The sequence below is a fragment of the Agrobacterium sp. MCAB5 genome (assembly GCF_052114365.1).
Classification (GTDB): domain Bacteria; phylum Pseudomonadota; class Alphaproteobacteria; order Rhizobiales; family Rhizobiaceae; genus Agrobacterium; species Agrobacterium tumefaciens.
Window position 1 is genome coordinate 1 of the sequence record NZ_JBFREP010000019.1, and the last position, 57,213, is coordinate 57,213.

Consider the following 57,213-nt stretch of genomic DNA (forward strand, 5'->3'; position numbering starts at 1 on the left):
AGACGAATATTGCGCCAAGATCGACGGGAGTAGTGATCTGCGATTGAGTTTGATCTGCTGTTATCGGCATGATTGGCCTCCAGAGAGTTTTCTAGCGACCTCACTCTGCCATGGTGCAGGCCGCTACTCACCCCTGATGGGATCTCAAGAGCTGCGGGAAGTGAGCAGCATCTGGCGTCGCCGCTCCAGTGCTCCGCCAAGTCGTTAGCCGTCATACCCAGAGAGGCGTCAGGCGGCAAAGTAGAGGTTCCTCCACCGCCCGGTCCACTGCCCAAAGGTCAGATAATACCCGCAGCGCGTGCCAATTCGACTGCATCTGGACCGGCAGGGAAGCGAAGCTGACCAGCGGTGTCCGCGACCGCGGCCCAGACCGCCTCGGCGACGTCGGTTTCCTTCGTTGTCAGTGCGGGCTTTGCGAAGGAGGCAAAGATTGGAGCTGCAAAATCGGCATAGGCTGGCGGGATCATGTCCTCGATGCGCACCGACGTGTTTTCGGTAAACCGCGTTGTGGGAGCGTAGCCTGGCTCGACCAGCTTGGTGCGAATACCAAAATAGCCGAGCTCGTGTGCCAACGATCCGGTGAATCCTTCAATCGCCTGCTTGCTGGCCTTGTAGGCAGCTGCAAGAGGCATGTCAGCCAAGGTGACGCTGGACGTCACGTTAATGATCGCGCCGGAACAGCGTTCGCGCATCTGCGGGATCACCGCTTGGGTCATGGCCATCAGGCCGAAGGTGTTGGTATCGAAGATCTTGCGAATATGCGACATGGACGTTGCTTCGAAAGCGCCGACAACGCCAATTCCGGCGTTGTTGACCAGAACGTCGATCGGGCCGGCGGTCGCAACCGCGGCTGCGATGCTGTCAACGCTCGTGACATCCAGTGGCAGGATGCGAAGCGACGTCGAGCGCGGTAGGACATCCTCACGCGGCGTACGCATCGTGGCGATGACGTTCCAACCGTTTGAGAGGAAGTGACGAGCAGTCTCCAGGCCGTAGCCAGAGGAGCAGCCCGTAATTAGAATGGTTTTCATTGGACCTCCAATTTGTTTTTAGGATGGTTCCTTCTAAATCTGAAAACCAAGACGAACCATAATCGATCGTCCCTTTTACGTTTTGTATCGTCCTAATCGCGCTGTTTGTTGGCTCTTCATTTCTCCTCTGAATTGGCGATGACCAAGGTGATCTAGGTCGCACCTGCCATCCGCGCAAATTCGCTCGGCGGACACCCGACCCTCTGACTGAACGCAGTGCTGAAGGCGCTGGCAGATTGGTAGCCCACCTTTTCGGCGACTTCCTCTAACGATCTCCGGCTATGTCGCAATGTGTCCTTGGCGATGGCCATCCGCCATCTGAGAAGGTACTCAACGGGTGCGAGGCCAACAGCCGCAGAGAATTTCCGGGCAAAGGCCGAACGCGACATTCCGGCTCGTTGTGCTAGCTCGGCGATCGTCCAGCCGCGGCGGACGTCTGAATGAATGTCGCTGATGGCCCGAGCAAGCTGGGGATCGGATAGACCACGCAACATTCCGGGGTTTGGAAGTGTCGAGGCTTCGCGCCGCAACGTTTCGATAAGCAGGACCTCCAAAAGCCGCGACAAAATGAGGTCACTTCCAGCCCGGGAGTTGGCCGCTTCATCACGTATGTAAGCGATGAGGTTGCCGAGACGGGCTCCGATTCCCTCTTCAGCGCGGACATGGACAAGCGTGGGCAGCAGCTCTGATAACAAGTCGGCATTCGTCGGATCGCAGAGTATGCACCCGCCAATAATACGCGTCGGATTTTCCGACCCAACCTGGCCGACCCTAATTTCTCCGTCGACCGTGTTGAGCGCCTTGAACTCTTCATCGGAGAGTACGATCTCTTGGTCAGGCCGGCTGAAGAATGTGTCGGCTGTGGGATTTCCCGACAGGATAAAATCGCCAGTCTCCAACGACGTCGTTTCGCCATGGCTGGCGCGAAACTGCGCCGAGCCTTCCATAATAAAATATAACATTGGACCAGATTGCGGCGGAACCTGAACTCCCCAATCTCCATATGCCACCATGCTGCCCATGAGGACTGTCTTAGGTCTTAGCAGTTGCACTACGTCGGTCAAAGCATCCATTCTGTACGATCCATAATGTAGAATACGATTTCATTATCAAATGGACTTTCTTGGTTGTCCATGGCCTAAGACAGCGGTGTTGTGAGAATGCCAGAAATCACCCACCATGGTGACGCGGTTTTCGACGGCAGTGCCAGTCCGAATAAGCCGGTACGGCGGAGGCATAGATTTCAAATGCGGGCCCGCTAGCCCTGGGCTGTCGGTCTCGGTTTCCGGCTTTGCTGTCGCTATGCTAAAACCTTCTGCGTCAACCCTTTTTACCGGTCTTGCGGGAGGCGAACGGCTTTCGCGCTGCTCGCTACAGCTGGTATGCCTATCTCCTGTTTGGGCGCTTGTAACAACCGAAATCAGGCAGATCTTGAAGCGGTTCTGGATGAAAGGTCGGCGAAGGCTGGCTGCTTCGGTATTGAAACTGCGGGGACGAGCGCAGTCAGCTCCGCAGTTGGTTCTGCTCTTCGACTATGTAAAGCTGACGCCTTGCCGCTTCCGGGACCGATCTAGCGGATCGTTTTCGCAAGCTCATCGTTTAGGCGATCGGCAGCCATCGGCACACAATAAACCGGCCTGCCGCGCTCGAACCGCCATCCCTCGGCAAGAAGGCCTGCATCCACTGCATCGAAGCCGAACTGGTCATAGAGCCTTGCGACGACCGCCTTGTCGGTAGAATTGTCGCCAGCCAGAGGGAGACCTCGACGTCCCGACGATCCAGCCGGCTGTCCATCCTTTTCAAGGTCGTCCATGATGATGGCATTGAATGCCTTGACGATCCGCGATCGCGGCAGGTGGCGCGCGAGAATTTCGCTTGTCGTCGTCTCGCCTGAGTCCAGTTCTGGAATGTGGCCGTCTCGTTCGAAGTAGTAATTGTTCGTGTCGATCACCAGTTTGCCCTCAAGTGGCTCAACTGGGATAGACCGATAGGCTGCGAGTGGAATGGCGATGACGACGAGTTCGCCAAAAGCGGCGGCCTCCTCGACCGTTCCTACTTGGCACCCAATGCTCCGGCTCAAGCTGAACAGGGTCTGAGGGCCGCGAGAATTGCTCAGCATGACAGAATGSCCCAAAGCAACAGCGAGCTTGCCGATGGCACGGCCAACCATGCCTGCCCCAATAATTCCAATTTTCATGATGTCTCTCCGATTAATTTCACAAACATGGGTTTAATTGAGTGCCACATTGAGATAAATCGCCAATGCAAGCAGACATTCCCAACTGTAAGGGGGTAATCTTGGACAAACTTTCGAGCATGGCTGTTTTTGTCAAAGCCTCCGACCTGGGCTCTTTTGCCGCCACAGCTAAGGCCATGGAAATGTCACCCCAAATGGTCGCCAAACATGTTGTGTTCCTGGAGGACCGACTTGGGACGGCGTTGCTTCACCGTACGACGCGGCGACAAAGTCTGACCGACGTGGGAAGGGTCTTCTATGACCGCTGCAAGCAGCTGCTTTCAGACGTCGAGGCGGCTGAATCCGTTGCACTTGATATGCGTTCCCAGCCAAAAGGCGTGCTGCGGGTCAATGCTCCGGTGACCTTCGGTGCCTTTAGTCTGGCGCCGTTCGTGACGCGCTATCTCGATCGCTATCCGGACATGCGAATAGACCTTACTCTCAACGACCGTTTCGTTGATCCGTTGGAGGAGGGGTTCGAGGTGATGGTAAGGATCGGCGAGGGCGAAGACCCGTCGCTGATCGCGCTTCCTCTCGCTCCCTATCGGCTGATTGCATGTGCGTCTCCGGACTATCTTATCCGGCGCGGCACCCCTCGAATTCCACTGGATCTGGAGCAGCATGATTGCCTTGCCTATGGCGACGGGCCGTCCTCGACTCCCTGCCGCTGGCAGTTCACTCGCAGCGGCAAAAGCGAGGAGGTGCGCATCAGCGGTAGAATCCGTAGCAACGACTGGAAGGCCTTGTTGCATGCCTCGATCGCAGGCTATGGCATCACGTTGGGGCCGGAAAGTGTGCTGAACGCAGAAATCACTGCCGGGCGACTCGTCCAGGTGCTGCCCGACCACGATGGTCCGTCTCGTCCAATGCACGTGATTTACCCCGTCGGGCGCCGGCCTACCGCCAAGGTACGAAGCTTCGTCGAAGCGCTGATCGATGAATTTGGGACGGACGTGCCCAAATAGGCGACGCAGGAGTTCTAACCAAGCGGAGAGAGTTCCGCGGAGGAAGCGTGAAAGACTCGCGGCGATCGAAGCCGATCAGCGCCGCATCGACGAGATCTCGGAAGGCCAGTGCGTTACAGGCTCACCGGATTTCGACACGATCGATGATCCATCGGGCTCACGCGACAGAATGATCAGCGCATCATTCGGAAGCGGACGGAAAAGATGTTTTACCTCGTCCCACGGCGCCCGCATCCAGATGTCCGTGTCCTCTTTCTTCAGCAACAGAACCGGCATGGCTTTCTCATGGATCGGTTTCACGAGATCGTTGGGATCTGTGGTCAGAAAACCATAGAGATCGTCGGTCGTGAGGCCGTCCCTGACCTTCCGCACACTTTGCCATTGCGGCACATGGATTCCCGCAAAAAACATCAGCGATTTCTCGTCATCGTGGGCAAACCAGGCATTGGGCACATTGCCGCCTTCCTGTTTGCTGGCCGGATCCGGCTCGGCAAAACTGGTGACAGGGACGAGGCAACGCTGCTCCATAGACGCCTTTGAGTTAAAGAAGGTCGGCGCGATTGACACCTGCCGCCATAACCTTCACCTGAAGGTCGTTGGGACGCACTTCAGGCATGGGTGCTTCGGCACGCCGTAGAACATCCGAGCTTCCGGATCCATCAAAGACGATCGCTTTCATCGCATGTTCCTCCCTTACTTCGAAAGCGCGCGCCGGGCGATGCTGGCAGCGAACAGTGGCGTTTCGCGGCTGTTGTGGTCACCACCTGCGGCCTGACGGGCGGCTGCAGCATCTTCGTAAGCGACCCCATGGTCTTCGATGAACTTCATGAACGCATCGGTTGGATGCGCTGTGACCTTGTTGGTGTAGCGCGTCCTGCCGTCATCGATTTTCTCAGCGATCAGTTCCCAGACGACATTGACCTGAGTTCTGCCACTGGCGGTGAAGACATCCGAGATCGAGTTCATACGGCAATAGGTTGGTTCGGCGGCTTCGGCCACATAGTGCTGTACCACTAGGCCTGAGCCGATCTGCTCGACATTGATCGACATCCGACGGCCGTCGTCAGTCCAGGTGACGCCTGCGGCAATATGGTCAGGCGGGCAACAGCGAAGATATTCCGCTTCGGGTAGGTTGAAGAGCCAATCGGCAATGTCGATCTTTTCGAGCGGAATGTCGATCTCTGCGGAATAGGCGGATTGTGAGAGAATTGTATCAAGGATCTTGACCATAGGTGTGTTCCTTCTGTTTGGTGAGCAAAATTGCCCGTTGACGAGAAGGAATGTGCTCCTGATGACCTTGGATGATAACCAACTGAATGGTCGGAACGGTTTTGCGTCGTAGGCAAAGATGAGGGATCCACGCTTCGCTGAACATCTGGCGGTATACGTTGACGTCGTCCGCGCCGGCAGCTTTTCAGCCGCGTCCAGGCGTCGGGCTGTCACTCCCTCGGCTGTTGTGCGGCAGATCGATGCGCTCGAGCAGGATCTGGGGGTGCCTCTCCTTGTCCGCTCAACACGGGCACTGTCATTAACGGACGCGGGCCGTCACCTCTTCGAGCGTGCGCAGCGCCTGCTCGACGATCTGGCCGATACGCATGCCGAGGTGACGGCATTCGATAGTGAGGTCAGTGGCACTTTGCGTATCGCCTGCTTCCCGACCTTCGGAAAGCGGTATGTCATTCCTGTCTTGGCATCGCTTGCATGGCAATATCCAGGCTTGCATGTTGAGCTGGACTTGACCGAACGACTGGCCGACCCGGTCGCGGAGCGACTTGATCTGGTGGTGAGAATGGGGGAACTGCCCGACAGCACGTTGATCGCAACCAAACTGGCACCCCTCGATCGGATACTCGTGGCAAGCCCGGCCTATGTTGAGCATCACGGCGTGCCGGAAAGCGAAGACGAGCTTCGCAATCATCGCCTTCTCGACAAGCTCCATGGCAACGATCTTCTTGAGTGGTCTAGCATTCTTGGCGCGCCGACCGGGGAAGCGTGTGAGCGCGTTGTATTCCGGTCCGATGATTTTGAAGCGCTGAACGGGGCTGCACTAGCGGGGATGGGTGTGGCGTTCCTGCCGAGCTGGGTATCGGGACCTTCGGTGAAGGTGGGTGATCTTGTACGCCTACCGTTATCGGGCGAAAGATGGAATGAAGCGGCCACCGGAATTTATCTTCTACGCGCGCTTCAGGTACCATCTGCCAAGGTCAAGGCATTCACACTAGCGCTGAAAGATCACATTGGGACGCCACCGCGCTGGAGCTGAGAGGCGTACAGGCGAGAAACGCTAATTCGCAGAGGTTTTTAGCCGACGCCGCGACCAATAACGGCAAGTCGTTGCGTGCAAATCTGCTCAAGGCGATGGGAGGCCCGAAAGCGGCCTCCCATCGGAAGAAGTTTAACCAGACGAGCGTCGTCATTAGTCACCGGCGAAGTCGGTCGAGACCGAGACGGCGCGCCATTCGGAAAGGATGGCGTTGTCCTGTGCATGCTTCTTTTCGATCGCTGCGACGGTATCACTACCGAGCGGGAGGCGGACCGGCGGATTGGGGGCGTCAGCGAAGGCGATCAGGACCTCTGCCAGCTTTTGGGGGTCGCCGGGTTGGTTATGGCTGAGACTGGCTGCTATCGTGCGCACCTTGCCGACAGTTTCTGCGTAATCGCCGATGATATTGCCGCTGACCGACAAGGACGAGCTGTCGAGGAAGTCGGTCCGGAAATAACCCGGCTCGATGACGGTGACATGGATGCCAAGCGGCGCCAGTTCGTCATGCAGGGCTTCGCTCAGCCCCTCGACGGCGAATTTGGTCGAGGAGTAAACCCCGAAACCTGCTGCGCCGCGATAGCCGCCGATCGACGAGATATTCAGGATGCGGCCGGAACGGGCCCGGCGCATGAAGGGCAGGACGGCGCGGGTTACATTGAGGAGACCGAAGACATTGGTGCGGTAGACAGCCTCGACCTCAGCCACGGTTGCTTCTTCGACGGCACCCATCAATCCGAACCCAGCATTGTTGAGCAGGATATCGATGCGGCCGAAGCGCTCGATCCCGGCTTTCACCGCTGTGGTTGCCTGTYTGTCGTCGGTCACATCGAGGACGACCGGAAGCAGGTTGGGATGCTCGCCGAACCGATCGGTGATCGCYTTSGGATTRCGGGCGGTRGCGACGACGGCGTCKCCCTGGGCAAGAGCGCGTGTGGTCACGAGGGCTCCGAAGCCGCGCGAGGCGCCGGTGATGAACCAGATTTTCATGAGGATGTTCCTTGATATTGAATTGATGGGGAAAGTGCCGCGCCACCCCTCAGGGACGCGGCGATGTCATGGTGCAGAATGTCARTTCCATGTCGCGGGCCAGCAGSTCCGGAAAGCGCGCCATGACGGCTTTGGTGTAGGGCTGCTCAAAATGCGCATCGAGATCAGCGCGCGATCGCCAGTTCTCATAGAGAATCCAGACGCTGGGATCATGGTTGTMGCGGTGCAGGTGATAGTCGATCGATCCCCCCTCGGCGCGGGTCGGTAAGACCAGAGCCTGCAACGCTTCGCCAAGCGTCGCGGCACAGTCCGGCTTGGCCGTCAGCCTGGCAATCAAAGTCAATGTTTCGGTCATGTCAGTCTCCCTTGAAGGCGTCTGCGGGGTAAACGGCTTCCCACCCTGCGGTCRGGTCCGTCGCCAGCGTCCAGATTGTGTCGGCTGCCTCTCTCGCCTCTGTCGATCCGGGGCCGACGAGTGTGGCGATTGTCGCCACCGCGATGCGGATGCCGCGTTCGGCGAGAGGGCCGGCCAGACCTTCGACGACATTTCTAAGGGCCGCCTTGCCCAGGCCGAGACTGGCATAGCCGGCTTGGGGGGAAACAGCGAGGCCGCCACCTGTGACTAGGATCGTACCGCCGCGGGCACCGAACAACTCAACGGATGCCCGGATCGTGTGAAGGCCGGCAGCGACATTGGTGGCGAGGTCGTCCGTGACCTCATCGTCGCGCATGCTGAACAGATCCTGTTCACGCACGAACGCGGCATTGAAAAGGACCGCCGTCAGCCCGCCGGATATGCGGTCGCCCTCAGCGACCGCCTTGCGCAGTGCGATCGGGTCGGTCGCATCAGCTTGCAAAGTCGAGACGTGGAGACCTTGCCCGGAAAGGGTTCTGGAAAGACCGGTGAGACGATCGGCATTGCGAGCGGTGAGCACGACATGCCAGCCTTCCCGCCCGAATTTCTCCGCAACGGCCTGCCCGATGCCGGGGCCGGCGCCGATAATCATGATGGAGTTCGTCATGGAATATTCTCCTGATGTGCTGGCCATCGCGATGCCGTGACGGCCAGCCGGGTGAGAAAGGGTCACGGCAGGACTTCCGCCAGCTCGATCAGATTGCCGAAGGGATCGCAGAAGAAGGCGAGGCGGCGGCTGATTGYCAAAAGCTCGAACGGCTCGGTCACGATGGTGACGCCGCGCGCCCGCAATTCCTCGACAGTGGCGTCGACGCTTGCGACATTCAGGCAGAAATGGTGGTAGCCGGCATATTTGAGGCTATCGCCGAGATCGGTATAAGGGCGGACCTCCGCCGGCGCCGGATCGCCGCCACCCAGGATTTCCACATAGAAATGGTCGTCAGTCGCGGGTGCGAGATAGGCCAATTGTTCGTCGGCGTAGTCCCATTCGGCAACGACACGGAAGTCGAGTTTCTCGACATACCAGCGCTTTGCGGTTTCGAGGTCCGGCGTGCGGACGGCAACGTGATGACCGCGCATGTAGGCAAAGGGTGATGCAGTGTTGTGGGCGGGAGGAATGAAGTCGGCCATTGTCCTATCTCCTGTGTGGTCCGGCACAAGCGCCGGTTTGCGAGGAGAAATCTGGACCTTTTCAACGATCAGGATTAGAGAGATAATCTTCCTCTCAATGATGAGTGAGATTTGACAATGCGCAGTACGGATCTCTCTGAACTCGCGGCCTTCGATGCGGTCGCCCGTCACCGCAACTTTCGCCGTGCCGGTGAAGAGCGCGGGGTGACGGCCTCGGCGATCAGCCATGCGGTGGGTAATCTCGAGGCACGCGTCGGCATTCGTCTGCTCAATCGAACGACCCGCAGCGTGTCGCTGACTGATGCCGGGGCAATGTTGCTTGCGCAACTGTCGCCCGCCTTCGGCGAGATCGGCTCGGCGCTCGATTCCCTCAACCAGTTTCGCGATACGCCTTTTGGCAAGGTTCGCATCAATGCGCCCAATTCGGTCGCTCCGTTCGTATTCCGGTCAGTCATCGGTCCTCTGATTGCAGAAAATCCCGGGCTTCAGCTGGAAATCGTCGCTACCGACCGGCTTGTCGACATTGTGGAGGAGGGGTTCGATGCCGGCATCCGTCTTGGAGAAAGTCTGCGCGATGGCATGACKGCTGTGAAGATCAARCCGCGGCTTCGGTTTGCCGTCGTGGGCTCAACAAGCTATTTCGAACGTTATCCGCTTCCTAAAACCCCGGATGATCTGCGTGGCCATGTCTGCATCCGCAATATTTATCCAAGCGGCAAACCCTACCCTTGGGAGTTCAGCCGCGCTGGCAAGATCATCGAATTCGAGCCGACCGGATCTCTGTCGCTCGATGACCATGAACTGATGGTCGAGGCGGCACTTTCGGGCGTGGGGCTGGCTTACGTCTGGGAAGAGCGCGCGCGTTCCTATGTCCAGAGCGGCAGCCTGGTCGAATGCCTGGCATCCTGGAGTGCGCCCGAGGACTGGCTCTATCTCTATTACCCGACGCGGAAATACCTGTCGGCCGGCCTGCGCGCTGTCATCGATGTGCTGCGTGTGTGAAGGGACTGGCGCACCGACGGTTCGATTCCTGTCAAGAGCTTCACCGCTAAGTCGGTTTACTGAACCCAAACTCGTTTGATTGCGTCAAATGCAGCGACGATAGAAGGATCGCTCATACGCGCTTCCAGGCAGAGGAAACTTAAGGTCGTCGAGAGCTTCACATTATCAGCGATCACCAGTCCGTGGGACTGCTGTTCATAAAGGGCAATCGATTCCCGGCAAAGGCTCAGCCCTATCCCTGTGCGTGTCATGGCAATCATTGACGCTTCCTGATCCACCTGGGCGACAATCTGTTGGCGAACGCCAAGATTGGTGAACAGCCGTGCCAGCATCCGGTTATGAACCGATGCGGGTGGCGTGCCGATCCAGGGGAGGGAGGCAAGCTGTAACCAGTTGGCCCCTCGAACAAAGCTGGCGAGCGATGGCGGAGCGACAACGCAATAGGTCAATTGCGCAAGTGCGCGAGAGTGGAAAAGCGACGCGGTACTCCCTCCAGTAACATCGGTCGGCGGGTCATAGTCCCTTGGATCACCAAGATAAAAACCGGCGTCGAGTTCGTTTCGCTTCAGCCTCTCCGGCACATCGCCGCTCATGCCATGACGCAGCGTTGTCTCGATACCTGGCCCGTTTTCGATAAGTGCTTTCAGAAACGCCCCTAATCGTGTGAACTCCGGATCGATGATCGTACCGATCCGCAATTTTCCCCGGACGCCGGTCGATAAACGTCCGGCTGTCTGGCCGAAGTCCGTCAGCGCCGCCAGCACTTGCTCGGCCTTTGCCGCCAACAGTGCACCTTCCTGTGTCAACTCCAAACCTGTCGAGGTCCGCCGGAACAGGGTTAGCCCGGTGTCAGCGGCCAAGCGTTTCAACTGAAGCGTCACCGCAGGCTGCGTAACGTGCAGGTGCTCGGCGGCGCGGGTGACGTTCCCTTCTCGCCCCACGGTAACAAACGCTCGCAATGTTCTCAGATCGATACCTTCCAGCATATTAATTTCACTTATAATGCTTGGTTGAATTTGTCATTGGATTTCACGATCGAATGTTGGCTATGCCTGCATATAAAGCAGGGAGGAAGCATGGCATGCCAATGCAAAGTGTCCAGTCTTATAATTGTGTGGTGTTCCATCGCGATTGGAGGGTAACCCAATGAGGAATGGTGGTTCCGGCAATTTCCACGACGTTTTTGACTACATTATTGTTGGTGGTGGCTCCGCAGGCTGCCTGCTTGCCAATCGCCTCAGTCGTGACCCGTCAAAACATGTTCTGTTGCTGGAAGCCGGCCGCAAGGACGACTACCCATGGATACATATCCCGGTCGGGTATCTTTATTGTATCGGCAACCCSCGCACAGACTGGCTKTACAAAACCGARCCGGACGCCGGACTGAACGGTCGTTCGCTACGCTATCCTCGCGGTAAGACGCTTGGTGGCTGCTCGTCGATCAACGGCATGATCTATATGCGTGGTCAGGCACGCGATTTTGACGGGTGGGCAACGRCAACCGGCGACGATGCCTGGTCYTGGCAAAATTGCCTGCCCGATTTCAAGGCGCACGAGGACCACTACCGGCTGGACCATGGCGCAGACCCGAAGACTGGTGGCAACAGCAGATTTTCCGACATGCATGGCCATGGCGGCGAATGGCGCATCGAGAAGCAGCGGCTGAAATGGGATATCCTCGAATCCTTTGCAGAAGCCGCGGTGGAAGCGGGCATTCCGCGTTCGGACGATTTCAACAGTGGCGACAATGAAGGCGTCGGCTATTTCGAGGTGAACCAGCGCTCGGGCTGGCGCTGGAACACGTCCAAGGCTTTCCTGCGCCCAGCGAAAAACCGCGCAAACCTGACGATCTGGACGCAATCTCATGTCGAGCGTTTGATCCTTGCGAACGAGGCATCTGGTCGCAAGCGGTGCATCGGTGTTATTGTTGAGCGTCAAGGGCAGCGCACGGAGGTTGGGGCGCGGGGAGAAGTCATTCTGTCGGCCGGCGCCATCGGCTCACCACAAATCCTGCAATTATCTGGCATCGGTCCAGCGGGATTGCTGAAGCGCTTCGGTATTGAGGTCAAACACGACCTGCCAGGTGTCGGAGAAAATCTTCAGGACCATCTGCAGATCCGTGCCGTCTTCAAGGTCGGTAATACGAAAACGCTGAATACGCTCGCCAACAGCGTCTTTGGTAAAGCGATGATAGGGCTCGAATATGCGTTGAAACGCAGTGGTCCGATGAGCATGTCGCCCTCGCAGCTGGGCGCCTTCACCCGTTCGGACGAACGCCAGGCCCACGCCAATCTGGAGTATCACGTCCAGCCSCTCAGCCTCGACGCCTTCGGCGAACCGTTGCACACTGTCCCCGCTTTCACAGCCAGCGTTTGCAACCTCAATCCATCGAGCGTGGGCAGCGTTCGTATTCGCTCCAATAAGGCGTCGGACGCGCCCGCGATTGCGCCGAACTATCTCAGCACGGACGAAGACCGCAGGATTGCTGCCGAAAGTCTGCGGCAAGTGCGCAAAATCGTGTCGCAGCCAGCATTGGCGAAATATAGGCCGGAGGAGTGGAAACCGGGCCCGCAGTTCCAAAGCGATGAGGAGCTGGCGCGGCTTGCGGGCGATATTGCCAATACCATCTTYCATCCGGTYGGTACGACGAAGATGGGCGGGGATGACGATCCTATGGCGGTTGTCGATAGTCGCCTCAAGGTTCGAGGAATCGCGGGACTGCGGGTCGTYGATGCGGGCATCATGCCGAAGATCACCAGTGGTAACACCAATGCGCCGACGCTGATGATCGCCGAAAAGGCAGCCGGCTGGATTGTTGCTGACGCACACGCATAGAAAACTATTGGGGGAGGTTACAGGATGACATCAATAGCACGTTCAACGCTTCCGCTTTCCGGCGTTCGAGTCGTTGATTTTGGGCAGTATATTGCTGGCCCGGCCGTGGCCATGATCCTTGGCGATCTCGGCGCGACCGTCGTGCATATCGATCCCCCCAGCGGGCCGCTCTGGGACAATCCCGCCAACGCCATCCTCAACCGCAACAAGCTGATCGTCGCACTCAACCTCAAAACGGAGAAGGGTTTGCTTGAGGCGAAAGCGCTGGTGGCCGAGGCTGATATTGTGATCGAGAACTTCCGCCCTGGTGTGCTTGCCCGGCTCGGGATCGATTTTTCGGCTTTGCGTAAATCGCGGCCTGAGCTGATCACCCTGTCTATCCCAGGTTTCGCCTCCGACGATGAACTCCGCCGGGACTGGCGAGCCTTCGAGACAGTGATCGCAGCCTCGTCGGGCGTCTTTACGGATATGGGCTTAAACCGCGTTCTTATGGGTATCAACCCGTCTTTCTCGCCGCTTCCACTCTCTTCCGCATATGGTACGATGCTTGCGGCCTCCGCGACGGTGTTGGCGCTTCAGGCGCGTGAGCGCACCGGCCACGGCGATCATATTGAGGTGCCGCTGGCAAGCGCTGTGATGGAGGGCCTGTCCTACAATTCCATTCTGATTGACGACTATCCGTTGCGTTATAAAACCCAGCGCGAGCGGGAAATCGAGCGTCGGCGCGGYGAGGACCTGCAAATGGACATGTCTTTTGACGACCTCCAGGAGTTTCTCGATCCCTTCTATCGCAGCTATAGGTGCGCCGACGGGCGGATGTTCTACGTCGTCTGCCCCAGCCACAAGAACCATGCCAAACGCTGCCTGCAAGCGCTTGGCATTTACGACGAGCTCGTTGCTGAAGGACTGCGCGAGGAGGAAGACACCTATCTTCCAKTTTCGCAGTGGTCTTCGGACGTTTCGCTCGGTGTCTATCCGCTCCCAAAATTCTGGGCTGACAAAATCGCGGCTCGCATGAAGGATGTTTTCCTGACCAAAACGGCTTTTGAATGGGAACGTGTCTTCGGAGAAGGGCTGTTTCCGGGTGCGCCGCAACGCTGGCTGAAGGAATGGATCGCCGACGATCATGCCAAGGCTGCCGGCCTCATGATCGAAGTGGACGATCCGATCTTCGGCCGCATGACCCAGCCGGGGCCTATGGCCTGGCTGCAGGAGAGCGCCGAACCTATGTTAACGCCAAGCCCGAGACGTTGGGGAACGGCCAAGGAGGCGCTAGCACTGCTCGCCGGCATGGAGCACCCTTCCTTGCCGGTTGTAGCGAATGAGGCCCCCGGCGGCTGGCTGGACGGCGTCAAGGTTCTCGATCTGTGCAATGTGATCGCCGGTCCGCATTCGGTCGCCTATCTTGCCCGCTTCGGTGCGGAGGTCATCAAGATCGATCCGGCCAAGCCGCTCTATGACTGCTGGAACACCGTGATCTTCGGCATGTCCCACATGCGCGGGAAACAGTCCGTGCTGCTGGACATTGGTTCGCCCGATGGCCGCATCGTGTTCGAAGAACTGGTGCGCTCAGTCGATGTCGTTGTCTGGAACGCCACCGACCGTCAGGTCAAGGCGATGGGGCTCGATGCCGAAAGCCTGAAAGCGCTCAACCCCCAAGCGATCTTCTGCCAGCTCGATTGCTTCGGCGGCGTGCGCACCGGTCCGCGTACCGACTATCTCGGCTATGACGACCTCGTGCAGTCGGCAACCGGCATCATGTTGCGTTTCGGCGGCTCCATGGACACGCCGGAGGAACACGCCCATGTCGGTACCATTGACGTCATGTGCGGTTTCGGCGCTGCGCTCGGCATTGCAGCGGCTTCGTATCAGAAATCCAGAACCGGGGTCATCGGCCGTCCGCGGACCTCGCTGTCAGCGCTTACCGGTCTCGCCCAGATACCCTTCTGCTATGACTATACCAACCGAGGTCCCTTCGATGAGCCTTCCGGTCGCGAGACCAAGGGATATAACGCCCTGTCGCAGCTCTACGAAACGGCGTCGGGGGATCATATTCTCCTCTGTGCTTCGGAAGTTGATTTGCCACGCTTCGGCAGGGCGGAGGGGCTTGAGGCAATTGTCGAGATGGCCGCATCCGATCGCGAGGCCTGTCTGGCGAAAGCCTTCATGACGGCACCTGCTGAAACCTGGCAACAGCGCCTGCAGAAAGCCGATATCGGCGTATCTCTCTGCGAGAACATCGAGGAGATCCGCAGCCGCAGCGCCCGCATTGCCGACGGCACGCCGGGGATCGACCGGGGCAGTTATTCATTCTCGGTTTTTCCAGACCATCCGAGCGGGCACACCGTCACTCAGCTCGACCCCTTCGCCATCCGTCCGGCAGTCGGCAAGGTGACGGCTATAACGCCAGCGGAGAAGTACGGCGCCTCCACGCGCGCCGTTCTCCGCGACCTGAACTACACCGATAACGAGATCGATCGGTTGATTGCATCCGGCACGATCAGCGAGAGTTGGAGCGCAGAGTATCTGCCGAGTTAGCAGGACACGGCAGCTTCGTGTTCTGAGGAGGATACCGAAGCCGCTCACGGCCCGTCCAAGTGCGCGATGGCATTAACGGGTTAGATATTCAACCTCGCACCTTGGGAGGAAGTGCCATGAAAGAACTTTTTGCCTCGACATTCCTTATATAAGCACTTTCGAGGCTGCCGGGGTGAAAGTGATCAATCCCTAGTGCAGATAACCACAATCKTCATCWGGGTGCCGTATGATCATAMCGCACYGTGATCTGCTTATCGTAGTGTGACCCGACATAGCTTCGCTCATCCTTGTCCACGGGGCTAGTGAGATTGAAACACCAATAGTCGCGTTATTTGACCGTCACAGTCACGAACTACGCTTCCAAACGGAAGTCCGCCGCAAGTTAGGCACCCAACGTCCGCCGCATCAGCTCCGTGAACAACGTCCGGTAGCTGATGTCAGTCTCTCTCGGCCTTTTAACCTGGCTGCARTCCAACAAGAGTTCAGCTGTCGTTGGRTCGYAAACATTGAGGCGGAAGGAACTGATATGGAAGGCCGGAAAATGAAGGGAAAGCCCCCAAACCTGGATGTGGATTCCTCAAATGCTCCAGTCTCCAGATGGAAACACCGGCGCAACGGGAACCCTCATCCATTACGTCAACGTCACCCCGTTGCCTTCACCGAATGACCGGCCGCCCGCAATAGCGCCATCAGCACCGGCCCCAGCGAAAACTCACCTCGCTTGGCCCGATTGGTTAGGTCTCTGAGATACCCGCCGGCCGAATTGATGTGACCGCCCCGCTCGAGAATGCAGGCGATCGTCACTGCCGCGTTCTCCGGACCCATCACCTCACAGGCCTCTTGATATGCGGACGGGCTCACCCCGAGCATCGATCTGACCACCACGGCGGCCGTCATGAGTTCTCGCCAGTTTCTGATCTGGCCTTCAGGACCGTAGTTTAAAATCTCGGGGCAGGCGCGCAAGACGAGACCAATCGGAAAAGCCTTAATCGGCACATGTTCGGCCTGCTTATTCGGGCTCGGCTTCGCCTCCTGCTCTTTTTCAGAGCTAGGTTCAAGTTCATTAAGGAGGTTTGTATTTGAATTCTGTATGTGACGCTCATTTTGAGCATCATTGGTGGTCATTTCTGAAGAAAAATCATCGGAATTCAACTGGTTGATGATGTTCTGCCGCAAATTATCCATCTCGATGCCCAAATCTCTCAGTTCGTCGAGCGTCGGGTTTCGAGGAATTCGCCTGACAGCGGCCAGATATTGTTCTTCCAGYTCGTCCCAATCGCCTGCAGCTCCCTCTTCGACGGCCGCCGTAATCAGCTTGCGGATATCCCGCCGGCAGATCGTTAGGTTCTCCTTTGCCCTGCGGAACGCGATCCGATCGGCAGCCACCTGCTGGGCAAGGCATGCCAGTTCCTCGGCGCGCATCAGAAGCGGCGATATGTCAAAACCGAAGGCATGCTCGATCGAGCCTTCACCATCCTTTCGGGCGTAGCGTTTGCCGTTTGCACTATCCTTGCGGATGATCAGCCCTGCATCGACAAGCAGGGCAAGATGACGCCGCAGGGTAGCGCCCGCAATGCCATGCGCACGAATTGACAGCTGRATGTTCGACGGGAAAACGATRAGCTGTGCGTCCTGGCGCAGCTCATTTTCAGGATAGAAACTCAGAAGCGCATCGAGCACTGCAAGGCTGCGATCCTGCAGACCAAGCACCTCTCGCGCCTCCGATGYGTCGCGGAARACTTTCCATTTGTCTGCCGACTTGCCTTCCTTGATCCTGGTCGTGGCAATCTGCTGCTTCACAAGCGCAAGCGTTACCGAMCGCCGCCCAAACGGCGTCGTCACTTGTCCACCTTCCATGTCCCTCGCCTCTTCAAAAAGGCAAAAGATTTACGCTCACCAAAACGGTGCCAAAGACTCTTGACTAGGATTCATGGAAATGCGATTCTCTAGCTCTCACACGACGAGAAGGGCTTCCATGACGGCAACGTTTCGGGGGCCTTTTTCTTTTGCGCGTTTTCCTTACTTAAAATGGTTCCGAAGTCTGTTTCTCGGCTTCAGTTCAAATCTTTGATCTTTCRCGCGTGAACCGCTCAGCCAGTGATGGCAGCTGCGCTTCGATGAAACGCAGGAATTCTGCTCCGGCCGGTGTATCCGCCGAAATACGGATATCCTTGTTCGTGCGCGAAAAGCTGCCAAGTGGTTCGCCTGCGGCGCCGGCAATCATCTTGCCGGCCTTCGACGGTGCGGCAGGTTTCAGGGCGTTAAAGGCGGCAAGAAACTTTTGATCGGATCCAAGCCGTCTTTGCGTAGCGGCCGAAAGCACGCTGCGCAGTTCATCGTGCAGGTCAGGCTGTTCGGAGAAAGCCTTTGCAAACTCCACCCACCTTGGACGACCGACCTTGGCTGCCCGACCAATTGTCTCGACGATATCGAGCGGAAGGGCGCGATAAACCGCTCGCATCCGTGCAAGCTCGGGATCGTCGATAGACAATGCCGCCTTGATATCACGAGGCTTCACATCGGCATCATCCATACGGCGGGCAAACAGGGTGCGCTCGATCCAGGTCAGATCCTGGCGATCGGCATTTTCAATACCCTGCGCAATGACAAGCTCGACGTCGGAAATCTCGACCTCGATCGCCTTGACCGGAATTCCAAGATCGCGCGCTGCCTGGAGCCGGCGATGGCCGTAGATAACCTGATAGCGATCGGGCGATGCTGGTGACTTGCGGACCTGGATCGGGACCTTCTGACCCTCGGACTTTATCGAGTTCCTGAAAGACTCGAAATCCGATGCATCGTCATCTGGAAGACGATCGGGAAAGGGAGAGGGATCGACCTTTGACGGGTCGAGCTCTCTGATCGCACCACCACCCGATTCAACAAGCGCCTTGAGGCGGTCACGTTCCGATTTGATGTCGTCGATCGCCCTGTGCGCCGCACCGATCACGCCGGCACCGACACGTGCAGTTGGTGCAGGTTGCTGCGGGGAGGCAGGAGCATCGGTCGCCAGCCGGTTTTCAAGTTCCGCCGACAGCAGGCCAAAATTGGCAACGATGGATTTACGCGATGACTTGTTGGTCATGTGCGTCCCCAGCTGGTGTTGATGAGTTTCACGACCGCTTCGTTGACGGCATCGACCGCCTCGCGTGCGCGTTTATGCGTGTCACGGCCGATCTGGCCCATTTCGAGTTCGTAGATCGAGCGCTTTGCAAGTCCTGCTGCCTCGACAGCGGTGCTTTCAATCAGCGTCGGAAGAAGCACATCCGTTCCGAAGAGATGGCGCATCAGCGCAACGACCTGAGACTGTGGTGCGTCGTTGGGATCATGGCGGGTAATGAGATAGCGGATGAAATCCTGATCAAGCTGCGCTCCGCTCTCATTGAGCACGCTTATCAGGTCCCCCATCATCAGGAGAAACTGGCTCATGGATGCGACATCGAGCATCGCCGGGTGTACCGTGATAATCATGCTGGTCGCAGCATAAATCGCACTCAGCGTCAGAAACCCGAGAGACGGCGGAGTATCGAGAATGACGACGTCRTAGTCCTGATCAACCTCGGCAAGAGCAAGCTTCAACCGTTCGAAGAAGATCGCTCCCGAGCCCGATTTCTGCGCCAGAACCCGCGGCGTTTCATGCTCATATTCCATCACTTCGAGGTTTCCGGGTATCAGATCGATCCCGTCGAAATAGGTCTTGCGGATGATATCGCGGATTGGCCGGCGCTCGGCGTCGTCGTAGCGAAGAGCAGCGTAGATCGTTTCGTTGGCACCAACGTCAAACTCAGGTTGCGCGCCGAACAGTGCAGAAAGCGATGCCTGCGGATCGAGATCAAGAGCAAGTACGCGGTAGCCCTGCAGCGCGAGATAATGCGCAAGATGGACGCAGGTCGTGGTCTTGGCACTGCCGCCCTTGAAGTTGGCGATCGCAACGACCTGGAGATGCTCGCCCTCGCGTCGGCGAGGAGAAAATCTCAGCGCTTCAGAAGGCTTTTGGGCGGCAAAGAGCTCGCGCAATTCATTGATCTGAGCAAGCGTATAGACACGATGGTTATTTTCCAGCCGGCCAGGGATCGGTCCACGGCCTTCGCTCGACATAAGTTTCAGCGTAGAATCGGGTATTGAGGTCAGCTTGGAGACTTCGTTGGTGAGGAACGGTCGCAGGCTTTTCTCCGACTTCGGAGGATACATGCGGGTGCGAAGGTCCTGCAACTGCTGAGACAGAAGACCCGCATGACGCATGATCTTGGCGCCCGCGTCTTCCTTCTGACCGCTCGTCATTTCTGCGTGTTTTGCTATCGCCATATTTTCCTCTTGGCGGGCATTCGCCGGTTTGCCGACCATCGTCCGCCAAAGGTACAACATGATTCTGTTTCGCCGTCCAGTTATTTACGGTTAACCGGATATTGACGTCCGTGGTTGACAGGGGAATAGAGGCGGCCATTTTATAAATTACAATCAGATACTTATAGAATGTTTCGGACATCCTGCCCCTTCGGCGGCAACTGCATTTTTGCTCGGCAATCAAGGTCATCAGCGTCGGTCGAAACGAGATTTTCACTGCAAAAAATCTACCCCATGGCGAATCGAACGACATTCGATCTCAAGAGGCAACCACTCGGCCATACTAAAAGGGGCCGGCTGCGAGCCGATCTATCGGATTCTGTCTGACCGAGGACCAGCGCCGTTTTTACGTTGGCGATAATAGTGACAGCGGATCGATCGGCGAGGGGCCGTCACAAAAGACGGAGGGATCAAAGCAGCATTTCAACACCGTCTACCGAGTCAAAGTGCTTCCCGCATGGAGGCACGTTCAACGATTTCGGTTTTCAGAACGACCTTGCGGACCGTCTGACCTTTGCCATTTAGCCGGTCGACCAGCAACCTGGCCGCCGTCGCACCGAGATCGTAGACGGGTTGGCGCACGACGGTCACGGGAGGCGTTGTTACAGACGTCCAATCCGCATCATGGAACGATACCAGCGACAGGTCGTCCGGGATGCTAAGCCCCAGTTGACGGTGAACCTTGAACACCTCCAGGCCGATTATACTGTCCGATGCAATGATTGCCGTCGGACGCTGCGCCGACTGGAGCATTTCGGTAACGATGCGATGCGTCTCTTGCTGCGTGACGGCACCGACCTGTACCCAGCTTTCCATGTTGGTCAGACCAGCCTCACAGCACGCACCAAGATACCCTTCGATGCGTCGCCTGACCGAACCGGTACTGATGTCGTCTGCACTGCGGAACCGATGATCCGGCGTGTCGCAGGCGGTTAAATAGGCGATGCGGCGGTGGCCGAGCGCAATCAGCCGGCGTGTAATATTCTCGGCGGCATGCCGGTCGTCGGCAATAACGGTGTCGACATCGAGCGTGTCGCTTCCACGATCGAGCAACGCGAGCGGCAGCCCCGAGCGAATAACCTCATGCAGATGCTCGACATCGTTTTCCTTGGCCGGCGAGACGATGAGACCGTCGACACGCTTGGCAAGCAGAGTGCGGATGGCCGCTCTTTCCGCAACGACGTCTTCACCCGAGTTAATGAGGATGACGGTGAAGCCTGCCTGCCGGGCAATATCCGTGATGCCTCGCACGGCAAGGCTGAAAAAGGGGTTTTCAATATCTCCCACCACGACGCCGATGGTGCCTGAACGACCTGTCGTCATGCTGCGAGCAAGCTCATTGGGGCGATAATCGAGGGACTGAGCCGCTGCCAGGACCGCCTCTCTCACCCGGTCGCTGACGGTTCCGTAGCCACCCAGCACGCGTGCAGCCGTTGCCTTTGAGACGCCGGCTTGGCGTGCGACGTCAGCGACTGTAACGGAAGGAGTTTTAGGTGGGTTCTTGTCCATAAGCGTTAGCCTTACAAGAGAACTTGACGACTGGCAAATGCGAAGATAACAATTGCCAATACCCAAAGAGACCGGTCTCTTTCTAATTGAGACCGGTCTCAAATATAAAAAGACTTCCGACATGCGAACTGCGTGGGCCGGGTAGGTGACGTCATGCCGCCGACCGGGTGGGACCCGTGCGCCTTGAATTTATCGCAGACAACGACACCAGAGGAGAAGAAACCAATGCAATTTACCCAAGCCTTAACATCCGCCTTCGCAAAAATCCGCGCGACCACGGCCGCGATCACACTCGGTGTCCTTGCAGGCGCGGCTACGCCCGCACTTGCCGACAATCCGCTTGGCCTCATCGATCCCGCCACCATCAGTGTCGGCACGATGGGCGATGCCAAGCCTTATGCCTTCACCACCGCCGACGGCAACTTTACCGGTTTCGACATAGAGTTGTTCCTCAACGTAGCCGAACGTCTTGGGTTCAAGAAGGAACAGGTGGTGTTCACCGGCCAGGAATTCTCGGCCCTGATGCCCTCTGTCGCCAACGGCCGCTTCGATGTTGCGGCCGCTGCGATCGGCACGACTGCCAAGCGCAAGGAGACCATTGATTTCTCTGATGGTTATCTTGCAGGTTTCTTGAGCGTCCTCACTTCGGAGCCAGGCATCACCGATGCAGCGGGTCTCAAAGGCAAGCGTCTCGGTGTGGTGCAGGGCACACTCCAGGAAATCTATGCCGAGAAGAATTTTGCCGGCACCGATCTCGTGAAGTTCCCGGACAACAATTCTGCCGTTTCCGCACTCAACAACGGGACGGTCGATGCACATTTCCTCGATTTCGAGGCTGCAAAGGACTATTCCGCCCGTTATCCGGCGCTAAAAGTCGCAGTCAACATTCCGAGCTTCGACGCGCCCGCCGGCTTCGTCATCCGCAAGGGTAACGACGCATTGCGCGAGGCGCTTAACAAGGGCCTGAAAGAGGCCATGCAGGACGGCACCTGGAAAAAGCTGCACGAAAAATGGTTCCCCGGCACGCCGATGCCGCAGGCATATCTTCCCAAGCAGTGATGCCACCTTCCGGTCCGGCCTTTACCGGTCGGACCGGCCTTTCTTTCAAGGGATATCCTGATGAACTGGCTTGAAAACCTGCGCCGTAGCTTCCTCGACTGGAATGCCATGGCCGAAGTGCTGCCGACCATGATCACCGTTGGTCTCAAGAATACGCTGATCCTGGCTGCGACCTCGACTGTGCTTGGCGTGGCCATCGGCATGATGCTCGCGATCATGGGCATTTCCCGCTCGCCCTGGCTGCGCATTCCCGCTCGTCTTTATACCGATATTTTCCGCGGCCTGCCGGCCATCGTCACAATTCTCCTCATTGGCCAGGGTTTTGCCCGCATTGGCCGCGAGCTCTTCGGTCCATCGCCTTATCCGCTCGGCATTCTGGCACTCAGCCTGATTGCCGGTGCCTATATCGGCGAGATTTTCCGCTCTGGTATCCAGAGCGTCGACCGTGGGCAGATGGAGGCCTGCCGGGCATTGTCGATGAGCTATGGCCAGGGCATGCGCCTTATCGTCGTGCCGCAAGGCGTGCGCCGCGTTCTGCCGGCCCTCGTCAACCAGTTCATCGGCAACGTCAAGGATTCGAGCCTGGTCTATTTCCTCGGGCTTCTGGCCTCAGAGCGTGAGATCTTTCGCGTGGGACAGGACCAGGCAGTGGTGACCGGCAATCTTTCACCGCTCCTGCTGGCAGGCGTATTTTATCTCGTCGTTACCGTGCCGCTTACCCATGTCGTCAATGCGATCGACAATCGTCTGCGGGTTGGCAAGCAGCGCCCCTCCGTCATCACCAGCGGACTGGAGGAAGTCAGTGAACTCGACAGTGCAGCTCGCGCGACTGGCGTCTCGTTCAAGGGCGGCAGCCTTGATGTGCGCCGTCTCGGTATGGCCTATGGCGATCTTGATGTGCTGAGGGGTGTCGATCTTTTAGTCAAGCCAGGCAGCGTCACCTGCATCATCGGCCCGTCCGGATCCGGAAAATCGACTTTGCTGCGTGGGCTCAACCGTCTGGTCGAGCCGAAGAGCGGCGATATTCTTATCGATGGCGAAAGCATTCTCGCAATGAAGCCGGAAACGCTGCGCCGCCGGGTCGGCATGGTATTCCAGCATTTCAACCTCTTTCCCGACCACACGGCGCTGGAAAACGTCATGCTGTCGCTTACGAAGATCAAGGGCCTGCCCGCAGCCGAGGCCGAGCGCATCGCCAAGGCAAGGCTTGCCGATGTCGGCCTTGCGAGCCGCCAGCACCACCGTCCGGGCGGTCTTTCCGGCGGGCAGCAGCAGCGCGTTGCCATTGCCCGTGCGCTTGCCATGGAACCGGAGGTTATCCTCTTCGACGAGGTGACGAGTGCGCTCGATCCGGAATTGGTCAAGGGCGTGCTCAACCTCATGGCCGAGCTCGGCACGCGTGGCATGACCATGGTCGTCGTCACGCATGAAATGGGATTTGCCCGCCGGGTGGCCGATCAGGTCGTCTTTATGGACGAGGGGCGCGTCGTTGAAGCCGGCACGCCAGAGGCAATATTCGACAACCCGCAAAGCCCGCGTCTCCAGCGCTTCCTAGCGGAAGTGCTCTGAGCGCCGGGAGGAGAAACCAATGACACAAACGATACGATGGGGTGTGCTCGGTTGCGCAGGCATTGCTGCCAAGGCGGTCATTCCCGCCATCCAGTCCAGCCGCCTGGGGCGCGTTGCGGCAATCGCCTCGCGCGATGCCGCGAAGGCGAAGGAGATGGCGGCCCGCTTCGGCATCGCCAAGGCCTATGGCAGCTACGAGGAACTGCTTGCCGATCCGGAAATAGACGCAATCTACAACCCTTTGCCCAATCATCTGCACGTGCCACTGACGATAAAGGCACTGGCGCAGGGCAAACCCGTACTCTGCGAGAAACCGATCGCGCTTGATGCCGAGCAGGCGAGGGTACTGGCAGCGGCACAAAAGGCGGCGGGCCTGCCGGTCGCGGAAGCCTTCATGGTGCGCCACCATCCGCAATGGAAAAAGGCGCGCGCGTTGATTGCCGAGGGGCGCCTCGGCGAGGTGAGGGCCATCCAGACGATCTTTTCCTATTATCTCGACGACCCCGGGAATGTACGCAACCAGGCTGATATTGGCGGCGGCGGTCTGTTCGACGTTGGTTGTTACGCCATCAACACGGCGCGGTTCCTGTTCGACGCGGAACCGGTACGGGCGATCGCCCTCATGGAGCGCGATCCCGTCTTCGGCACGGACCGGCTGACGAGCGGGCTGCTTGCGTTTCCAGAGGGAAGGCAGCTTGCCTTCACCTGTTCCACACAACTCTGCCTCACGCAGAAGGTCACGGTGCTTGGAACGTGCGGGCGTCTGGAAATCCCCATTCCCTTCAATGCACCAGCTGATGAGCCGACCATCCTTGTCTTTGATGATGGTCGCGATCTTGCCGGCGGCGGCCGCGAGGAGATCGCGATCGGGCCTGTCGACCAGTATCGCGAACAGGCCGATGCATTCGCCGAGGCTGTTCTCTCCGGCGGGCCACTCGAGACGGGGCTTGGCGACGCAATCGCGAATATGACGGCGATTGACGCGCTGTTCCGCTCCGCAGCCAGCGGTCGCTGGGAGATCCCCGATGCCTTACCCCCATCCGTATGACAATTGATTGAAAGCCAATTCCATGACCGACAACACCATCTCTTCGGCCGTCATCATCGGCGCCGGTATCTTCGGCGTTTCCACTGGCGTACAGCTTGCGCGGCGCGGCATTAAGGTGACGATCCTCAATGACGGGCCGCCGGCCAATGGTGCCTCCGGCCGCTCGCTGTCCTGGCTGAACTCGGCACGCATGCGCTCTGAGCCCTATCATCGGCTGCGCATGGCCGGCATCGACCGGTATCGCACATTCGCGGCGCAGAATCCCGGCGCAGAATGGCTTCGCTTTGATGGCGGGTTGACCTGGGACGCGGATGACGAGCGCAACGAGATCGACGCGGCCTATCGCCACGAAGTTTCGCTTGCCTATGATGCGCAGCGCCTTTCAGCAGCCGAAGTCGCCCGCGTGGTGCCCGGTGTCGACGCCGGCGCAATCACTCCACAGGGCGCAATCTACAATCCCGGCGAAGGCTGGGTCGATTTGCCGACGCTGATTGGTGTGCTGCTTGAGGAGTTTTTCGCACTCGGTGGCGTTCTGGTAACGGACCAGGGTGCTGCACGGGTGGTGATCGACGGTGGTCGTGTCATTGGCGCGCAAACTGCAAATGCTGTTCTCCATCGGGCGGATGCCGTCGTGCTTGCCACCGGTCCTGCCGTCCCGAAGATGGCTGCGGAAAGCGGACAGACCATTGCCGACGGGACACCGATCGCCCTTCTCGTGCAGACGAGGCCGCTCGCCCATCCCCTGCGCGCTGTTCTCAATACACCGCGCGTCGCCGTTCGCCCGGCGCCGGACAGCACATTCTCCCTGGATGCCGACTGGGCGGCCGATGAGGGTGTGACAGTGCGCGCAGACGGCAGCTATGATATCGACGATAGCGTTGTTTCAGAGCTTTTGGTTGAGGCTGCGCGGGTGATGGAAGGCAATCCGAAACTCGAGGTGGCTTCCATCGGCGTTGGTGGCAAACCGATCCCCGGCGATGGCGAGCCGGTGATTGGAGCCATCAAGAGTATTTCCGGTTACTACGTGGCCTTCAGCCACAGCGGCGCTACACTCGGCCTCATCGTGGGCGAGCTGCTCGCGTTCGAGGTTGCGACAGGCACCGAACATCCCATGCTCGCAACCTTCCGACCGGGCCGCTTCTCCCTGAATTGAGCAATGTCAGGCAGATATCGCCAAAATGAGCCGGCCGCCGCCGCGGCCGGCATTTTTTATTGATATGGAAACGCCCGTCCGGTCTCTTACATAAGGCTAATGCCCTTGTCGGCTGCACGGACCCTGGAGAAAACCTAGGGTTCAGAGATACAATCAGACCGTTGCCACGCATAGAAAAACCGGCACCACGCGGGCAGGAGTTGGCACCCTGCGTCGCGACGCGCCGCACAATCTAAAGGTGAGTTTGCATTATTTGAAAACTAATCGTTGACGCGACGACTTCTGTCCGTTATACATAAATCATCGATCTTTTGCTTGCCGAGCTTTGTCTACCGCGCGATTGGCACCGCGCTTTAAGCGAACTTCCATTTCAAAAATAGTCGGTTTCCTCGCTGCGCAGCATCAGCTTCGCGGTCCTACACTCTATGCTTTGAAAGGGTTCAACATGACCACTGGCACAGTAAAATGGTTTAATTCCACCAAAGGCTTCGGCTTCATCCAGCCCGACAATGGCGGCGCTGATGCGTTCGTTCATATCTCCGCTGTCGAGCGCGCCGGAATGCGCGAGCTCGTTGAAGGCCAGAAGATCGGCTTCGAACTCGAGCGCGACAACAAGTCGGGCAAGATGTCTGCTACCAATCTGCAGGCCGCATAAATCAAGATTTGCTTCCCTTTGACCACGGATGTACTGGCACTGTCGGAAGCTGCTTCATTAAGGTCAGGCGTTTTGCCTGGCCTTTTTCGTTTCGGTTTCAAGCCGAACCAATTGAGATTGCAAGAGCAGAAAAACAAAGTGGATCCGCCTTGCAGACGACGATCTGCCTCACCGGCATCCAGATGTTATTTTCTGTCAAAAGCAACCTTGCGGTAGTGTCGGAATACGGCGCTCACGCCCCGTAGACCGAATGGCTGCCAGCGGCACGTCTCGCCAAGAAGGCAGGCCACTGCTCCATCAGTCCGGTCATAAAACGCGCCAAAACGCGATGATCTCTCTTCCACTCATTATCAGGATATCCATGAAGAACGCCCGAAACAATGACGTCGCCGACCGTCGCGCCGCATCTACCGAAGCCAAAGCTGCTCTGCTCAATGCGTACCGCGCGGCAAAGACCGCTTTAGAACCTTCCAGGCTGGCAAGACAGGCAGAACGAGCAGCCATTGCCACAGCTCGAGAAGAGCGACGTCTTCAACGCGAGCGCACGAAGCTTGAGGAACAGCAGCGTATCGAGACCGACGCTTTGGAGCGCCAGGCAGCGATTGAGGCGGTCGCAGTCGCAGAAATCGAAGCGCGGGAGAGTGCCGAAAAGGCACGTATAGCCCGAGTCATTGAAGATGAGACGATGCGAAAGGCTGAACGCGACCGGCGCTACGCTAACCGCAAGGCAAGACAAGCCTAACCTTGCCCTTGCACGCCGACCCCACAACATGACGGCGTCATGCTGGTGACACTCTAACGAAAGCAGCCCCATGGCACCGGATAATAACGAGCTCCAGGCAATCAACACGTCGTGGCAAATCGCTATCCAGGAAATCCTGCGCATGGTCATTCGCGACATGTACCATGACGGTGGAGAAGCGAATTTCAAGGCCCATATAAAACGTATTGAAGAAGCTGCGGTCGACAGCATCCACTCCGATCTTCGACTTCGAGGAACCGACGAGTGGACTGAAGTGCTTGTAAAGGAAAGGGCGAGCAACTTCGTGACGACATTGCTGACGTCCTTCACTTACGACCGTGCCTGACCCCTGGACATCGGTTTCAACGAGGAACCGAGCCGATTTCCAAGGAGAAGTGCGCAACCTCCGAGTACGATTTTCTGATCAGGGTTTGGTTGAGGGATTGGCTTTTTCTCCTTTCTCTGTGCCAGGGTGGCCGAGCTGGCCTTAAAGCTGAAACTGACGTGCCCGATATTCCACATCAGTGGATCGAGCTCTCGGCTCCGTGAGAGCTAACAGTTTATTCAATCACGGTCTGTTCGATCATTTTGCCCATGCGGATCTGAGCGCGACTGGTGGCAGACCCTCGCAACTCGCCGCACTGTCAGCGGGCATTGAGGCAACGCAGCGAGCCACTTTCCTCGACCAGTAGACCAAGTGGAAAGACGTTGGTGTCGATTGACGCGTCAACGACCTGTTCAAGGCTGTCTGCCAGGGCGCGTGGACAAATCGCTGACAGCATGCGGACCTACCGGGTGTTTTAAAAGCAATGCTTGTCCCACGGTCGCGGCATGACGGTTATCTGCTAACCGCATTAGCCGCTATGCGACTAAGAACGCGGTTACTTCATCGGCCAAGCCAGCGAGAAAAGTGTGTCGATCTGGATGAGGTTCCGGGACATTTGGTGGCAATTCGTCCATGTATGTGAAATGGCCGGCATCGGGATCAACTTGGAGCGCCACAGATGCCTGGGCTGTTAGAACATCCATGAGAAAACGAGACTGGGCCGGGGGCGTGATTGTGTCCTTGGCTCCCACCCAGATTTTCATCGGCATCTTGATACGGTCAAGCGCACCTGGACGGCGGAAGAAGTCCGTTGGCGGAGCGAAGACTGCCAGTCGCTCGAGGCGTGGCGTGGAGCCTGTAATCAGTTGCTGCCCATCAAGGGTTTCTCCCTCGGCACCTTGAAGGGCGAGCATGGCCGTAGCTCCAATGGAATGCCCGATACCCACGATGGGGAGATTGCTGGAGGTGCATTCGTCTATAGATGCTTCGAGCCTGCGGATGCGCATGTCCAACTCGGCCTTGGTCGGCGCGATTGAGGTCAGCATTTCGAAGTGTGGTGCGATGACCGTGCAATTCCCGTTAGCCAAGGCCTGCAGCAAATGACGGTGGCGTGACGGATTACCGCCACGACCGACTGCGAACAAAGCAATGCACTTTGGGTGCTTGGCCTCGACCCGAGTAATGGTAAAGGATTCCAACTCATTGGATACGATGTCGGTATTGGATTCAATTTCCATATTTTCTCTCAATCATCAGAATGAGTTTATCATCGTCTTCCGCGATAAACGAAGCCAACGTATCTCATTCATTGAAGTCCTGACCAGTCAGCGATTCAACGGTGCTTTTTGGAGGCAGTTTGAACCAGAGCGACTTCATCGAAACAGATTGGTGCATTCTGATGGGTCTGTGAACGCTGGTGCCCCAGGAGAAAAAAGAGCGGGCGCGGCCCGCTCCCGTCCAAGGATTTAGACCTGGGCTTGGCCACCATCGGCAAACAGTTCGGCGCCGTTGACGAAGCTCGCATCGTCGGAGGCGAGGAAGAGGGTCGCCTTGGCGATTTCGTCGGGCTCACCGACGCGACCGAGCGGAATACGGGAAGCTAGGTAGTCRATCAGACCCTGCTGCTGCTCCTTGTCATCACCAGCAAGCTCCACAAGTCCGGGCGTGCGCGTTGCTCCGGGGGAAACGACGTTCACGCGTATGCCAGTGCCCTTGAGATCGAGAGCCCAGGAGCGGGCGAGGTTGCGGACGGCCGCTTTGGAGGCTGAGTAGACCGAGAATGCGGCCGTGCCCTCTGTGCCGGCGGTCGAACCCGTTAGAACGATCGACGAACCCCGACCCATCAGTGGCAGAGCCTTTTGAACAGTGAAGATGACCGCCTTCACATTGCGATCGAACGTGTTGTCAACCTGCTCTTCGGTGATTTCGCCGAGGGGAAGCATGCTGCCGCCGCCGGCGTTGACGACCAGGACATCAAGGCGTCCCTGTTGCGACTTCACCTGGGCGAAGACGTCGTCGAGTTCGTCGTTCTTTGCCGAGTCCGCCTGTATGCCGACGGCGCCGTGGCCGATCGCTGCGACGGCCTCGTCCAGAGCGTCCTTGCGGCGACCTGTAATGTAGACCCGGGCTCCTTCGGCTGCGAAAAGCCTGGCGGTCGACAGGCCAATGCCGCTCGTTGCACCGGTCACGATTGCAATCTTATTTGCTAGTCTCTTGGTCATTTTATTCTCCTAAGGCTGGGCGCGCGAAAGGGTCAGTCCGAATTCGCGGCCTGTTGACGGTCTAAAGCTATGCGGGAGGTGGCGCCGGCCTTGGGGCCTGTCGTCGCCGTCCGATGTACAGAACGTAATTCCTCAGCCCTGCAGGGAGAAGCCAGTTCGTATGGAGACATTATCCATCTGTATGGACAGTCTCCATCGCCGCGCCGCGCCTTGCGTCGACGCCTTCAAACACTTTCGCCGCCCAGTCCGAGAATGCCCGCAGCCGCGGGTTTGAAAATCTGTCAGCGGGATAGACCAGGTGCAGAACATGGTTTTCAGGCTTCCAGTCAGGAAGCAGTTCGATCAGCAAACCCTTGTCGATATTAGGTCTTGCCAGGAAACCGAAACTTTGGCCGATACCCAACCCGGCTAGTAACGCATTCAAATGCGYCGTGCTTTCGTTGAGGGAAATGCCGCTTGACATCGGCATATACTCGGTCTGCTCGTTGCCCCGCTGAAAGCGCAGCGGGAACCGTTTACCGGATGACGCCGAAAAATAGCTGACGACACGATGCGCCTGAATGTCGTCTGGATGCATCGGCAGTTCTTTTCCGGCGAGATAAACTGGCGCTGCGCAGAGCACGTAGTCGAGTTCGCATAGCTTCCTCGCCCTGAGGGATGAATCGCCAAGTGAACCACCACGAATGACGCAATCGATCCCTTCGCCAATAAGGTCGACAGATCGATCACTGACGCCGAGAAGCAGGTCTATCTGCGGATACTGGCGCTGGAAGTCCCAAAGGGACGGGATAAGGATCCGGTTCGCCAGGACAGAACCAATATCAATCCTAAGCCTTCCCTTGGGCGCGCTGCGGGCGCCGGTGACGGTACCGTCCATGTCGTCCAGATCCGCAAGCAGGCGAAGGGCGCGCTGGTGATAGGCAATACCTTCCGTGGTCATTGTCACCGACCGAGTGGTCCGCTCAACGAGTTTTGTCCCGAGATGTGCTTCAAGATCCTGCACGAGCTTGCTAACTGACGACCGTGGGAGATTCATTGTGTCCGCAGCCTTGGTAAAAGATCCGGCTTCGGCGACGCGAACGAATGTTCGTATGGCGAGTATCTGGTCCATGCAACGCCCTGCAGTTTAGATCTACGATAACCGACTATATCGGAACCGCGACCAAGACCATTTAATTTCTTGCTCTCAGTCGGTCGCGTGCCTCCCACAAGACCTCGAATGCTGATTGTCGCTAAAACACAGTCGACGCCATACAGCGAGGCTTGGCTTCTCTGTGCAGAGAAATCCGGTAAATGGTACGTTTTCGGCTGGTTTCGTCGCCCCAATCGCCTTGATAGTAAGGCGCGGCATGGCGGCGACACGCAAAATGCCATGCCGGAAAGACCGCACGCAGTCGATGACACCTATCCTTCGCAAATGCGCTGACTTGAGCGCTACCGAAGTGTGCATTTTATCGACGTAGATCGCTCGTCAGTCATTCATCAATCGATGCGGGGCGGTTCGATGGCTGGCATGCCATTAATACAGTGAAATGAGCCACACCCTCATATTCAATTCTGGTGAGGGAGAACGCGACTGTTTTTGTATGTCGGTCACGACAAACGAGCGACGTGGCGCCTAAACGCTTCGCTGCTCACTGGCACTGCCTGCTTAGTCCTTTGCGCCAGAGGGCGAATGCACAAGATTGGTTTCCTCAAAATGCCCTCACTTTGGAATTTGCATCTTTGATTATCTATGAAAACTATAGAAATTAAAGGTAACAGGAGTGAGGCGAACAATGAACGTACTTGGAATAAGCGGCAGCGTTAAACAACCGTCACGAACGGCAAGCATTGTCTCGGACATCCTGAACTCGATCGAGAGACGGGCAAGCGTCTCTGTGGACACGGTCGATCTGGCTGTGGCGGCGCCGATCCTGTTCAGGGCTCTTCGCGCAGATCAACTGGATGAGGCCGGCCGCAGGATTATTGATGCTGTGGAAGGTGCCGACGTACTTGTCGTCGGTTCGCCTGTCTACCGCGCATCCTACACCGGCGCGTTAAAGCATCTGTTCGATCTCGTCGATTTCCGTGCGCTTCAAGGCAAGCGCGTGATCCTTGCGGCAACGGGCGGTACAGCACTGCATGGCCTCATGCTGGAGCATCAGTTCAGGCCGCTGTTCGGCTTCTTTGGCGCCGTTACAGTGCCAACGACGGTCTACGCCGTTGAGGCGGATTTCACCGGATACACGCTCTCGAACCCCGTGGTTGAGGCGCGCATCGAGCGTGCCGTTGCCGAATTGATCGATCTACTGCCGGCCAGAAACCTTGTCGCCGACGATCACCGCTCGGCCCTTCGCCTCGTTTCACACGACGCGGTCGCCAACTGACATCAGAAAAGAGGAGATTTCCATGACTGAACACCACGCCGAGCCCGTGAAATTTGCCTATTGGGTGCCGAATGTGTCCGGCGGCCTCGTAATATCGAACATCGAGCAGCGCACCAGCTGGACAATTGACTACAACCGCAAGCTCGCGCAGATCGCTGAAGCGAGCGGCTTCGATTACGCGCTAAGCCAGATCCGCTTCACCGCCGGCTACGGTGCCGAATTCCAACATGAATCCGTGTCGTTCAGTCACGCTCTGCTGGAATCGACGACGACGCTCAAGGTCATCGCCGCCATTCTGCCTGGTCCGTGGAACCCCGCGCTTGCCGCCAAACAGATTGCCACGATCAATCACCTCACCAACGGTCGCGTTGCCGTTAACATCGTCAGCGGCTGGTTCCGCGGCGAGTTTCACGCCATCGGCGAGCCTTGGCTCGATCACGACGAACGCTACCGCCGTTCGGAAGAATTCATCCGGGCTCTGCGCGGCATCTGGACGGAAGACAATTTCACCTTCCGCGGCGATTTCTACCGCTTCAACAACTACTCCCTCAAGCCGAAGCCGATTGATCCGCAGCCGGAAATCTTCCAGGGCGGTTCGTCGCGTGCGGCTCGCGATATGGCGGCCCGCGTATCCGACTGGTACTTCACCAACGGCAACACGCCGGAGGAAATCGCCAAGCAGGTGAATGACATTCGCGTCAAGGCCAAGGAAAACAACCACGCGGTCAAAGTCGGCGTGAACGCTTTCGCCATCGTGCGCGAGACCGAGGAAGAGGCGAGAGCCGTGCTTGCCGAGATCATCGAAAAGGCCAATCCGGAAGCGGTCAATGCCTTCGGCCATGAGGTAAAAAATGCCGGCAAGTCTTCTCCCGAAGGCGAGGGCAACTGGGCGAAGTCCAGCTTCGAAGACCTCGTTCAGTATAATGACGGCTTCCGCTCAAACCTGATCGGCACTCCGCGGCAGGTTGCCGAACGCGTGGTGAACCTCAAACGCGCCGGCGCCGACCTTATCCTGCTGGGCTTCCTGCATTTTCAGGAAGAAGTCGAGTATTTCGGCAAGCATGTCATCCCGCTCGTGCGCGAACTGGAACAGGCGGAAATCAGCGCAGCAATCGCTGCGGAGTAATGGCGCAAATCAGACGGCAGCGGCCTTTGGCCGCCGCCTGCACCACGGGGGACCGCCTCCGTGATTGGAAACCTGTGCCCATTGGGCGGAGCATGGACTGAACGATGTCAGCATCGAGTTTTCTGGTTGCAAGCCTTGGCGCGGAGGTGGCGATCCCAACGGACATTCGCCAACACATTGCCTTGCCCAGCGAGCATGTCGGGCAAGAACGCCGCGCGGTGGACGCCGCCAAAGAACTTGTGCTGGAGCTTCGCGGTATTGACCTTTCCTTTGGAGGCGTCGTCGCTCTGGAGAATATCGACCTGGCCGTGCAGCAGGGCGAAATCCTGGGTATTATCGGGCCGAACGGCGCCGGCAAGAGTTCGCTGATTAATGTTATCTCAGGCGTCTACCGCCCGGATCGTGGCCATGTAGCGATTAATGGCAAAGCCTATCGTCCAGTGCCGACTGAGAAGCTCGCCAGTCTCGGCGTGGCGCGGACGTTCCAGAACCTCGCCTTGTTCAAGGGTCTCAGTGTTCTCGATAATGTTGCCACGGGGCGGGCTTACGCCGAGCGGGCAAATTTCCTGAGCCAGATAGCCGGTCTGCCGAGCGCTCGTCGCGAGCAGGCCGATGCCCGCGAGCGGGCAGGGCGGATCATCGATTTTCTGCATCTGACGCCCCATGTTGACCGGCTTGCCGGCACGCTGCCCTATGGATTGCAGAAGCGGGTGGAACTCGCGCGTGCGCTTGCCGCCGAGCCACGCATTCTGCTGCTTGACGAGCCCATGGCTGGCATGACGGCGACGGAGAAGAACGAACTTGCCGATTATGTGCGTCTCGCGCGTGACGAATATGCGGTCACCGTCGTTCTGATCGAGCATGACATTGGCGTGGTGATGGGTCTTTCAGATCGCATCGCGGTGCTCGACTACGGGCGCAAGATCGCCGATGGCACGCCTGCGGAAATTGCCAGCGATCATCGTGTCATCGATGCCTATCTCGGCGCTGCGCCGGAAAACGAAGACGGGGAGGGTATCTGATGGCTGCGTTTGATTGGTTGTTCTTTACCGAGGTGCTGGTCGGCGGGTTGCTCTCCGGGGTCATGTATTCCCTCGTCGCCATCGGGTTCGTGCTGATCTACAAGACATCGGGTGTCCTAAACTTTTCGCAGGGCGCGCTTCTCCTGTTCGCGGCGCTGACCTTTGTCAGCCTTGTCGAGCGTGGCGTGCCTTTTGTGGCTGCCTTTGCCATTACCTTTGCCATCATGGTCCTCATCGGTGTTGCGATCGAGCGTACGGTGCTTCGGCCGCTCACCAACAAGCCACCGATCACGCTGTTCATGGCGACGCTTGGCCTCTCCTACATCATCGAGGGAGCGGCCCAACTCCTCTGGGGTACGCAGGTTCATGGGCTTGATCTCGGTATCGAGGACATTCCCTTTGATGTTGGTGGCGTTTTCATCAGCCAGTTCGACATCTTTGCCGCAGTCGTTGCGGCTGGCATGGTGGCGGCTCTCTCGGCCTTCTTCCGCTATACCCGCATCGGCCTCGGCTTCCGCGCCGTCGCGGATGACCAGTTCGCGGCGCTTGCCGTCGGTCTCAAGCTGCCCTGGATATGGGCGAGCGTCTGGGCGGCGGCAGGCCTCGTTGCCCTGGTCGCCGGGCTGCTCTGGGGTGCGCGGCTCGGGGTGCAGTTCTCGCTGTCGCTGGTAGTGCTGAAGGCTCTGCCGGTGCTCGTTCTCGGCGGCTTCGATTCCATTCTCGGCGCGATCATCGGTGGACTGATTGTCGGCGCGTCGGAAAAGCTCGCCGAGGTCTATATCGGCGAATATTTCGGCGGCGGCATCGAGGGGTGGTTCGCCTATGTCGTGGCCCTTGCCTTCCTGCTGATCCGCCCGTCCGGGCTCTTCGGTCAAAAGCTCGTGGAAAGGGTCTAATATGTCCGCCGTTACAGCCGATCTTTCATCGTCGTTCTCCCTGCCGCGCCATGCCGGCACGGTCGCAGTGCTCGCCGTTGCTTATCTCGTCGTGCCGTTCATCGGCACCAGTTACCTCTTCGAGGCAATCCTGCTGCCGTTTCTTGCGCTCAGCCTTGCCGGGGTTGGTCTCAACCTTTTGACTGGCTATGCGGGTCAGGTCTCGCTTGGTTCGGCCGCATTCATGGCCATCGGTGCCTTTGCGGCATACAATTTCAATCTGCGTATCGATGCGCTGCCGCTTATTGTTTCGATTGTACTTGCCGGTCTTTCCGCCGCAGCAATCGGCATAGTTTTTGGCCTGCCGAGCCTGCGACTGCGCGGTTTCTACCTCGCCGTTTCGACTCTCGCGGCGCAGTTCTTCGTGCAATGGGCGTTGACGAAATTCAGCTGGTTCTCGAACGAATCCGCATCCGGCGTGATCGATGCGCCAGCGCTATCGCTGGCCGGGATTTCTTTCGAAGGGCCGATCGGGCGTTATCTCTTCGCGCTGACCATTGTCGCCGTCCTCACGTTCCTCGCCTACCGCCTGGTATCGTCGCAGACCGGCCGCAACTTCATTGCCGTGCGCGACAACGAGACCGCCGCACGCATCATCGGCATTCCGGTGCTTCGCACCAAGCTGCTCGCCTTTGCAATCTCGTCCTTCATCGTCGGGGTTGCCGGGGTAATCTGGGCTTTTGCCTATCTTCGCACGGTGGAGCCGGCCGGCTTCAATCTAGACCGCTCGTTCCAAATACTCTTCATCGTCATCATTGGCGGGCTTGCCTCGATCCGGGGTGCCTTCTTCGGCGCGGCTTTGATCGTCGTCTTTCCGCTCGTCCTCTCACGGCTTGGCTCTTTGCTATTGGGGGATGTCTTTAATTCCGGAGTGCTCGATATGACGCAGCGCATCGTTCTCGGTGCCTTGATCATACTGTTTCTGATCCTGGAACCTGATGGCCTCGTGTCATTGTGGGATCGCTTGAAGTTACGCATTACGGCTGCCGTCAGGCGGGCGTGGATTCCTCGAAGCCGGCCCTGACAGGCAAAGGCTTCCAACAAGAAAAGCTTATCAGCAACGAATTCCTGAAACCAACACGGATGGCCGAGCGCCAGCCGACAGACGGAGTGTGTCCAGATATGACCTTCTACACGAAAATGAAAGCAGCAGCCTTTGCTGCCGGCATCAGCCTCGCCGCCATCGCCTCCCCGGCCATGGCCGATGAACAGTACTTCCCCCTGCAGAGCTACCGCGTCGGGCCTTATGCAGCCGGTGGCACGGGCTTTTTCGGCGGATTCATCGATTATCTCAATCTCATCAACATCAGGGACGGCGGTATCAACGGCGTCAAGCTGACATGGTCCGAAGCCGAAACCCAGTACGAAGTTGAGCGAGGGGTCGAAGCTTATGAACGCCTGAAGAGCAATCCCGGCGTTGCGGCCTGGAACCCGCTGTCGGTCGGCATAGCCTATGCCATGATCGACCGCATCACCCAAGACAAGGTACCGCTCATTACCATCAACCACGGCCGCACGGATTCGACTGATGGCCGTGTTTTTCCCTATGTTTTCCCGCTGCTGCTCAATCCCTACAGCGAAACCTCCGGCATCGTGAACTACATTGCATCCAAGGAAGGCGGGGTTGGAGGACTGAAGGGCAAGAAGATCGTCGTGCTCTACCACGGCTCTCCCTATGGCAAGGAAACGATCCCGATCTATGACCTGCTGGCCAAGAAGTATGGCTTCGACCTTCAGCAGATCGAAGTCCCGCATCCGGGCAACGAGCAGCAGTCGCAGTGGCTGACGATCCGCCGTGCCAAGCCGGATTACGTCGTGCTGCGCGGCTGGGGCGTCATGAACCCGGTGGCGTTGAAGACCGCGGCGAAAACCGGTTTTCCGGTGGATCACATCATCGGCAATGTCTGGTCCAACTCGGAAGAGGACGTTATTCCCGCCGGCGACGCTGCCAAGGGCTACACCGCCATCACCACCCAGGCATCCGGTGCCGAATATCCGGTGGTCAAGGAAATCGTGAAAACCGTCTACGACGCCGGCAAGGGCAACCTTGATGACAAGAGCCGCATCGGCTCCGTCTATCACAATCTCGGTATCGTCAACGGTATTCTTAATGTCGAGGCGGTGCGGATCGCCCAGGAGAAATTCGGCAAGCGCACCCTGACCGGCGACGAAGTTCGCTGGGGCTTCGAGCATCTGCAGCTTGATCCAGCCCGTGTCGAGGCATTGGGCGCCAAGGATCTCTTCCACTCGATCAATGTAACCTGGGATAACCATGAGGGTAACGGCTACGTGACGTTCCAGCAGTGGGACGGCAAGAAGTGGAACGTGGTTTCCGATTGGATCGCACCGGACTGGGCCCTGCTGCGCCCGATCATCGAGAAGTCGTCCGAGGCCTATGCGGCTGAAAAGGGCATCAAGCTTCGCACGTCGGAAGATGCGAATTCCGTGACGAACTGATGTTTGCGTGGTCGGACAAGGGGATCCCCGTGTCCGGCCACAATATCCCGAAAAGCGCCAAGGAGATCGTGATGACCGATGGGAACAGGCTGCTTGCCGTGGAGGGGCTCCACGCAACCTACAATCATGCCATCACCGCATTGCATGGGGTCACTTTTTCGCTCGGACGGGGGGAAATCCTTGCCGTTCTCGGTGCGAACGGCGCTGGCAAGACGACGACGCTTAAGGCGGTTTCCAACCTCCTTCCGGCCGAACGGGGGCAGGTGCTCGCCGGTCATGTCCTGTTTGACGGTCGTGATGTCACGCGCGAAACCCCGGCAAGCCTTGTCCGTCTCGGTCTTGTGCAGGTGCTCGAAGGTCGCCATTGCTTCAAGACACTGACGGTCGAGGAAAACCTGGTCTCCGGGGGCCTTGGCCGATCCGCCACGCGCACTGAAATCGCGACCGACCTTGAGAAAATTTATACGCATTTCCCGAGACTTAAGGAAAAGCGCCGGGTGCTTTCCGGCCTCACTTCGGGCGGCGAGCAGCAGATGACGGCCATCGGCCGGGCACTGATGTCGCGGCCGCGGCTGCTTGTCCTCGACGAACCGTCAATGGGGCTGGCGCCTCTCATCGTGCAGGATATTTTCCGCACGCTGAAGCGCCTTAATCGCGAAGAAGGGCTTTCGATCCTGGTCGCTGAACAAAACTCTGCAGTCGCGCTGACCTATGCCGACCGGGCCATCATTCTGGAAAACGGCGTGAGCGTGCTGTCAGGCACGGCCGCCGAACTCAAGGCGCGCGATGACGTGAAAGCCTTCTATCTGGGCCAGAAGCCAGCCGCGCTCGTCACGCATATTCACTGAAAATCAAAGGAAAGAGGAGACATGGCATGACCATTTCCAACGTGAAGACGAAAGATGCGGCTCAAGGCGTTCCCGCCGTGCCGCGGCCGAGTGAGCCGGCACACATCATCAAGAGCGATGCCGAAGCGATCGAAGTCGCGAAGAAACTCGCCGCCGAAATTGCCCCCGGCGCAGCCATTCGCGATCGCGATCGCATCTGGCCGGTAAAGGAACTCGATGCCTTCTCGCAAAGCGGGCTCTGGTCGATTAACGTGCCGAAGAAGTTCGGCGGTCCTGAAGTCTCCTATGCGACGCTCGCCAAGGTGATCGAGATCGTCTCCGCGGCCGATTCCTCGATTGGCCAGATCGCGCAGAACCATCTCGGCGTCGTTGCCGCGATCCGGACGGTGTCTGATGAGGCTCAGCAGACGCTGCTTTTCGCAGAAGTGCTGCGCGGCACACGCTTCGGCAATGCCTTCTCCGAATTCGGTTCCAAGCGGGCGGCGGACTTCGAAACGAAGTTCGTCGATGCGGGCGACCATGTGATCGTCAACGGCCAGAAATTCTACTCCTCCGGCGCACTTCTCGCCCATCTCGTGCCCATCGTTGCGCTCGATGATGAAGGCCGCGCCTGGTATGCAATTGCCGAGCGAGACGCGCCCGGATTGACCGTCATCGACGACTGGTCATCCTTCGGACAGCGCACGACGCTCTCAGGCACTGTCATCCTGAATAACGTCAAGGTGCCGAAAACCCATCTGGTTCCCGGCTACAAGGGTTATGCGGAACCCACTGCGGATGGTGCGATTTTCCAGATTATCCAGGTCGCGGTGGATACGGGTATAGCGCAGGCGGCAATCGATGAAACCATCTCCTTCGTGCGCACCAAGAGCCGCGCATGGGTGGATAGCGGCGTAGATCATGCCTGGGATGACCCCTACACGATCCAGGCTGTCGGCGATCTGACGCTGCGACTGCATGCGGCCCAGGCGCTGCTTGAAAAAGCCGGTTATGCCATCGATCGCGCCATCCAGAGCCCGAATGCTGACACGGTCGCCGAAGCACAGATCGTGACGGCCGAGGCGAAAATTCTCTCGACAGAGATAGCCATTGCGGCGACCAACAAGCTGTTCGAACTTGCAGGCACCCGCTCCACGCTTGCAGAGCATCACCTCGATCGCCATTGGCGCAATGCCCGTACCCACACGCTGCACGATCCGGTCCGGTGGAAATATTCCATCCTCGGCAAGTATTTCCTCAATGGCGAGAAGCCGCCACTTCACGCCTGGAGCTGAGTAAACTCTGGAGCCCGGGGCGCGCAAGGCGCCCCGGTTGGCAATTGATCTTGCTACATCCGCCAGCAGTAATGAGATATAGTGACGTGATGAGACGGTGCCCCTCAAGCGCGTTTCCAATCAAGCGCCGCGTAACGAGGAGCTTTGCCGGAAACCTCGGGAACATAGAATAGTGGTGACGACGAGCCTTATGCGCAGGAAGCGGAAAACGCTTTTTAGGGCCTTCCAATCGTGCAGGGCACAGATCTCCTTGGGGAGAACGTAGAGGCAATGAATTCTCTTGTTCCCATAGCTTCTGCCCGCCTGACCGTGGCAGTTGTCGGCGGTGGCTTCACCGGCGCGGCAATGGCAATGCATCTGGTAGCGGGTAACGGATACCCGACTGATACATCCGTTGTCGTCATCGAACCTCGATCGGAGTTGGGCCGTGGCTTGGCCTATAGCGCAACCGATCCGGCGCATCGGGTCAACGTTCCCGCTGCAAGAATGACGTTGTTTCCGGATATTCCCGATGATTTCGAGCGTTATGTTGGCGGTATTTCGACCCGTGACGATGCCGAGCTCATAGGACACGATGGCTTGCCTTATCCCAAGCGGTCTGTCTTCGGCGAATACGTCTCGGCACGGATTCAACCGTTTTTGGATGACGGCCGTATCAGACACTGGCGGACCAAAGCGATCTCGGTGTCACGAAAAGGAAACCGCTATGAGATTGCGGGGTCTGACGGTACAGCGCTCATTGCGGATATAGTCGTGCTGGCCGTCAGCCATCCACCACCTTCTTTGCCTCGGGTGCTTCAGCCCTTCAAAGATGATCCCAAGCTGATTGCGGATGTCACCGTGACCAATGCGATCGACGCCGTCGAGACTGGAGATCGTGTTCTCATCGTCGGAAATGGCTTGACCTCCGCCGATGTAGTTGCCTCGCTCAAGAGACGGGGCCATGTCGGCCAGATAACATCTTTCTCTCGCAGAGGCTTGCGGTCTCGCGGCCACGGCCCCGTCGGGCAGGAGCCTTTCGGCGATTTCCTGTCTGAACCGTTCACCTCTGCAAGCAAGTTGCTCCATAAGGTTCGCCAAACGCTGCGAGAAGCAGAGGAACGGGGAATGACATGGCATAGCGTCGTGGATGCGCTGAGGGCGCAGGGGAGGGACATATGGGGAAATCTGCCTGTCATTGAGAGACGGCGCGTTGCCCGACACTTGCGGCCGGTCTGGGATGTGCATCGCTTTCGCATCGCGCCGCAAGTCGAGGCTGCTGTGGAGCAGGCGATCGCGAGCGGCCAAATGGATGTCCGGGCTGCCTCGCTTTCTTCCGTGACACGGATAGACGCCGGCTACAGGGTGACGTTGCGACCCCAGCGCGCCAAGTCTCTCGAAACGCTTGACGTCGATGCGATCGTCGTCACCACGGGCCCGGCGCATGGCGGCATTCTTCAAAGCCAAGCCATGCTTCGAGACCTTGAGCAGGCGGGCCTGTTGCAACCCTGCCCGACCGGGCTTGGCATCTTGGTTGATGCCAAGTCTAATCCCGTATCGGCTTCAGGCGAGAGCACGACTTCACTGTTTATTGCCGGGCCGCTTGCACGCGGCACTTTCGGAGAACTGATGGGGCTGCCGCAGGTTACCGAGCATGCAATCTTCGTCGCGCAGCGTGTTCGCGACCTGATCGATGAATGTGGGATTTCGCATCGCACGGGCCAGGCGGTGGAAGGCTGACGGCCCGCTGTTTCTTGAATACATTTCTTCCACTCTTTGAGAAAGCCTTGGGACGATAATTCCATCAAATTCGCCACGCTTTGCGAGGCCCTCGGGACGGTATACGGTGAAAGCATACAAACGAGCTCCTGGCTCAGGGGGAGCTCGCCCCCTGCTGCCAGCGCGCTGCCTTACGGGAGATGAGACCATGTTCACGCACATCATGATCGGAAGTAATGATCTGGAGCGGTCAAGGAACTTCTACGACGCCACGTTCGCTGCATTGGGCGGCAGGCCCGGCGAGATGGATGCGAGAGGCAGACTGATTTATGTCCACGAAGGCGGACGGCTGATGATCACGAAACCGATCGACGGCAAGGCGGCGACCGTTGCCAATGGCGGGACAATCGGAATCGCCGCCCTGAGCCGCGAGCATGTTGTGGCGTGGCACGACGCCGGTGTTATGCACGGCGGCACATCGATCGAGAGCCCGCCGAATGAGCGCCCGAACGGGGCCTTCGTCGCTTATCTTCGTGATCCGGACGGACATAAACTGAGCGCACGGTCTCAGCCGACAAAGTAACGCAGCGCCAATAGCTGCTGGTATTCTCACAGCTGTTGTGGGTTGGTCTTTCTGCATAACTTTTGCAGCCGGATCCACCACATTAATCGCAACATTACGCTCAACATCCACGCATCTTGGAACCTACCATCGGCGGATTAAGACGGGCAAAGCCCTCCTGACGATGATAGGGGAAATGCGGATATGGCGGCGTCAAGACGCTCGCATTGTCCAGGAGAGCAATCTGATCATCGGTGAGATGCCAACCAACCGCTCCGAGGTTCTGCCGGAGCTGCTCTTCGTTTCGCGCTCCCATGATAATGGAAGACACCGTGGGCCGGCCTGTAAGCCAGTTGAGCGCCACTTGCGCAACTGTTTTGTCGACCTGTCTTGCAACGTCTTCAAGGGCATCAACGACGCGGTAGAGATGCTCCTCATCGACCGGAGGACCAAAGCTTGCGGTTTCGTGAAGACGACTGCTCTCCGGCAGGGGAGCGCCGCGCCTGATCTTTCCCGTCAGCCGCCCCCAGCCAAGCGGACTCCAGACGAGTGCTCCAAGGCCTTGATCCATACCCAGTGGCATCAGATCCCACTCGTAGTCTCGGCCGAGAAGGGAATAGTAAACCTGATTGGCAATGTAGCGAGGCCATCCGTACGCGTCGGCAACCGCCAGCGACTTCATGATTTCCCATCCCGAAAAGTTCGAAATGCCGACGTAGCGGACCTTTCCCGCCCGAACGAGCATATCAAGGGTCGACAAGACTTCTTCGACGGGTGTCCGGGCGTCGTAGGCATGAAGTTGCAGGATGTCTATATAGTCCGTCCGAAGCCGGCGTAGTGCGTCTTCGACCGATCTGATCAAGCGAAACCTGGAGGAACCCGCATCGTTCGGCCCTTCTCCCATAGGAAGGCTGGTCTTCGTCGATATCAGCACGGTCTCGCGACGACCTTCCAGCGCTGCACCCAGCACCTCCTCCGATGCACCGTTCGAGTAGACATCTGCGGTATCGAACAGATTAACGCCTGCTTCAACGCAGATATCGATAAGTCGCCTTGCCTCGGTGACATCGGTCGTGCCCCACGCACTGAAAAGGGGACCTGCCCCTCCAAACGTGCCTGCACCAAAGCTCAGGACCGAGACTTTGAGGCCTGATCGGCCAAGAGAACGATATTCCATCTGGTCTTCCTTTCTTGAGAAATGGAAGCGACTTGCGCCACCTGATGGGGAAGAGATAGGAGATCCGGCTTTCGTGATATAGATTGCGGGCGGGAACAACATTTGTGAAATCAGGGACCAGATGGCTCGAGCGGAAGTCAATCGATCCGGAGAAATGGAAGTCTTCGTGCAGGTTGTCGAGCGCGGTGGCTTCTCGTCAGCTGCTCGCAGCGTCGGAATGACGCCGTCGGCGGTGAGCAAACTGGTCGCGAGACTGGAGGCGCGGCTGGGTACCCGTCTCATCAATCGCTCGACGCGCGTGTTCAAGTTGACTTCGGAAGGCTGCGTCTTTTTCGAGCGCGCCACGCGTATCCTGGCAGACATCGAAGATGCCGAGCGGATCGCCAGTGCGGGTGAGGTGCCCAGTGGCCGCCTCCGCCTGAGTACCAGCGCCTCCTATGCCACCCATGTCCTCGCCGGCATACTCCCGGAATTCCTGGAGCGATATCCTGCGATTACCGTCGATATCGTACAAAGCGACCTTGTCGTCGATCTGCTTGAGGAGCGAATGGACGTTGCTGTTCGAGCAGGCCCGCTTAAAAGTTCGAGCCTCGTCGCGCGTAGGCTTGGCGATACTGCAATGACGATCGTCGCTGCTCCCTGCTATGTCGACCGGCGTGGCCTGCCCCGGACTATCGAGGAGCTTGAAAGGCATGACAGGCTGGGCCTTGGTTACACCCGCTCGATGGATGGCTGGCCGTTAATATCGGCAGGCGCGACGATTTTTGCCCCAGTCGTCGCCCGTGTCCAGGCCAATGACGGTGAGGCACTGCGCCAACTGGTACTCGCTGGAAATGGAATTGCCCGCCTCGCCAACTTCACGATACGCGATGATTTGAGGGCCGGCCGACTGGTGCCGGTGCTCGACGAGTATAATCCTGGGGACCGGGAGGAGTTTCATGCCATTCATATCGGGCAGGGGGGCCCGCTGCCTTCCAGAGTGCGCGCTCTTCTTGATTTCCTGGCCAAACAAGGCAAAGTTACATAGCAGAGAAACCCGCCTATCGGGGAGGATACCCTCGCCCGAACTCGAGTCGACGTCTCGCGTTAGGTTTCAAGCACCGGCATGTTTGTCCCGCGCCATTGAGCTAAAATGAACTTGATCTGCTCGTGGAGCGCAAAAAATCAGATCTAAAGCGCGTCAAATCCAAAGGAAAAATCCTGGCCGTCCCGCTCCCTTATGCGGCAAAAGCCGAAGGTCTTTTCATGTAAACGCGCAGTCGTGACAAGATATAACTCCTTGCGATCCTGCGTAAAATAGACCGCCTCGTCCCTGCCAACGAGGCAGTCTGTGTTGCGGCGTCAAAACGGACTGACGCTGACGCTACGCGGATTTCAGCCCCACCAGAACCCGACGATCTGTCGCCAATTCCCAATGCCTTCAAATAAGAAATTGCGCACTTTAAAAACAGGCTTGATTGTTTGTAAGTTTAGTGCAGATTTGAGTTATGCCCGGAATGCGGCAGTAAAAACAAATGCACAAAAAGTAGTCGGAACGACACGAGGGAACTGATGGTAACTGGGAAGGAGCTGCAGCAGCCGGCTCGGCGTAAGCGCACGCAAAGTGAGCGGTCTGAGGATACGCGCAAGGCCATTTTCGATGCGACGATTAATCTCCTGTACAAAACGGGTTTCAACAAGACGTCCACTCCCGAAATTGCCCGCAGGGCGGGTGTGTCTCGCGGCGCGCTAACCCATCATTTTAGCAGCAAGGAAGACCTTGTCATCGGCGCTGTTGCCGATGACCTGACCAGCGTCAATCGGCGGCTGGCAGACTTTGCTGAGGCGTTCGGATCCGGCAGCGGCTCGACCGACGAGATCGTCGATTATCTCTGGAAGACGATGTTCGACCGACTGTTCTATGTCACGCTCGAATACCTTCCGGAAGCGCGCCACAATACCGGTTTTCGCAACGGACTCATTCCGGTCGTGCAGGAGTTCCATGACAGGCTGGACGATATCTGGACGGCGCTTGCGACTTATCGCAACGTCGATCCGGCCAGCGTGCGCATCGTCATGAACGCAACCATGTGCCTGATCCGCGGCATGATTGCCCAGACGGTGCTGCGACCGGCGGACCCGACCTATTACGAAAACCTTCTGACGTTCTGGAAACAACAGGTGAGGGCTTATTTTGCAACGCTTGCCGATGATGCGGAGCGCCAGCCATGAAGCCTCTTCTTCAGGTAAAAAATCTCGAGCGCGCTTTTTACGGAGTGCGGGTTCTGAACGGCGTCGACATCGAGGTGATCGACGGGTCGATTACCGGGCTGATCGGGCCGAATGGTGCCGGGAAATCGACGTTTTTTAATTGCATTTCCGGTCTCTACATGCCTGACAGCGGCTCCGTGACCTTTGCGGGCGTCGACATAACCCGCCTCAGCCCGCAGGAAAGAGTGTCGACGGGCCTGGTGCGCACTTTTCAGCTTGCCCGTGGTTTTCCCAAACTCAGCGTTTTCCAGCACCTGATGCTTTATGGTCAGGATCATCCGGGCGAAGGCCTGTTTGCCAGCATCACCGGCAGCGCGGCCGGCAAGCGGCGCGAAGAGCAGCTTGCCGAGGAAGCCATCTCGATTGCCCGCCGGTTGCGCCTCACCCACGTTCTGGACAATCCGGTCACTGCCCTTTCGGGCGGGCAAAAAAAACTGGTGGAAATAGGCCGTGCGCTGATGGCGAAGCCCCGGCTCGTGCTGCTTGACGAGCCGATGGCGGGCGTCAACCCGACGTTGACGGCGGAGATTGCCGATCACTTGCGCAGCCTCAATGCCGAGGGTGTCACAATCTGCCTCATCGAACATGACATGAAGCTGATTGGCAGCCTTTGCGACCCGGTCATCGTCATGGCGGAAGGGCGCAAATTGACCGAGGGCAGTTTCGATACCGTCGTCGCCGACGAGCGGGTTCAGGAAGCATATCTGGGCGGAAGGCATTGACGATGTTGAAGGCAGAAGGCCTGGTGGCCGGTTACGGGGCCGCCGAGGAAATTCTCAAAGGCGCTTCGGTCGAGGTGCATGCGGGCGAGATCGTTACAATCATCGGCCCCAACGGCGCGGGGAAATCAACCCTGCTAAAGGCGATCGCCGGGCTGGTTCCGCTGAAAGGCGGCAGCGTGGTGATGAATGGCGCGGATTTGACCAGAAAAGATGCGTTGGGCAGATCGAAAGCCGGCCTCGCCTTTGTGATGCAGGAAAAAAACGTTTTTGGTACCATGTCGGTGGCGGAAAATCTCGAGATCGCCAGCTTCGGTAATCCTTCCGGCATGTCGCAAAGGCGCGAGAGCGTCTATGGTCGTTATCCCATCCTTGCTGACAAGCGCAAAGCGCTTGCGCGTACACTGTCCGGTGGCCAGCGGCAATTGCTGGCAATGGGAATGGGCCTGATGACCGAGCCGAAGCTTTTGCTGCTGGACGAGCCGACGGCCGGGCTTTCCCCGAAGGCGGCTGAAGAGCTGTTTGAGGCTATCATCGAACTGAACCAGTCCGGGCTGCCCGTGCTGATGGTCGAGCAGCACGCTCTTGAGGCGCTCGAAATATCCACACGCGGCTACGTCATCGTCACCGGTCGCAACGCCGCCACCGGCGGCGGCCCGGAACTCGCCGCCGACCCCGAAATCCGTCGCCTGTTTCTGGGTGGCTGACATCGAATTGCCTGACATTCATTATTAAAAAAAAGGGAACAACGCATGAGCAGCTTTAAAATCAATCGTCGTGGTTTCATGGGCAGCGTCGCTGGTCTGGCCGCAACCGGCCTGTTGCCGCAGGGCGTTCTGGCGCAGACAGGCCCGATCCGGCTTGGCGCGCTGACGCCGTTGACCGGTTCCGGCGGTCCATACGGCCCGGTCATGGTCAAGGCCATCCAGGCTGTTGCCGCCGAGGTCAACAATGCAGGCGGTGTCCTCGGTCGTCAGATCGAAATCATTTCCGAAGACGACCAGACCAACCCCGAGGCGGGGGTGCGCGCCGCCCGCAAACTGGTGGATGTCGACAAGGTTTCGGCGATCCTCGGCACATGGGCATCCTCCGTCACCACAGCCGTTGCGCCGATCTGCTGGGAATCCGGTACATTGCTTGCCACCGTATCGGGTGCCGACGCCATCACCGCGCTGCCGCACCAAGGTTACATCATCCGCACCCAGCCGACGACCATTCTTCAGGGCCGCAAATTCGGCGAATTCGCCGTCGAACAGGGCGTGAAGAAGCTATTCTTCTTCTCGCCACAGACGCCGTTTGCCGAAAGCCAGTTTACCAACATAACCGCCGCCGTGACAGCAGCGGGCGGTGAAACCAAATCGATGATCTATGACGACAAGAAGCCCTCCTATCGCAGTGAGGTCGACGAGATGCTCGCCTATGAGCCTGACGTCATCGTGCTTGGCGGTTACGCAGCCGATACAACCGTTCTGCTGAAGGACATCTACCGCTCCGGCTACGAAGGCAAAAAAATCGCCTTCGCCTATTCGGTGAACCAGAAGCTGATCGACAGTGTCCCGGCGGAAATAGTGGAAGGCATCTACACAATTGCGCCTTCACCCGCGCAGTCGTCCACCGCTTACAAGCGGCTTGTGTCGCTGATCGGCGTCGAAAATCCCGATCCCTACACAACGCAGGTCTATGACCAGACCAATCTCGTCATCATGGCGATGGCAAAGGCTGGCGCAGCGGATGGAAAATCCATTCGCGACGCCATCCGCTCGGTCTCCCAGGGCAAGGACGGCGAAGTCGTGGATAACGCGCTCGATGGCCTAAAGCTGATCGCCGCCGGCAAGGCCGTCAATTACGAGGGCGCCTCCGGCCCCTGTGACTTTACCGACACCGGTGACATTTCCGACAGCCAGTTCCGCTACGAACAGGTGGAAGACGGCAAGCTCAAGCTGCTGAAAATCGCGTGAGGCATTGATGACAACCCTCGCTCAGGCAATACTCAACGGGATGATGACGGGAATGCTCATCGCTATTCCCGCCCTTGGCCTCACGGCGATCTTTGCCGTGCTGCGTTATGTCAACTTTGCCATAGGGGCCTATGCCACGGTTGGCGCCTTTGCAGCCTGGTATGTCAATACCAGGCTGGGGCTTGGTGTGTTTCCATCGGCGCTCGTCGCCTTCGTGGCGGGCGGGATCGTCGGTCTTGTGGCAGAGCAGACGGCGCTCGCAAGGCTTCGGCCATCGGGCGCCCTGGCCGTGGCCATCGCCTCTATTGCCGTCAATCTCATTCTCGAAAATGTCATCCGCTTCATTTTCGGCAATGATCTTCAGGGCTTCGATCTGCCTGTCGCACGCGACTGGCGTTTTTCCGGCCTGCGCCTCGGCCCGCAGCAGCTGCAGACGGCGGCGATCGCCATTGCCATCATGGCGGCGGTGTTTCTCTTCCTGCGGTTCACACGCTTCGGCAAAGCCATGCGGGCAGTGGCAGATAATCCCGATCTCGGCAGATTGCTGGGCATGGATCCCTCGCGCATCGCCATGATCACCGTTGCTCTCGGTGCAGGGCTGGCGGGCGTTGGCGGTGTGCTGCTCGGCCTCGATACGGCCATCGATCCGATGACCGGCTCGCGCCTGCTCTTGTCCATCTTCGCCGCCGCCGTGCTGGGCGGGCTCGGCTCGATCCCCGGCGCCGTCGTCGGCGCGGTGATGATCGGCATCGGCGAGGAACTGGCCGTTCTCGTGCTGCCCGCCACCTATCGTTCCGCCGTCGGTTTCGCGACAATCCTGCTTATCCTGTCGCTGCGGCCTGCGGGAATACTGGGTGAAAGGAACACCTGATGCTGTCATATCTGCTTTTCACGCTCACGCTGGGCGGCATTTACGGTCTGCTGGCGCTCAGCCTCAATCTCATCTGGGGTGGCGTGGGCATGGTCAATCTGGGGCTTGCCGGCTTTTTCGCCGTGGGTGCTTATGTTTCGGCACTGGTGGCGATAGCGGGGGTTCCGCTACCGCTGGCAATGCTGCTCGCCTGCGTCATCGGCGCGCTGGCAGGCGTCATCGCCACCTTTGCAACCATTCGCCTGCGCGGCGACTATCTCGCCATCGTCACGCTCGGCTTTGCGGAAGTGGTGCGCATGGTCGCGCTGAACGAACGCTGGCTTACCCGCGGTTCCGACGGCATTTCCGGCATTCCGGCACCCTTCCGGGCCGAACTCGGCATAGACGGTTTCAACCTGTTCTATCTCGCGCTCGTCAGCGTCATCGTTCTCATCGTCTTCTTCGCCATGCGACGCATCGATGGATCGCCCTTCGGGCGTGTTCTCAAAGCTATCCGCGAGGACCAGGAACTGGCGACATTCGCGGGCAAATATGTGACCCGCTTCAAGATCCAGACCTTCGCGCTTTCCGCGGCGATCGCCGGACTTGCGGGCGCACTCTACGGACATTTCCAGACTTATATCTCGCCCGACCACTTCCAGCCGCTGATTACCATTTACATCTTTCTGGCTGTCACCGCAGGCGGTGTCGGCCGGCCGCTCGGCGCGCTGGCCGGCGCTTACCTCGTCGTATTCTTCCTTGAGGCGACACGCTTCCTTGGAGAAATCTTTCCCGGCCTCCAGCCTGGACAAGTCGCCGCCGTGCGCGAAATTCTCGTTGGACTGGCGCTTCTGGGCGTGCTGCATCTTCGCCCGCAGGGTCTTTTGCCCGAACGTATCGCCCCCGCACCCAAAACGGAGACATCACCTTGACCGACCTTCTCGCGGCTCTTTCAAGCCCCGGACAGCCGCAAACGCTGTATAGGGCGCTGGAAAAACACCTCTCGGAAACCATCGGCTTCGGCCTCTTCACTCTCCTCTACCGGGACGGTCAGGAGGTCGCCCGTGTTTATTCGACCAACGAAGAGGCTTACCCCGTCTTCGGCCGCAAACAGATGGGGCCAACGCCTTGGGGTGAAAAGGTAATAGATCGCCAGGAGGCATTTCTGGGTCCCGACAGAGAAGCCATCATCTGGGCCTTTTACGATCACGACCTGATTTTCAGCCTCGGACTTGGCGCGGTCATCAATATTCCCGTCGTTTACGATGGCGAGACAATCGGCACCATGAACCTGCTCGACAAAAGCGGCGCTTACACGCAGGAGCATCTGCGCCAGGCGCAGGCCGTGGCGCCGCTTCTCATCCCCGCCTATCTGGAAGCGCGTCGTCGCTGATACTTTCCCAGGAATGAACCTATGACTGCTATTATTTTCGAAAATGCCCGCATCGTCGATGGCACCGCCGACCGCCCGTCCGAACCCGTTCAGGTTCTGGTTGAGGGCGGTTCCATCCGCGAGGTGGAAAAGAACATTGCCTCTGCCTCGGCGCAGCGCATCGACCTTTCCGGCAAGACGCTGATGCCAGGCCTGATCGATGCTCACGTTCACGTCGTTGCCTCAACCGCCGATCTCGGCCAGAATGGCATGCTGCCAGATGCGGTGGTGACGGTGCGCGCCTTCAAAATCATGGGCGAGATGCTGGCGCGAGGGTTTACTACCGTTCGCGATGTTGGCGGTGCAACCTCCGGTCTCGTGGCCGCAACCCTTGAGGCCGCATGGCCCACACCACGCCTGAACATTTCCGGCAAGGCGCTGGCCCAGACGGGCGGCCACTGTGATTATCGCGGTCCTTATAATGACGACCAGACGCGCACACGCGGCTTTGCGCTCGGTGCGTTGGGCCGCATCTGTGACGGCGTGCCGGACGTGCGAAAAGCGGCGCGCGAAGAACTGAAGAGTGGCGCGAACTTCATCAAGATCATGGCCAATGGCGGCGTATCTTCGCCCACGGATCCCATTCATTTCCTCGGTTTTTCCCGCGAAGAAATACTTGCCGTGGTTGAGGAAGCTGAAAATGCCGGAACCTATGTTTCGGCACATCTCTATACTGACCAGGCCATTCGCCGCGCGGTGGAATGCGGTGTTCACTCGCTCGAACATTGCAACCTCATCGGCAGCGAAACGGCAAAATTCGCCGCCGAAAAAGGTGCTTTCGCCGTCCCGACGCTTGTTACCTATGACAAATTGTCCAGCGAAGGCGCCGCCATGGGGCTGCCTGCCGCCTCCATCGCAAAGGTAGATGACGTGCGTCTGGCAGGCATGGAATCGCTGACCATCATGCGTGAGGCCGGGCTGCAAATGGCCTATGGCAGCGATCTGCTTGGCGGCATGCATGTTTATCAGTCGGAAGAATTCGTTATTCGCGGGCGTGTCCTGCCAGCAGTAGAGGTTATCGCATCGGCAACGCATATCGCAGCCCGCCTGTTGCGCATGGAAGGCAAAATCGGCGCAGTTTCGCCGGGGGCTTATGCCGACCTGATTGTGGTCGACGGCAACCCTCTCGAGGATCTCACATTGCTGACCCATCAGGGCGCATATATGCCAATGATCATGAAGGCTGGTGTCTTCATCAAGCGCTGATTGCCTGTTGCCGACTTCAGCTGACATTCTGTACGCCCGACCAAGGCCGGGCGTCTAACAGTCCGGGGTCTTGCGCGCCCGATAAGCCGCGAGGGCTTCGCGTCATTCAGCCGAGCGCTTGCGAGCTCGGCTCGCGATTGCCGCTGCGAAATGCGCGCTGGCTTCGTCGTCCAGAACTATGACCGCACCTAAGACACGCGCAAAAATCGGCAGGCCGCGTCTTCGACCGCGACGGCTAACAAGGGATCGTGGGGGCGACACCCAGTCGGAAGCAATCTCGTCGGACATTATTTGATACCGAACCCCAGGCGACGCAATGTCTGGCTCAGTTCCGCGCGACCCTTCAGGGCATCGGTGTCCTTGACGCGCTGTGCAATGGGCGCTGTCCAGCCATTTTGTGGCAGGCCCTGTTTTTCCTGAAACGTCTTAAGCACCGCGTCATAGGAATCGAGATCATCCCGTGCGGCCTCCGAATAGGTTTCATGAAACAGGATGGAAGATTGTGGCAGGCGCGGTTTGACGTCAGTCTTCACGTTCGGGTCGGGATAGCCCACAGTAAGGCCAAAGACGGCAACCGTCTCGGCGGGCAGGTTCAGTTCGCGGGATACGTCTTCCGGTCTGTTGCGAATACCGCCAACGTAGCAGGAACCAAGACCGAGTGAATCGATAGCGGCAACAGCGTTCTGCGCAGCCAGTGCCGCATCGATGGCACCGATTAGGAAGCTTTCCAGGTAATCCAGCCCTTCTGCGTTGTTGCCATGGTTTGAAGCGACCGTTCGCAGCCGCTTGAGGTCTATTAGCCAGACGAGGAAAACAGGTGCATCCTTAATATGGGCGTTGCCGCCCGTGAAACCCGCCAGTCGTGCCTTGCGCTCCTTGTCCTGCACCGCCACCACACTCCACGCCTGAAGATTGGATGATGTCGGGGCAGATTGCGCGGCTGCGACCAGAAGTTCCAGGCTGCCCTCCGGCAGAGCCTTCGGCAAATAGGCGCGAGCGGTACGGTGGTTCAGCAAGGCGTCGATCGTATCATTCCAGAAAGGCGGAGAAAAATCGGCCTGCGTTCCGTAACGAGCCTCGACGCGCTGCTGTGGGATTTCCGGTTTGGTGATCGGTCTGGACAGGGTCATCGGGTGAAACTCCATAAAGTTGGGCGCGGGAGGATGGGCTTGAGGTGCGGATTAGAAGAGCTGCGAAATACCCGCCATTTGATATGCCTCGCCAAGGTATCTGCCGAGCAATGTCCTTCTCATTTGCGATTTTTCAATGAAACAACATTTCCGCAGGAGGTCTGAAACGACCGTCGGCAAGATTTATTCGCATTTCACCATGGGTTCCAGAGACGCAACGAAGATCCAGATCAATGCCGTAATCCAGCGCAAGTTTTGGTGCCCCGTTCCCTATGTATCGGAATAAAATTCCGCAAGTAACGATTTCTTTGGGCGACAGGAAGAATTTTCTTCTTAGTAATGCGCTGCTTTGCCCTGATGCTTTCCTCATCGAAACGACGTTTTCAAACGGGGATTTTCATGACGATAGGACGCCGCCAGTTCAACAAAATGCTTCTTCTGGCAACGGCAGGAACGGCCCTGCCGGGTTCGGTATTCGCCGCAAGTGGCGATGCGAGCCGGCCCGTCTCCGGCGGCACGCTTAAGCTGCTCTATCGTGTCGATCCCGGCAACGCACTTTTCGCCATCAACACATCGTCAGGCACGGGGCAGGCGATCGGCCCGAAGATCGTTGAAGGTCTTCTGACATTCGATTTCGACCTCAATCCGCAGCCGTTGTTGGCAACGGAATGGTCCGTTTCCGACGATCATCTGCGCTATACGTTCAAACTCAGGCCCAACGTGAAATGGCATGACGGCAAAGATTTTACATCGGAAGACGTTGCCTTTTCGATTTTCCGCCTCAAGGAGGCGCATCCGCGAGGCCGCATCACGTACCAGAACGTTCAGGCGGTGGAGACGCCGGATCCCCTCACTGCCATTATCGTTCTGTCCAAACCGGCACCGTTTCTGATTGCTGCGCAATCGAGTTCGGAATCGCCTATCGTGCCGAAGCATATTTTCGAAAAGCTGAAGCCGGCCGATGGCCAGACGCTTCAGACCGCTGTCGGCACCGGCCCCTTCAAACTGACTGAATGGACGCCGGGGAGCCATCTGATCTTCGATCGAAATCCCGATTATTGGGATCCGGGCAAACCTTATCTCGACCGTATCATCCTTCGCATCATCACCGACCCGGCCGCACGGGCCGTGGCGCTGGAAACGGGTGAAGTCGATCTTGGCGACAACCCCGTGCCGCTGGCGGATCTCGAACGGCTGAAGCAGAACCCCGATCTCGTTCTGGATACGAACACCTATGCCTATGCGGGTCCGCAGCAGCAGTTGTTCTTCAATTACGATAACGAAATCTTCCGCAAGAAAGATGTGCGTCTCGCCATTGCGAAGGCGATCAACCTCGATGAAATCGTCAATGTGGCGCTCTTCGGTTATGCGCAGATATCACCCAGCCCCGTCAGCACGGCCCTTCCCAACTGGTATGATGCTTCGGTCAAGGCATATGCCTACGACCCGAAAGAAGCGGAAAAGTTACTCGATGCGGCGGGATATCCGCGCAAGAAGGACGGCAAGCGTTTTCCCGTGCGGTTGACCTACAATTCGTATCTGACGCCGGGCTATGCCGATGTTCTTCGCAGCCAGCTCGAAAAGATCGGGATTGCCGTCGAAATCCGCAAATACGACCTGCCGACCTATCTGAAAACTGTCTACACGGACCGTGCCTTCGATCTGGTGGTGGAATCCCTCTCCAACACCTTCGACCCGTCGCTCGGCATACAGCGTGCCTATTAGAGCAAGAATTTCAAGATCGGGCTGCCTTTTTCCAATGCGGCAAACTACGCCAATCCAGAGGCGGATGCGCTTCTTGAGGCGGCCGCCATCGAACCGGATCCCAAGAAGCGCTGGGTAACCTGGAGCAGGTTCCAGCATCTCATTCATGACGACGTCGCCTCCGTCGATCTTGTTGCAGCGGGAAGTCAGATCGTGGCGCACAGGCGCGTCAGGAACTACGTCACCGGCGCGCAAGGGCTGAACTGGAGTTTCGGCGACCTATGGCTCGATCCGACAGCTTGAAACCAGATGTGAAAAACCAGAATTTGTCAGGAGGATATGCGATGTCCGTACATGCTGTAACCAAATACCGCCTCATCGAGTGGCTGAGAGATGGCAAGGAACTTGCCGTTCTCGACATTCGCTCCGCAGGGGAGGTGGGGTATGCTTCGCCGCTGTTTGCGACCAACCTTCCGGGTGAAAGGCTGGATGCCGAAATCGACCGCTTCATTCCGCGCCCTGCCGTGCGGACGGTTCTTGTTGATGACGGGGAGGGCAGTGCCGAGCGGGCGGCGGAACGGCTTGCCGCCAAAGGATGGAGCGATATTCATTTTCTCCGCGGTGGAATCCCGGCGTGGAACGAGGGCGGCCTAGACGCCCTGCCGACATTCGATATTCCCGGCGTTCCTTTCGCCCAAAAGGTGAGAAGTGAAAAGAAAACGCCAGTGGTTTTCGCCCGTGAACTGAAGGCGTGGCAGGAAGCCGGCAAGGATGTTGTCATCATCGACACCCGCACAATAGCGGAATATGAAAGGGCGCACGTGCCGGGCGCCATCGGCGTACCCGGTGCCGAACTTCTGCTGCGGTTTTCCGACCTCGTGCCATCACCCGACACAAGGGTTGTCGTTTCCTGCGCGGGCCTTCCGCGCGCTATCCTCGGGGCGCAGACATTGATCGACGCCGGTGTTGAAAACAATGTCAGCTATTTGCACGATGGGACGCGCGGCTGGACAGATGACGGGTTTGAACTGGAAACGGGGCGTTTACGGATCTATGCGCTTGCCAGTGACGCCGCGAAAGATGCCGCAAGGGCGCGCCTGGAAACACTCTCCCACAATGACAAACTGCTGTTTATCGATCGGGCAACAGCCGAAACGTGGCGGCGTGACACGACCCGAACGACTTATTTTCTCGACGTTCGAACGCCGGAAGAGTTCACGGCGTCCCATCTGCAAGGTTCGATTTCGTCGGAAGGCGGGCAGCTTCTTGGTGTTGCCTATCGCACAATTGCCGTGCGCGGAGCGCGGGTCATTCTCGTGGACGACCTGCTTGGCGCACGCGCCAGGGTCGTGGCGCATTGGCTGCAACGTCGCGGTTTCGAAATCGCTCTTCATCTGCACGACTTCGAACAGGGTGTCGAAGCGGCAGCCGCTTAGGCCGACTTGATTTTCGCCAACGTTTATTGAGACAGGAATTCGCCAGGCCGGAAAGATAGCCGGCACGCTGGTTATGGCAGACGAACAGCCTCGATAAAGCTGCCCAGTATTTCTGTCTCCAGACGGATCCAATCATGAAGCGCGATGTTGCAAGCATCCAGCAAACCATAGCGCGCTAGGAGTAACGGATGAGCTTCCAACACTTCGACCCTTCGGGGATGCGGTCGTCTCAGGAGATCGGTTAAGGATGTGATATTGGGTTGTTCCTGCCGGGGATGGAAAGCTCCCTTGGCGTTCGCCATGCAGTCTAGTAGAGCAACTATCACGATATTGACGAGCCACACCGGGTCAAACATATACGCCAGAACTGGCGGATCGACCTCCARAAGAAGGCGATTTTAAACCGTATGAAACACAAGTCGCTCTATATTTGGCTGCTGATGCTAGCTGTCCCTGTGTCGGTTCTGATAGCAGCTCAAGTCGATACAAGTTCTGCACCATCAATTGGCGGGGGAGGCTACGACCTTGGTCCGTTTGTGTATTCCTGGTTATTGATAATTTTCACAGCACTCTGGTCTCTGTGCGCTTTTGTGGCAGCGCTGCTTAAGAAAGACCGAGCTCCCTCTTTTCGCGCATTCGGCCTGGCAGGCTTTGGTGTTCTCGTCTTCACTGTAATGATGCTTTTTTACGGAGAAAACCTTTCATAACTGCTCGTCCTGAAAGCGCTTCGATGGTCTGGATCGGGAGAATGCCCCAGGGTGACGCCTTATAGAACCACTCACCGTTTGCACCTGCGCGTATCGCTTAGGTCCAGTCAGGATTGAAAGAACATCGCCTTTTCGACAAATTAAGTTCCATAATATATSTTATGCAATTTCTGTGTGTAGCCGCAAAGTTAAAGTGTCCTGTTTCTGCAAAGTTGGAATGTCACACTCCCCGGGTCTGATTGACGTCTGGGAGATTGCAGATGGGATTGATTACGATGAGCGAGCGCGATCTGCAGCGGATCGAGGTTTTGTCGAAAGTCATGG

At 58.0% G+C, this 57,213-nt stretch carries 54 protein-coding genes and 2 pseudogenes; 35 read left to right on the forward strand and 21 right to left on the reverse strand.

Features of this window, described 5'->3' with window-relative positions; all coding sequences use genetic code 11:
• Window positions 1-278: 278 nt before the first annotated feature.
• From AB4Z23_RS26030 to AB4Z23_RS26040, 3 genes are all read right to left on the reverse strand, one after another.
• Window positions 279-1,031 (reverse strand): SDR family oxidoreductase, encoded by a 753-nt coding sequence (locus AB4Z23_RS26030; RefSeq protein WP_333711654.1) that lies wholly within the window; start codon window positions 1,029-1,031, stop codon window positions 279-281.
• Window positions 1,032-1,183: 152 nt separating this feature from the next.
• Window positions 1,184-2,104, reverse strand: a complete 921-nt coding sequence (locus AB4Z23_RS26035; RefSeq protein WP_333711653.1) for an AraC family transcriptional regulator — start codon at window positions 2,102-2,104, stop codon at window positions 1,184-1,186.
• A 497-nt stretch (window positions 2,105-2,601) separates the two neighbouring features.
• Entirely contained in the window at window positions 2,602-3,228 is a 627-nt protein-coding gene (locus AB4Z23_RS26040) for an NADPH-dependent F420 reductase (protein ID WP_060641987.1), read from the reverse strand.
• 101 nt (window positions 3,229-3,329) lie between these two features.
• On the opposite strand from AB4Z23_RS26040, the gene AB4Z23_RS26045 reads away from it, so the two are divergent.
• Window positions 3,330-4,232 (forward strand): LysR family transcriptional regulator, encoded by a 903-nt coding sequence (locus tag AB4Z23_RS26045; protein WP_333711652.1) that lies wholly within the window; start codon window positions 3,330-3,332, stop codon window positions 4,230-4,232.
• Window positions 4,233-4,307: 75 nt separating this feature from the next.
• Here AB4Z23_RS26045 and AB4Z23_RS26050 read toward each other — a convergent pair.
• From AB4Z23_RS26050 to AB4Z23_RS26060, 3 genes and pseudogenes are all read right to left on the reverse strand, one after another.
• Window positions 4,308-4,760, reverse strand: a pseudogene (locus AB4Z23_RS26050) (SOS response-associated peptidase family protein); the annotation flags it as partial.
• A gap of 13 nt (window positions 4,761-4,773) precedes the next feature.
• A complete protein-coding gene (locus AB4Z23_RS26055) occupies window positions 4,774-4,911 on the reverse strand; it encodes a hypothetical protein (protein WP_333711651.1) in 138 nt (45 codons plus the stop codon).
• Window positions 4,912-4,925: 14 nt separating this feature from the next.
• Window positions 4,926-5,462: a hypothetical protein gene (locus AB4Z23_RS26060; protein WP_025591791.1), complete on the reverse strand. Its 537-nt coding sequence runs from the start codon at window positions 5,460-5,462 to the stop codon at window positions 4,926-4,928.
• Window positions 5,463-5,580: 118 nt separating this feature from the next.
• Between AB4Z23_RS26060 and AB4Z23_RS26065 the strand changes: the two genes are divergently transcribed.
• The gene (locus tag AB4Z23_RS26065; protein WP_060641984.1) at window positions 5,581-6,495 is read left to right on the forward strand and encodes a LysR family transcriptional regulator; all 915 of its coding nucleotides are present in this window, start codon (window positions 5,581-5,583) and stop codon (window positions 6,493-6,495) included.
• A gap of 153 nt (window positions 6,496-6,648) precedes the next feature.
• Here AB4Z23_RS26065 and AB4Z23_RS26070 read toward each other — a convergent pair whose 3' ends face one another.
• From AB4Z23_RS26070 to AB4Z23_RS26085, 4 genes are read right to left on the reverse strand one after another with little or no spacing between them, the layout of a single operon-like run.
• Complete coding sequence (locus AB4Z23_RS26070) at window positions 6,649-7,482, reverse strand: oxidoreductase (RefSeq protein ID WP_441361038.1); 834 nt, start codon at window positions 7,480-7,482, stop codon at window positions 6,649-6,651.
• 49 nt (window positions 7,483-7,531) lie between these two features.
• Window positions 7,532-7,837, reverse strand: coding sequence for a putative quinol monooxygenase (locus tag AB4Z23_RS26075; protein ID WP_441361039.1), 306 nt, complete (start codon window positions 7,835-7,837; stop codon window positions 7,532-7,534).
• Between the two features lies 1 nt (window position 7,838).
• On the reverse strand, window positions 7,839-8,570 hold the full coding sequence (locus AB4Z23_RS26080) for an SDR family NAD(P)-dependent oxidoreductase (RefSeq protein ID WP_441361040.1): 732 nt from the start codon (window positions 8,568-8,570) through the stop codon (window positions 7,839-7,841).
• A complete protein-coding gene (locus AB4Z23_RS26085) occupies window positions 8,567-9,028 on the reverse strand; it encodes a VOC family protein (RefSeq protein ID WP_441361041.1) in 462 nt (153 codons plus the stop codon). The genes AB4Z23_RS26080 and AB4Z23_RS26085 overlap by 4 nt, the downstream gene beginning before the upstream one ends.
• 117 nt (window positions 9,029-9,145) lie before the next feature.
• On the opposite strand from AB4Z23_RS26085, the gene AB4Z23_RS26090 reads away from it, so the two are divergent.
• The gene (locus AB4Z23_RS26090; RefSeq protein WP_333711647.1) at window positions 9,146-10,030 is read left to right on the forward strand and encodes a LysR family transcriptional regulator; all 885 of its coding nucleotides are present in this window, start codon (window positions 9,146-9,148) and stop codon (window positions 10,028-10,030) included.
• 56 nt (window positions 10,031-10,086) lie between these two features.
• On the opposite strand, the gene AB4Z23_RS26095 is transcribed toward AB4Z23_RS26090, so the two are convergent.
• Window positions 10,087-11,016 (reverse strand): LysR family transcriptional regulator, encoded by a 930-nt coding sequence (locus AB4Z23_RS26095; RefSeq protein ID WP_060641930.1) that lies wholly within the window; start codon window positions 11,014-11,016, stop codon window positions 10,087-10,089.
• Window positions 11,017-11,176: 160 nt separating this feature from the next.
• Here AB4Z23_RS26095 and AB4Z23_RS26100 point away from each other — a divergent pair, with 160 nt between their 5' ends.
• Both AB4Z23_RS26100 and AB4Z23_RS26105 read left to right on the forward strand, forming a co-directional pair.
• Complete coding sequence (locus AB4Z23_RS26100) at window positions 11,177-12,865, forward strand: GMC family oxidoreductase (RefSeq protein WP_441361042.1); 1,689 nt, start codon at window positions 11,177-11,179, stop codon at window positions 12,863-12,865.
• A gap of 24 nt (window positions 12,866-12,889) precedes the next feature.
• Window positions 12,890-15,403: a CoA transferase gene (locus tag AB4Z23_RS26105; RefSeq protein WP_441361043.1), complete on the forward strand. Its 2,514-nt coding sequence runs from the start codon at window positions 12,890-12,892 to the stop codon at window positions 15,401-15,403.
• A gap of 642 nt (window positions 15,404-16,045) precedes the next feature.
• On the opposite strand, the gene repC is transcribed toward AB4Z23_RS26105, so the two are convergent.
• The 4 genes from repC to AB4Z23_RS26125 all read right to left on the reverse strand — a co-directional run bounded on the left by repC (window position 16,046) and on the right by AB4Z23_RS26125 (window position 21,256).
• On the reverse strand, window positions 16,046-17,260 hold the full coding sequence (gene repC, locus AB4Z23_RS26110) for a plasmid replication protein RepC (RefSeq protein WP_441361044.1): 1,215 nt from the start codon (window positions 17,258-17,260) through the stop codon (window positions 16,046-16,048).
• 202 nt (window positions 17,261-17,462) lie between these two features.
• Window positions 17,463-18,488 carry a plasmid partitioning protein RepB gene (repB, locus tag AB4Z23_RS26115; RefSeq protein WP_019567178.1) on the reverse strand — a complete coding sequence of 342 codons (1,026 nt, stop codon included), beginning with the start codon at window positions 18,486-18,488 and terminating at the stop codon, window positions 17,463-17,465.
• Complete coding sequence (gene repA, locus AB4Z23_RS26120) at window positions 18,485-19,768, reverse strand: plasmid partitioning protein RepA (RefSeq protein ID WP_003518687.1); 1,284 nt, start codon at window positions 19,766-19,768, stop codon at window positions 18,485-18,487. The genes repB and repA overlap by 4 nt, the downstream gene beginning before the upstream one ends.
• A gap of 420 nt (window positions 19,769-20,188) precedes the next feature.
• Complete coding sequence (locus AB4Z23_RS26125) at window positions 20,189-21,256, reverse strand: LacI family DNA-binding transcriptional regulator (protein WP_141193934.1); 1,068 nt, start codon at window positions 21,254-21,256, stop codon at window positions 20,189-20,191.
• A gap of 225 nt (window positions 21,257-21,481) precedes the next feature.
• Here AB4Z23_RS26125 and AB4Z23_RS26130 point away from each other — a divergent pair, with 225 nt between their 5' ends.
• The 7 genes from AB4Z23_RS26130 to AB4Z23_RS26160 all read left to right on the forward strand — a co-directional run bounded on the left by AB4Z23_RS26130 (window position 21,482) and on the right by AB4Z23_RS26160 (window position 27,828).
• A complete protein-coding gene (locus AB4Z23_RS26130; RefSeq protein ID WP_025591769.1) occupies window positions 21,482-22,315 on the forward strand; it encodes an ABC transporter substrate-binding protein in 834 nt (277 codons plus the stop codon).
• 60 nt (window positions 22,316-22,375) lie between these two features.
• Window positions 22,376-23,884, forward strand: a complete 1,509-nt coding sequence (locus tag AB4Z23_RS26135; protein ID WP_013637619.1) for an amino acid ABC transporter permease/ATP-binding protein — start codon at window positions 22,376-22,378, stop codon at window positions 23,882-23,884.
• 19 nt (window positions 23,885-23,903) lie between these two features.
• Complete coding sequence (locus AB4Z23_RS26140; RefSeq protein WP_323687007.1) at window positions 23,904-24,932, forward strand: Gfo/Idh/MocA family protein; 1,029 nt, start codon at window positions 23,904-23,906, stop codon at window positions 24,930-24,932.
• A 22-nt stretch (window positions 24,933-24,954) separates the two neighbouring features.
• The gene (locus AB4Z23_RS26145) at window positions 24,955-26,085 is read left to right on the forward strand and encodes an NAD(P)/FAD-dependent oxidoreductase (protein WP_333711642.1); all 1,131 of its coding nucleotides are present in this window, start codon (window positions 24,955-24,957) and stop codon (window positions 26,083-26,085) included.
• A 445-nt stretch (window positions 26,086-26,530) separates the two neighbouring features.
• Entirely contained in the window at window positions 26,531-26,740 is a 210-nt protein-coding gene (locus AB4Z23_RS26150) for a cold-shock protein (protein ID WP_003519318.1), read from the forward strand.
• Between the two features lie 361 nt (window positions 26,741-27,101).
• Entirely contained in the window at window positions 27,102-27,482 is a 381-nt protein-coding gene (locus AB4Z23_RS26155; protein ID WP_003519316.1) for a DUF6481 family protein, read from the forward strand.
• 70 nt (window positions 27,483-27,552) lie between these two features.
• Window positions 27,553-27,828: a hypothetical protein gene (locus tag AB4Z23_RS26160; protein WP_003519315.1), complete on the forward strand. Its 276-nt coding sequence runs from the start codon at window positions 27,553-27,555 to the stop codon at window positions 27,826-27,828.
• A gap of 298 nt (window positions 27,829-28,126) precedes the next feature.
• Here AB4Z23_RS26160 and AB4Z23_RS26165 read toward each other — a convergent pair whose 3' ends face one another.
• The 4 genes from AB4Z23_RS26165 to AB4Z23_RS26180 all read right to left on the reverse strand — a co-directional run bounded on the left by AB4Z23_RS26165 (window position 28,127) and on the right by AB4Z23_RS26180 (window position 31,140).
• Complete coding sequence (locus tag AB4Z23_RS26165) at window positions 28,127-28,264, reverse strand: hypothetical protein (RefSeq protein ID WP_333675123.1); 138 nt, start codon at window positions 28,262-28,264, stop codon at window positions 28,127-28,129.
• Between the two features lie 79 nt (window positions 28,265-28,343).
• Window positions 28,344-29,045, reverse strand: coding sequence for a hypothetical protein (locus AB4Z23_RS26170; RefSeq protein ID WP_333711640.1), 702 nt, complete (start codon window positions 29,043-29,045; stop codon window positions 28,344-28,346).
• Between the two features lie 228 nt (window positions 29,046-29,273).
• On the reverse strand, window positions 29,274-30,029 hold the full coding sequence (locus AB4Z23_RS26175) for an SDR family NAD(P)-dependent oxidoreductase (protein ID WP_080802218.1): 756 nt from the start codon (window positions 30,027-30,029) through the stop codon (window positions 29,274-29,276).
• A gap of 169 nt (window positions 30,030-30,198) precedes the next feature.
• On the reverse strand, window positions 30,199-31,140 hold the full coding sequence (locus AB4Z23_RS26180; protein ID WP_441361045.1) for a LysR substrate-binding domain-containing protein: 942 nt from the start codon (window positions 31,138-31,140) through the stop codon (window positions 30,199-30,201).
• Window positions 31,141-31,248: 108 nt separating this feature from the next.
• Between AB4Z23_RS26180 and AB4Z23_RS26185 the strand changes: the two genes are divergently transcribed.
• The 11 genes from AB4Z23_RS26185 (at window position 31,249) to AB4Z23_RS26235 (ending at window position 42,341) form a co-directional block, all read left to right on the forward strand.
• The gene (locus AB4Z23_RS26185; protein WP_162706824.1) at window positions 31,249-31,455 is read left to right on the forward strand and encodes a hypothetical protein; all 207 of its coding nucleotides are present in this window, start codon (window positions 31,249-31,251) and stop codon (window positions 31,453-31,455) included.
• A gap of 352 nt (window positions 31,456-31,807) precedes the next feature.
• Window positions 31,808-32,398: an FMN reductase gene (gene msuE / locus AB4Z23_RS26190; RefSeq protein ID WP_162706823.1), complete on the forward strand. Its 591-nt coding sequence runs from the start codon at window positions 31,808-31,810 to the stop codon at window positions 32,396-32,398.
• 22 nt (window positions 32,399-32,420) lie between these two features.
• A complete protein-coding gene (gene sfnG / locus AB4Z23_RS26195; protein ID WP_019567191.1) occupies window positions 32,421-33,524 on the forward strand; it encodes a dimethylsulfone monooxygenase SfnG in 1,104 nt (367 codons plus the stop codon).
• 104 nt (window positions 33,525-33,628) lie between these two features.
• The gene (locus tag AB4Z23_RS26200; protein ID WP_112651846.1) at window positions 33,629-34,546 is read left to right on the forward strand and encodes an ABC transporter ATP-binding protein; all 918 of its coding nucleotides are present in this window, start codon (window positions 33,629-33,631) and stop codon (window positions 34,544-34,546) included.
• Entirely contained in the window at window positions 34,546-35,442 is an 897-nt protein-coding gene (locus tag AB4Z23_RS26205; protein WP_112651844.1) for a branched-chain amino acid ABC transporter permease, read from the forward strand. Before AB4Z23_RS26200 ends, AB4Z23_RS26205 begins: the two co-directional genes overlap by 1 nt.
• A gap of 1 nt (window position 35,443) precedes the next feature.
• Entirely contained in the window at window positions 35,444-36,505 is a 1,062-nt protein-coding gene (locus AB4Z23_RS26210) for a branched-chain amino acid ABC transporter permease (protein ID WP_441361046.1), read from the forward strand.
• Window positions 36,506-36,603: 98 nt separating this feature from the next.
• Window positions 36,604-37,938: an ABC transporter substrate-binding protein gene (locus tag AB4Z23_RS26215; protein ID WP_162686789.1), complete on the forward strand. Its 1,335-nt coding sequence runs from the start codon at window positions 36,604-36,606 to the stop codon at window positions 37,936-37,938.
• Window positions 37,939-38,009: 71 nt separating this feature from the next.
• A complete protein-coding gene (locus tag AB4Z23_RS26220; RefSeq protein WP_112651864.1) occupies window positions 38,010-38,786 on the forward strand; it encodes an ABC transporter ATP-binding protein in 777 nt (258 codons plus the stop codon).
• A gap of 26 nt (window positions 38,787-38,812) precedes the next feature.
• Window positions 38,813-40,060, forward strand: coding sequence for an SfnB family sulfur acquisition oxidoreductase (locus AB4Z23_RS26225; protein ID WP_112651840.1), 1,248 nt, complete (start codon window positions 38,813-38,815; stop codon window positions 40,058-40,060).
• A 270-nt stretch (window positions 40,061-40,330) separates the two neighbouring features.
• Window positions 40,331-41,779, forward strand: a complete 1,449-nt coding sequence (locus tag AB4Z23_RS26230; protein ID WP_112651838.1) for an FAD/NAD(P)-binding protein — start codon at window positions 40,331-40,333, stop codon at window positions 41,777-41,779.
• Window positions 41,780-41,966: 187 nt separating this feature from the next.
• Complete coding sequence (locus AB4Z23_RS26235) at window positions 41,967-42,341, forward strand: VOC family protein (RefSeq protein ID WP_112651836.1); 375 nt, start codon at window positions 41,967-41,969, stop codon at window positions 42,339-42,341.
• Window positions 42,342-42,441: 100 nt separating this feature from the next.
• On the opposite strand, the gene AB4Z23_RS26240 is transcribed toward AB4Z23_RS26235, so the two are convergent.
• On the reverse strand, window positions 42,442-43,497 hold the full coding sequence (locus tag AB4Z23_RS26240) for an aldo/keto reductase (RefSeq protein WP_112651834.1): 1,056 nt from the start codon (window positions 43,495-43,497) through the stop codon (window positions 42,442-42,444).
• Window positions 43,498-43,618: 121 nt separating this feature from the next.
• On the opposite strand from AB4Z23_RS26240, the gene AB4Z23_RS26245 reads away from it, so the two are divergent.
• The 9 genes from AB4Z23_RS26245 (at window position 43,619) to AB4Z23_RS26285 (ending at window position 51,912) form a co-directional block, all read left to right on the forward strand.
• A complete protein-coding gene (locus AB4Z23_RS26245; protein WP_112651827.1) occupies window positions 43,619-44,524 on the forward strand; it encodes a LysR family transcriptional regulator in 906 nt (301 codons plus the stop codon).
• Between the two features lie 524 nt (window positions 44,525-45,048).
• Window positions 45,049-45,708, forward strand: coding sequence for a TetR/AcrR family transcriptional regulator (locus AB4Z23_RS26250; RefSeq protein ID WP_060641948.1), 660 nt, complete (start codon window positions 45,049-45,051; stop codon window positions 45,706-45,708).
• Window positions 45,705-46,469, forward strand: a complete 765-nt coding sequence (locus AB4Z23_RS26255; protein WP_025591729.1) for an ABC transporter ATP-binding protein — start codon at window positions 45,705-45,707, stop codon at window positions 46,467-46,469. Before AB4Z23_RS26250 ends, AB4Z23_RS26255 begins: the two co-directional genes overlap by 4 nt.
• A 2-nt stretch (window positions 46,470-46,471) precedes the next feature.
• The gene (locus AB4Z23_RS26260; RefSeq protein ID WP_081307479.1) at window positions 46,472-47,173 is read left to right on the forward strand and encodes an ABC transporter ATP-binding protein; all 702 of its coding nucleotides are present in this window, start codon (window positions 46,472-46,474) and stop codon (window positions 47,171-47,173) included.
• Between the two features lie 45 nt (window positions 47,174-47,218).
• Window positions 47,219-48,424 (forward strand): ABC transporter substrate-binding protein, encoded by a 1,206-nt coding sequence (locus AB4Z23_RS26265; protein WP_060641949.1) that lies wholly within the window; start codon window positions 47,219-47,221, stop codon window positions 48,422-48,424.
• A gap of 7 nt (window positions 48,425-48,431) precedes the next feature.
• A complete protein-coding gene (locus AB4Z23_RS26270) occupies window positions 48,432-49,295 on the forward strand; it encodes a branched-chain amino acid ABC transporter permease (RefSeq protein WP_019567206.1) in 864 nt (287 codons plus the stop codon).
• Window positions 49,295-50,206, forward strand: coding sequence for a branched-chain amino acid ABC transporter permease (locus AB4Z23_RS26275; protein ID WP_019567207.1), 912 nt, complete (start codon window positions 49,295-49,297; stop codon window positions 50,204-50,206). Before AB4Z23_RS26270 ends, AB4Z23_RS26275 begins: the two co-directional genes overlap by 1 nt.
• On the forward strand, window positions 50,203-50,667 hold the full coding sequence (locus tag AB4Z23_RS26280; protein ID WP_003519305.1) for a GAF domain-containing protein: 465 nt from the start codon (window positions 50,203-50,205) through the stop codon (window positions 50,665-50,667). Before AB4Z23_RS26275 ends, AB4Z23_RS26280 begins: the two co-directional genes overlap by 4 nt.
• Before the next feature lie 21 nt (window positions 50,668-50,688).
• Window positions 50,689-51,912 (forward strand): amidohydrolase family protein, encoded by a 1,224-nt coding sequence (locus AB4Z23_RS26285; protein WP_112651825.1) that lies wholly within the window; start codon window positions 50,689-50,691, stop codon window positions 51,910-51,912.
• A gap of 287 nt (window positions 51,913-52,199) precedes the next feature.
• Here AB4Z23_RS26285 and AB4Z23_RS26290 read toward each other — a convergent pair whose 3' ends face one another.
• A complete protein-coding gene (locus AB4Z23_RS26290; protein ID WP_112651823.1) occupies window positions 52,200-53,042 on the reverse strand; it encodes an NADPH-dependent oxidoreductase in 843 nt (280 codons plus the stop codon).
• A gap of 399 nt (window positions 53,043-53,441) precedes the next feature.
• Here AB4Z23_RS26290 and AB4Z23_RS26295 point away from each other — a divergent pair.
• The 3 genes and pseudogenes from AB4Z23_RS26295 (at window position 53,442) to AB4Z23_RS26305 (ending at window position 56,889) form a co-directional block, all read left to right on the forward strand.
• Window positions 53,442-55,049, forward strand: a pseudogene (locus tag AB4Z23_RS26295) (ABC transporter substrate-binding protein).
• A 41-nt stretch (window positions 55,050-55,090) separates the two neighbouring features.
• Window positions 55,091-56,182, forward strand: coding sequence for a rhodanese-like domain-containing protein (locus AB4Z23_RS26300; protein WP_441361047.1), 1,092 nt, complete (start codon window positions 55,091-55,093; stop codon window positions 56,180-56,182).
• Window positions 56,183-56,589: 407 nt separating this feature from the next.
• A complete protein-coding gene (locus AB4Z23_RS26305; RefSeq protein WP_112402036.1) occupies window positions 56,590-56,889 on the forward strand; it encodes a hypothetical protein in 300 nt (99 codons plus the stop codon).
• Window positions 56,890-57,213 lie beyond the last annotated feature (324 nt).

Coding starts and splice junctions, on each gene's coding strand:
- AB4Z23_RS26030 (WP_333711654.1), bottom strand. CDS start 1,031: ATGAAAACCATTCTAATTACGGGCTGCTCCTCTGGCTACGGCCTGGAG.
- AB4Z23_RS26035 (WP_333711653.1), bottom strand. CDS start 2,104: ATGGATGCTTTGACCGACGTAGTGCAACTGCTAAGACCTAAGACAGTC.
- AB4Z23_RS26055 (WP_333711651.1), bottom strand. CDS start 4,911: ATGAAAGCGATCGTCTTTGATGGATCCGGAAGCTCGGATGTTCTACGG.
- AB4Z23_RS26060 (WP_025591791.1), bottom strand. CDS start 5,462: ATGGTCAAGATCCTTGATACAATTCTCTCACAATCCGCCTATTCCGCA.
- AB4Z23_RS26065 (WP_060641984.1), top strand. CDS start 5,581: ATGAGGGATCCACGCTTCGCTGAACATCTGGCGGTATACGTTGACGTC.
- AB4Z23_RS26095 (WP_060641930.1), bottom strand. CDS start 11,016: ATGCTGGAAGGTATCGATCTGAGAACATTGCGAGCGTTTGTTACCGTG.
- AB4Z23_RS26125 (WP_141193934.1), bottom strand. CDS start 21,256: ATGGACAAGAACCCACCTAAAACTCCTTCCGTTACAGTCGCTGACGTC.
- AB4Z23_RS26130 (WP_025591769.1), top strand. CDS start 21,482: ATGCAATTTACCCAAGCCTTAACATCCGCCTTCGCAAAAATCCGCGCG.
- AB4Z23_RS26135 (WP_013637619.1), top strand. CDS start 22,376: ATGAACTGGCTTGAAAACCTGCGCCGTAGCTTCCTCGACTGGAATGCC.
- AB4Z23_RS26140 (WP_323687007.1), top strand. CDS start 23,904: ATGACACAAACGATACGATGGGGTGTGCTCGGTTGCGCAGGCATTGCT.
- AB4Z23_RS26145 (WP_333711642.1), top strand. CDS start 24,955: ATGACCGACAACACCATCTCTTCGGCCGTCATCATCGGCGCCGGTATC.
- AB4Z23_RS26150 (WP_003519318.1), top strand. CDS start 26,531: ATGACCACTGGCACAGTAAAATGGTTTAATTCCACCAAAGGCTTCGGC.
- AB4Z23_RS26155 (WP_003519316.1), top strand. CDS start 27,102: ATGAAGAACGCCCGAAACAATGACGTCGCCGACCGTCGCGCCGCATCT.
- AB4Z23_RS26160 (WP_003519315.1), top strand. CDS start 27,553: ATGGCACCGGATAATAACGAGCTCCAGGCAATCAACACGTCGTGGCAA.
- AB4Z23_RS26165 (WP_333675123.1), bottom strand. CDS start 28,264: ATGCTGTCAGCGATTTGTCCACGCGCCCTGGCAGACAGCCTTGAACAG.
- AB4Z23_RS26170 (WP_333711640.1), bottom strand. CDS start 29,045: ATGGAAATTGAATCCAATACCGACATCGTATCCAATGAGTTGGAATCC.
- AB4Z23_RS26185 (WP_162706824.1), top strand. CDS start 31,249: ATGCTGATTGTCGCTAAAACACAGTCGACGCCATACAGCGAGGCTTGG.
- msuE (WP_162706823.1), top strand. CDS start 31,808: ATGAACGTACTTGGAATAAGCGGCAGCGTTAAACAACCGTCACGAACG.
- sfnG (WP_019567191.1), top strand. CDS start 32,421: ATGACTGAACACCACGCCGAGCCCGTGAAATTTGCCTATTGGGTGCCG.
- AB4Z23_RS26200 (WP_112651846.1), top strand. CDS start 33,629: ATGTCAGCATCGAGTTTTCTGGTTGCAAGCCTTGGCGCGGAGGTGGCG.
- AB4Z23_RS26205 (WP_112651844.1), top strand. CDS start 34,546: ATGGCTGCGTTTGATTGGTTGTTCTTTACCGAGGTGCTGGTCGGCGGG.
- AB4Z23_RS26210 (WP_441361046.1), top strand. CDS start 35,444: ATGTCCGCCGTTACAGCCGATCTTTCATCGTCGTTCTCCCTGCCGCGC.
- AB4Z23_RS26215 (WP_162686789.1), top strand. CDS start 36,604: ATGACCTTCTACACGAAAATGAAAGCAGCAGCCTTTGCTGCCGGCATC.
- AB4Z23_RS26220 (WP_112651864.1), top strand. CDS start 38,010: ATGACCGATGGGAACAGGCTGCTTGCCGTGGAGGGGCTCCACGCAACC.
- AB4Z23_RS26225 (WP_112651840.1), top strand. CDS start 38,813: ATGACCATTTCCAACGTGAAGACGAAAGATGCGGCTCAAGGCGTTCCC.
- AB4Z23_RS26230 (WP_112651838.1), top strand. CDS start 40,331: ATGAATTCTCTTGTTCCCATAGCTTCTGCCCGCCTGACCGTGGCAGTT.
- AB4Z23_RS26235 (WP_112651836.1), top strand. CDS start 41,967: ATGTTCACGCACATCATGATCGGAAGTAATGATCTGGAGCGGTCAAGG.
- AB4Z23_RS26240 (WP_112651834.1), bottom strand. CDS start 43,497: ATGGAATATCGTTCTCTTGGCCGATCAGGCCTCAAAGTCTCGGTCCTG.
- AB4Z23_RS26245 (WP_112651827.1), top strand. CDS start 43,619: ATGGCTCGAGCGGAAGTCAATCGATCCGGAGAAATGGAAGTCTTCGTG.
- AB4Z23_RS26250 (WP_060641948.1), top strand. CDS start 45,049: ATGGTAACTGGGAAGGAGCTGCAGCAGCCGGCTCGGCGTAAGCGCACG.
- AB4Z23_RS26255 (WP_025591729.1), top strand. CDS start 45,705: ATGAAGCCTCTTCTTCAGGTAAAAAATCTCGAGCGCGCTTTTTACGGA.
- AB4Z23_RS26260 (WP_081307479.1), top strand. CDS start 46,472: ATGTTGAAGGCAGAAGGCCTGGTGGCCGGTTACGGGGCCGCCGAGGAA.
- AB4Z23_RS26265 (WP_060641949.1), top strand. CDS start 47,219: ATGAGCAGCTTTAAAATCAATCGTCGTGGTTTCATGGGCAGCGTCGCT.
- AB4Z23_RS26270 (WP_019567206.1), top strand. CDS start 48,432: ATGACAACCCTCGCTCAGGCAATACTCAACGGGATGATGACGGGAATG.
- AB4Z23_RS26275 (WP_019567207.1), top strand. CDS start 49,295: ATGCTGTCATATCTGCTTTTCACGCTCACGCTGGGCGGCATTTACGGT.
- AB4Z23_RS26285 (WP_112651825.1), top strand. CDS start 50,689: ATGACTGCTATTATTTTCGAAAATGCCCGCATCGTCGATGGCACCGCC.
- AB4Z23_RS26290 (WP_112651823.1), bottom strand. CDS start 53,042: ATGACCCTGTCCAGACCGATCACCAAACCGGAAATCCCACAGCAGCGC.
- AB4Z23_RS26300 (WP_441361047.1), top strand. CDS start 55,091: ATGTCCGTACATGCTGTAACCAAATACCGCCTCATCGAGTGGCTGAGA.
- AB4Z23_RS26305 (WP_112402036.1), top strand. CDS start 56,590: ATGAAACACAAGTCGCTCTATATTTGGCTGCTGATGCTAGCTGTCCCT.